Origin of the sequence: Actinoallomurus sp. NPDC052308, assembly GCF_040679195.1 — a bacterium.
In the GTDB taxonomy this organism is placed as follows: Bacteria; Actinomycetota; Actinomycetes; order Streptosporangiales; family Streptosporangiaceae; genus Actinoallomurus; species Actinoallomurus liliacearum.
Window position 1 is genome coordinate 206521 of sequence record NZ_JBFAUM010000002.1, and the last position, 55380, is coordinate 261900.

Annotated in this window: 57 protein-coding genes and 1 pseudogene (1 of these 58 only partly in view); 34 read left to right on the forward strand and 24 right to left on the reverse strand. The window is 71.6% G+C overall.

The window, feature by feature from the left end; translation table 11 throughout:
* The 3 genes in view from AB0L00_RS07000 to cysD are tightly spaced (at most 11 nt apart) and all read right to left on the reverse strand, a layout consistent with a single transcriptional unit that may run on beyond the window.
* Positions 1–74, reverse strand: the beginning of a protein-coding gene (locus AB0L00_RS07000) for a response regulator (protein WP_364429504.1). It extends 952 nt beyond the left edge of the window; 74 of the gene's 1026 nt are visible here — the first part of the coding sequence; its start codon is at positions 72–74; its stop codon lies off the left edge, out of view.
* Positions 75–85: 11 nt separating this feature from the next.
* Positions 86–1339 (reverse strand): GTP-binding protein, encoded by a 1254-nt coding sequence (locus tag AB0L00_RS07005; protein ID WP_364429507.1) that lies wholly within the window; start codon positions 1337–1339, stop codon positions 86–88.
* Entirely contained in the window at positions 1339–2250 is a 912-nt protein-coding gene (gene cysD / locus AB0L00_RS07010; RefSeq protein WP_364429510.1) for a sulfate adenylyltransferase subunit CysD, read from the reverse strand. Before cysD ends, AB0L00_RS07005 begins: the two co-directional genes overlap by 1 nt.
* 365 nt (positions 2251–2615) lie before the next feature.
* Here cysD and AB0L00_RS07015 point away from each other — a divergent pair, with 365 nt between their 5' ends.
* The 6 genes from AB0L00_RS07015 (at position 2616) to AB0L00_RS07040 (ending at position 8873) form a co-directional block, all read left to right on the forward strand.
* Positions 2616–3950: a M20/M25/M40 family metallo-hydrolase gene (locus AB0L00_RS07015; RefSeq protein WP_364429513.1), complete on the forward strand. Its 1335-nt coding sequence runs from the start codon at positions 2616–2618 to the stop codon at positions 3948–3950.
* Positions 3951–3955: 5 nt separating this feature from the next.
* A complete protein-coding gene (locus AB0L00_RS07020) occupies positions 3956–4900 on the forward strand; it encodes a GNAT family N-acetyltransferase (RefSeq protein WP_364429516.1) in 945 nt (314 codons plus the stop codon).
* Between the two features lie 3 nt (positions 4901–4903).
* A complete protein-coding gene (locus tag AB0L00_RS07025) occupies positions 4904–5503 on the forward strand; it encodes a hypothetical protein (RefSeq protein ID WP_364429518.1) in 600 nt (199 codons plus the stop codon).
* Positions 5500–6519, forward strand: a complete 1020-nt coding sequence (locus AB0L00_RS07030) for a BtrH N-terminal domain-containing protein (protein WP_364429521.1) — start codon at positions 5500–5502, stop codon at positions 6517–6519. The genes AB0L00_RS07025 and AB0L00_RS07030 overlap by 4 nt, the downstream gene beginning before the upstream one ends.
* A gap of 12 nt (positions 6520–6531) precedes the next feature.
* Entirely contained in the window at positions 6532–7851 is a 1320-nt protein-coding gene (locus tag AB0L00_RS07035) for a DegT/DnrJ/EryC1/StrS family aminotransferase (RefSeq protein ID WP_364429524.1), read from the forward strand.
* Between the two features lie 200 nt (positions 7852–8051).
* On the forward strand, positions 8052–8873 hold the full coding sequence (locus AB0L00_RS07040; RefSeq protein WP_364429527.1) for a hypothetical protein: 822 nt from the start codon (positions 8052–8054) through the stop codon (positions 8871–8873).
* Between the two features lie 266 nt (positions 8874–9139).
* Here the strand turns inward: AB0L00_RS07040 and AB0L00_RS07045 are convergent, their stop codons facing one another.
* From AB0L00_RS07045 to AB0L00_RS07060, 4 genes are all read right to left on the reverse strand, one after another.
* Positions 9140–9517, reverse strand: coding sequence for a hypothetical protein (locus tag AB0L00_RS07045; protein ID WP_364429530.1), 378 nt, complete (start codon positions 9515–9517; stop codon positions 9140–9142).
* 157 nt (positions 9518–9674) lie between these two features.
* Positions 9675–9980 carry an AzlD domain-containing protein gene (locus tag AB0L00_RS07050; RefSeq protein WP_345354191.1) on the reverse strand — a complete coding sequence of 102 codons (306 nt, stop codon included), beginning with the start codon at positions 9978–9980 and terminating at the stop codon, positions 9675–9677.
* A 2-nt stretch (positions 9981–9982) separates the two neighbouring features.
* A complete protein-coding gene (locus tag AB0L00_RS07055; protein ID WP_364429534.1) occupies positions 9983–10765 on the reverse strand; it encodes an AzlC family ABC transporter permease in 783 nt (260 codons plus the stop codon).
* Positions 10743–11477, reverse strand: coding sequence for a sulfotransferase family protein (locus tag AB0L00_RS07060; RefSeq protein WP_364429537.1), 735 nt, complete (start codon positions 11475–11477; stop codon positions 10743–10745). Before AB0L00_RS07060 ends, AB0L00_RS07055 begins: the two co-directional genes overlap by 23 nt.
* A 174-nt stretch (positions 11478–11651) precedes the next feature.
* On the opposite strand from AB0L00_RS07060, the gene lysW reads away from it, so the two are divergent.
* The 11 genes from lysW (at position 11652) to cutA (ending at position 25325) form a co-directional block, all read left to right on the forward strand.
* The gene (gene lysW / locus AB0L00_RS07065) at positions 11652–11816 is read left to right on the forward strand and encodes a lysine biosynthesis protein LysW (protein WP_345354197.1); all 165 of its coding nucleotides are present in this window, start codon (positions 11652–11654) and stop codon (positions 11814–11816) included.
* Positions 11813–12679 (forward strand): RimK family alpha-L-glutamate ligase, encoded by an 867-nt coding sequence (locus AB0L00_RS07070; RefSeq protein WP_364429540.1) that lies wholly within the window; start codon positions 11813–11815, stop codon positions 12677–12679. Before lysW ends, AB0L00_RS07070 begins: the two co-directional genes overlap by 4 nt.
* Positions 12680–12681: 2 nt before the next feature.
* On the forward strand, positions 12682–13707 hold the full coding sequence (gene argC / locus AB0L00_RS07075) for an N-acetyl-gamma-glutamyl-phosphate reductase (RefSeq protein WP_364429543.1): 1026 nt from the start codon (positions 12682–12684) through the stop codon (positions 13705–13707).
* A 29-nt stretch (positions 13708–13736) separates the two neighbouring features.
* On the forward strand, positions 13737–14579 hold the full coding sequence (locus tag AB0L00_RS07080; protein WP_364429546.1) for a [LysW]-aminoadipate kinase: 843 nt from the start codon (positions 13737–13739) through the stop codon (positions 14577–14579).
* 5 nt (positions 14580–14584) lie between these two features.
* Positions 14585–16612: a M20/M25/M40 family metallo-hydrolase gene (locus AB0L00_RS07085; protein ID WP_364431570.1), complete on the forward strand. Its 2028-nt coding sequence runs from the start codon at positions 14585–14587 to the stop codon at positions 16610–16612.
* 67 nt (positions 16613–16679) lie between these two features.
* A complete protein-coding gene (locus tag AB0L00_RS07090) occupies positions 16680–17624 on the forward strand; it encodes a transketolase C-terminal domain-containing protein (RefSeq protein ID WP_364429549.1) in 945 nt (314 codons plus the stop codon).
* A 20-nt stretch (positions 17625–17644) separates the two neighbouring features.
* Positions 17645–21715 (forward strand): amino acid adenylation domain-containing protein, encoded by a 4071-nt coding sequence (locus tag AB0L00_RS07095; protein ID WP_364429552.1) that lies wholly within the window; start codon positions 17645–17647, stop codon positions 21713–21715.
* Positions 21716–21725: 10 nt separating this feature from the next.
* A complete protein-coding gene (locus AB0L00_RS07100) occupies positions 21726–22883 on the forward strand; it encodes an acyl-CoA dehydrogenase family protein (RefSeq protein ID WP_345354209.1) in 1158 nt (385 codons plus the stop codon).
* A 27-nt stretch (positions 22884–22910) separates the two neighbouring features.
* Positions 22911–24065 (forward strand): acyl-CoA dehydrogenase family protein, encoded by a 1155-nt coding sequence (locus AB0L00_RS07105; protein ID WP_364429556.1) that lies wholly within the window; start codon positions 22911–22913, stop codon positions 24063–24065.
* Positions 24066–24191: 126 nt separating this feature from the next.
* Positions 24192–24833 carry a hypothetical protein gene (locus tag AB0L00_RS07110; RefSeq protein WP_364429559.1) on the forward strand — a complete coding sequence of 214 codons (642 nt, stop codon included), beginning with the start codon at positions 24192–24194 and terminating at the stop codon, positions 24831–24833.
* A gap of 165 nt (positions 24834–24998) precedes the next feature.
* On the forward strand, positions 24999–25325 hold the full coding sequence (cutA, locus tag AB0L00_RS07115) for a divalent cation tolerance protein CutA (RefSeq protein ID WP_364429562.1): 327 nt from the start codon (positions 24999–25001) through the stop codon (positions 25323–25325).
* A 30-nt stretch (positions 25326–25355) separates the two neighbouring features.
* Here the strand turns inward: cutA and AB0L00_RS07120 are convergent, their stop codons facing one another.
* Complete coding sequence (locus tag AB0L00_RS07120; RefSeq protein WP_364429565.1) at positions 25356–26618, reverse strand: hypothetical protein; 1263 nt, start codon at positions 26616–26618, stop codon at positions 25356–25358.
* 26 nt (positions 26619–26644) lie between these two features.
* On the reverse strand, positions 26645–27871 hold the full coding sequence (locus AB0L00_RS07125) for a hypothetical protein (protein WP_364429568.1): 1227 nt from the start codon (positions 27869–27871) through the stop codon (positions 26645–26647).
* Positions 27872–28217: 346 nt separating this feature from the next.
* Here AB0L00_RS07125 and AB0L00_RS07130 point away from each other — a divergent pair, with 346 nt between their 5' ends.
* The 3 genes from AB0L00_RS07130 (at position 28218) to AB0L00_RS07140 (ending at position 29455) form a co-directional block, all read left to right on the forward strand.
* The gene (locus tag AB0L00_RS07130; RefSeq protein WP_364429571.1) at positions 28218–28403 is read left to right on the forward strand and encodes a hypothetical protein; all 186 of its coding nucleotides are present in this window, start codon (positions 28218–28220) and stop codon (positions 28401–28403) included.
* Positions 28400–28750: a hypothetical protein gene (locus AB0L00_RS07135; protein WP_364429574.1), complete on the forward strand. Its 351-nt coding sequence runs from the start codon at positions 28400–28402 to the stop codon at positions 28748–28750. Before AB0L00_RS07130 ends, AB0L00_RS07135 begins: the two co-directional genes overlap by 4 nt.
* A gap of 264 nt (positions 28751–29014) precedes the next feature.
* Positions 29015–29455: a hypothetical protein gene (locus AB0L00_RS07140; RefSeq protein WP_364429577.1), complete on the forward strand. Its 441-nt coding sequence runs from the start codon at positions 29015–29017 to the stop codon at positions 29453–29455.
* 58 nt (positions 29456–29513) lie between these two features.
* On the opposite strand, the gene AB0L00_RS07145 is transcribed toward AB0L00_RS07140, so the two are convergent.
* Positions 29514–30563: a DMT family transporter gene (locus AB0L00_RS07145; RefSeq protein ID WP_364429580.1), complete on the reverse strand. Its 1050-nt coding sequence runs from the start codon at positions 30561–30563 to the stop codon at positions 29514–29516.
* Positions 30564–30606: 43 nt separating this feature from the next.
* Positions 30607–32196: an acetolactate synthase large subunit gene (locus AB0L00_RS07150; RefSeq protein WP_364429583.1), complete on the reverse strand. Its 1590-nt coding sequence runs from the start codon at positions 32194–32196 to the stop codon at positions 30607–30609.
* 189 nt (positions 32197–32385) lie between these two features.
* On the opposite strand from AB0L00_RS07150, the gene AB0L00_RS07155 reads away from it, so the two are divergent.
* The gene (locus AB0L00_RS07155) at positions 32386–32562 is read left to right on the forward strand and encodes a DUF3311 domain-containing protein (protein WP_345354229.1); all 177 of its coding nucleotides are present in this window, start codon (positions 32386–32388) and stop codon (positions 32560–32562) included.
* A complete protein-coding gene (mctP, locus tag AB0L00_RS07160; protein WP_364429587.1) occupies positions 32559–34319 on the forward strand; it encodes a monocarboxylate uptake permease MctP in 1761 nt (586 codons plus the stop codon). Before AB0L00_RS07155 ends, mctP begins: the two co-directional genes overlap by 4 nt.
* Before the next feature lie 119 nt (positions 34320–34438).
* Here mctP and AB0L00_RS07165 read toward each other — a convergent pair whose 3' ends face one another.
* On the reverse strand, positions 34439–35062 hold the full coding sequence (locus AB0L00_RS07165) for a TetR/AcrR family transcriptional regulator (RefSeq protein WP_364429591.1): 624 nt from the start codon (positions 35060–35062) through the stop codon (positions 34439–34441).
* A gap of 92 nt (positions 35063–35154) precedes the next feature.
* Here AB0L00_RS07165 and AB0L00_RS07170 point away from each other — a divergent pair, with 92 nt between their 5' ends.
* The 3 genes and pseudogenes from AB0L00_RS07170 to AB0L00_RS07180 all read left to right on the forward strand — a co-directional run.
* The gene (locus tag AB0L00_RS07170; RefSeq protein WP_364429594.1) at positions 35155–36579 is read left to right on the forward strand and encodes an MFS transporter; all 1425 of its coding nucleotides are present in this window, start codon (positions 35155–35157) and stop codon (positions 36577–36579) included.
* 68 nt (positions 36580–36647) lie between these two features.
* Positions 36648–36980, forward strand: a complete 333-nt coding sequence (locus AB0L00_RS07175) for an alpha/beta hydrolase fold domain-containing protein (protein WP_364429597.1) — start codon at positions 36648–36650, stop codon at positions 36978–36980.
* Positions 36981–37059: 79 nt separating this feature from the next.
* Positions 37060–37332: pseudogene (locus AB0L00_RS07180) on the forward strand (SDR family NAD(P)-dependent oxidoreductase); the annotation flags it as partial.
* Positions 37333–37449: 117 nt separating this feature from the next.
* Here AB0L00_RS07180 and AB0L00_RS07185 read toward each other — a convergent pair.
* A complete protein-coding gene (locus AB0L00_RS07185; RefSeq protein WP_364429599.1) occupies positions 37450–38592 on the reverse strand; it encodes an acyl-CoA dehydrogenase family protein in 1143 nt (380 codons plus the stop codon).
* A gap of 87 nt (positions 38593–38679) precedes the next feature.
* Positions 38680–39423 (reverse strand): TetR/AcrR family transcriptional regulator C-terminal domain-containing protein, encoded by a 744-nt coding sequence (locus AB0L00_RS07190; protein ID WP_364429602.1) that lies wholly within the window; start codon positions 39421–39423, stop codon positions 38680–38682.
* A 134-nt stretch (positions 39424–39557) separates the two neighbouring features.
* On the opposite strand from AB0L00_RS07190, the gene AB0L00_RS07195 reads away from it, so the two are divergent.
* From AB0L00_RS07195 to AB0L00_RS07205, 3 genes are all read left to right on the forward strand, one after another.
* On the forward strand, positions 39558–41063 hold the full coding sequence (locus AB0L00_RS07195) for an MFS transporter (protein ID WP_364429605.1): 1506 nt from the start codon (positions 39558–39560) through the stop codon (positions 41061–41063).
* Between the two features lie 97 nt (positions 41064–41160).
* Positions 41161–42135 (forward strand): helix-turn-helix domain-containing protein, encoded by a 975-nt coding sequence (locus AB0L00_RS07200; RefSeq protein WP_364429608.1) that lies wholly within the window; start codon positions 41161–41163, stop codon positions 42133–42135.
* Positions 42136–42208: 73 nt separating this feature from the next.
* The gene (locus AB0L00_RS07205; protein WP_364429611.1) at positions 42209–42811 is read left to right on the forward strand and encodes an isochorismatase family protein; all 603 of its coding nucleotides are present in this window, start codon (positions 42209–42211) and stop codon (positions 42809–42811) included.
* A 135-nt stretch (positions 42812–42946) separates the two neighbouring features.
* Here AB0L00_RS07205 and AB0L00_RS07210 read toward each other — a convergent pair whose 3' ends face one another.
* The 5 genes from AB0L00_RS07210 to fdxA form a co-directional block, all read right to left on the reverse strand.
* Positions 42947–44227, reverse strand: coding sequence for a CU044_5270 family protein (locus AB0L00_RS07210; RefSeq protein ID WP_364429613.1), 1281 nt, complete (start codon positions 44225–44227; stop codon positions 42947–42949).
* Positions 44224–44772, reverse strand: coding sequence for a sigma-70 family RNA polymerase sigma factor (locus tag AB0L00_RS07215; protein WP_364429616.1), 549 nt, complete (start codon positions 44770–44772; stop codon positions 44224–44226). The genes AB0L00_RS07210 and AB0L00_RS07215 overlap by 4 nt, the downstream gene beginning before the upstream one ends.
* 98 nt (positions 44773–44870) lie before the next feature.
* The gene (locus AB0L00_RS07220) at positions 44871–45041 is read right to left on the reverse strand and encodes a hypothetical protein (RefSeq protein WP_364429619.1); all 171 of its coding nucleotides are present in this window, start codon (positions 45039–45041) and stop codon (positions 44871–44873) included.
* 301 nt (positions 45042–45342) lie between these two features.
* Complete coding sequence (gene dapC / locus AB0L00_RS07225; RefSeq protein WP_364431573.1) at positions 45343–46425, reverse strand: succinyldiaminopimelate transaminase; 1083 nt, start codon at positions 46423–46425, stop codon at positions 45343–45345.
* A 107-nt stretch (positions 46426–46532) separates the two neighbouring features.
* Positions 46533–46859, reverse strand: coding sequence for a ferredoxin (fdxA, locus tag AB0L00_RS07230; RefSeq protein WP_345354238.1), 327 nt, complete (start codon positions 46857–46859; stop codon positions 46533–46535).
* Between the two features lie 163 nt (positions 46860–47022).
* Here fdxA and AB0L00_RS07235 point away from each other — a divergent pair, with 163 nt between their 5' ends.
* Positions 47023–47208: a hypothetical protein gene (locus tag AB0L00_RS07235; protein ID WP_345354240.1), complete on the forward strand. Its 186-nt coding sequence runs from the start codon at positions 47023–47025 to the stop codon at positions 47206–47208.
* 135 nt (positions 47209–47343) lie between these two features.
* On the opposite strand, the gene AB0L00_RS07240 is transcribed toward AB0L00_RS07235, so the two are convergent.
* The 3 genes from AB0L00_RS07240 to AB0L00_RS07250 all read right to left on the reverse strand — a co-directional run bounded on the left by AB0L00_RS07240 (position 47344) and on the right by AB0L00_RS07250 (position 50153).
* Positions 47344–48213: an enoyl-CoA hydratase-related protein gene (locus AB0L00_RS07240; protein WP_364429621.1), complete on the reverse strand. Its 870-nt coding sequence runs from the start codon at positions 48211–48213 to the stop codon at positions 47344–47346.
* Positions 48214–48274: 61 nt separating this feature from the next.
* Positions 48275–49219: a hypothetical protein gene (locus tag AB0L00_RS07245; protein WP_364429624.1), complete on the reverse strand. Its 945-nt coding sequence runs from the start codon at positions 49217–49219 to the stop codon at positions 48275–48277.
* Positions 49220–49259: 40 nt separating this feature from the next.
* Positions 49260–50153 carry a hypothetical protein gene (locus AB0L00_RS07250; RefSeq protein WP_364429627.1) on the reverse strand — a complete coding sequence of 298 codons (894 nt, stop codon included), beginning with the start codon at positions 50151–50153 and terminating at the stop codon, positions 49260–49262.
* A 212-nt stretch (positions 50154–50365) separates the two neighbouring features.
* Between AB0L00_RS07250 and AB0L00_RS07255 the strand changes: the two genes are divergently transcribed.
* The 5 genes from AB0L00_RS07255 (at position 50366) to AB0L00_RS07275 (ending at position 54173) form a co-directional block, all read left to right on the forward strand.
* Positions 50366–51307, forward strand: a complete 942-nt coding sequence (locus AB0L00_RS07255) for a methyltransferase domain-containing protein (protein ID WP_364429630.1) — start codon at positions 50366–50368, stop codon at positions 51305–51307.
* Positions 51308–51345: 38 nt separating this feature from the next.
* On the forward strand, positions 51346–51966 hold the full coding sequence (locus tag AB0L00_RS07260) for a hypothetical protein (RefSeq protein WP_364429633.1): 621 nt from the start codon (positions 51346–51348) through the stop codon (positions 51964–51966).
* 226 nt (positions 51967–52192) lie between these two features.
* The gene (locus AB0L00_RS07265; protein ID WP_364429635.1) at positions 52193–52669 is read left to right on the forward strand and encodes a hypothetical protein; all 477 of its coding nucleotides are present in this window, start codon (positions 52193–52195) and stop codon (positions 52667–52669) included.
* The gene (locus tag AB0L00_RS07270; protein WP_364429637.1) at positions 52663–53415 is read left to right on the forward strand and encodes a hypothetical protein; all 753 of its coding nucleotides are present in this window, start codon (positions 52663–52665) and stop codon (positions 53413–53415) included. Before AB0L00_RS07265 ends, AB0L00_RS07270 begins: the two co-directional genes overlap by 7 nt.
* 26 nt (positions 53416–53441) lie before the next feature.
* The gene (locus AB0L00_RS07275) at positions 53442–54173 is read left to right on the forward strand and encodes a hypothetical protein (protein ID WP_345354255.1); all 732 of its coding nucleotides are present in this window, start codon (positions 53442–53444) and stop codon (positions 54171–54173) included.
* A gap of 134 nt (positions 54174–54307) precedes the next feature.
* Here the strand turns inward: AB0L00_RS07275 and rraA are convergent, their stop codons facing one another.
* Together rraA and AB0L00_RS07285 are read right to left on the reverse strand one after the other, a co-directional pair.
* Complete coding sequence (rraA, locus tag AB0L00_RS07280; RefSeq protein WP_364429639.1) at positions 54308–54799, reverse strand: ribonuclease E activity regulator RraA; 492 nt, start codon at positions 54797–54799, stop codon at positions 54308–54310.
* Positions 54800–54884: 85 nt separating this feature from the next.
* On the reverse strand, positions 54885–55340 hold the full coding sequence (locus tag AB0L00_RS07285; RefSeq protein WP_364429641.1) for an Lrp/AsnC family transcriptional regulator: 456 nt from the start codon (positions 55338–55340) through the stop codon (positions 54885–54887).
* Positions 55341–55380 lie beyond the last annotated feature (40 nt).

Sequence of the window (55380 nt, forward strand, 5' to 3'; positions counted from 1 at the left end):
TCCTCTTCGGCCGCGAGCAGGGCGGACAGCCCATGTCTGACGATCGACAGCCGGTCGCAGACGAGTACACGCATGAATTCTTCCCTCAGTCCTGGGTTCGGGTGTCGACCATCCCGCCGGCGACCGTACGGTTCGTGTTCGGGTCGAGGAGGATGAAGCTGCCGGTGGTGCGGTTCCTCGCGTAGTCGTCGCACATGATGGGCTGCGCCGTGCGCAACTTGATCCGGCCGATGTCGTTCGCGCCGAGCGAGTCGGTGTTCTGGCGGTGCAGGGAGTTCACGTCGACCCGGTAGACGATCTCGCGGAGCTGGGCGCGGACGCTGCGGCTCGTGTGCTTCAGGACCAGGCGCGCGCCCGGCTGCACCGGCGTGCTGTCCATCCAGGAGACCATCGCGTCGACGTCCTGCGTGATCACGGGGTGGTTCCCCGGCCGGCAGATGAGATCGCCGCGGGCGACGTCCAGGTCGTCGGTCAGCCGCAGCGTCACCGACATGGGCGGGAACGCCTCGTCGATCGGGCCTTCGGCGGTGTCGATCGACTCGACGCGGCTGCTCATGCCGCTGGGCAGCACCAGGACCTCGTCGCCCGGCCGGAAGACGCCACCGGCGACCTGACCGGCGTAGCCCCGGTAGTCGTGGAAGTCGTCCGAGCGCGGGCGCACGACGTACTGCACCGGGAACCGCGCGTCCACCATGTTGCGGTCCGAGCGGATGTGCACCGTCTCCAGGTGGTCGAGGATCGTGCCGCCGTGGTGCCAGTCCATCGTGTCCGAGGGGGTCACAACGTTGTCCCCGCGCAGCGCCGAGATGGGGATGAACGCCAGGTCGGGCACCCGCAGGCGGGTCATGAACCGCGAGCACTCCTCCCGCAGGCGGTCGAAGTCGGACTGCCGGTAGTCGACGAGGTCCATCTTGTTCACCGCGATCAGCCAGTGCGGCACGCCGAGGAGCGACAGCAGGAAGGCGTGCCGCCGGGTCTGTTCGGTGAGACCGGCCCGGACGTCGACGAGCAGCAGCGCGAGGTCGGCGACCGAGGCGCCGCAGACCATGTTCCGGGTGTACTGCACGTGCCCGGGGGCGTCGGCGATGATGAACTTGCGGCGGGACGTGCTGAAGTAGCGGTAGGCGACGTCGATGGTGATGCCCTGTTCCCGCTCGGCGCGCAGGCCGTCGGTCAGGAGCGCGAGGTTGGTCTCCTCCAGCCCCATGCGGGTGCTGGAGCGGGCGACCGCCTCGATCTGGTCCTCGGTGATGGACTCGGTGTCGTAGAGCAGACGCCCGATCAGCGTGCTCTTGCCGTCATCGACCGAGCCGGCGGTCACGAAGGTGAGCAGTTCCATCAGAAGTAGCCCTCCCGCTTGCGGTCCTCCATGGCGGACTCGGCGAACCGGTCGTCGGCGCGCGTCGCGCCGCGTTCGCTGAGCCGGGAACGTGCCATCTCCTCGATCACCTCGGCCGGGGTGCTCGCGTCGCTCTCGATCGCGCCGGTGCAGGTCATGTCGCCGACCGTCCGGAAGCGCACCCGCATCTCGCGCGCCTCCTCGCCCTCCTCCTGCGGGAGGAAGGGGTTCTGCGCGAACAGCATGCCGTCGCGGCTGAGGACGGGCCGGCGGTGCGCGTAGTAGAGCGCCGGCAGCGCGACCTCGTACCGCTCGATGTACTGCCAGACGTCGGCCTCGGTCCAGTTGGACAGCGGGAAGACGCGCAGGTTCTCCCCCGGAGCGATCATGGCGTTGTGCAGGGTCCACAGCTCGGGCCGCTGGTCGCGCGGGTCCCACTGCCCGAACTCGTCGCGCAGCGAGAAGATCCGTTCCTTGGCGCGGGCCTTCTCCTCGTCGCGCCGTCCGCCGCCGAACAGGGCGTCGAAGCGGTGCTCGGTGACCGCCTCGACCAGGGCGGTGCCCTGCAGGCGGTTGCGGCTGACGGTTCCGGGTGGCTCGGTGAGCCGGCCGTCGCTGATCATCTCCGGCATCGAGACGACGACCAGCCGTATGCCGAGGTCGGCGAGGAACTTGTCGCGGTACTCGATGACCTCGGGGAAGTTGTGCCCGGTGTCCACGTGCAGCGCGGGGAACGGCACGGGCGCCGGCCAGAACGCGCGGCGCGCCAGGTGCGCCATGACGGCGGAGTCCTTGCCCCCGGAGAACAGCATCGCGGGGTTCTGCAGTTCGGCGGCGACCTCGCGCATCACGAAGATCGCCTGCGCTTCCAGTACTTCGAGATGGGACAGGTGCAGATCTTTCTCGACCATCGGCCCTCCACGGATTTGACCCTGGAGCGAGGTACCCAGCAATGCCGGAATAAACACGAATCGCGACCAATACCCAAAACGTTCACTTTGCCAGCGACCCGATGTTTATACGGCCTGTAACCCCACTTCACCGGGCGCAATGTCGATCTTGAGTGGCCGGGAAAGACGTACGTCAAGACCCGTGATCCGTCGTCATCACCGTGTCCAAATATCTCCCCGAAAAGGCGCGAAGCGGCTGACCTTGCCAACGATGTATCGGCGTTAGGCTCCTCTTAGTCCCAATCCGACACGGCGCAGGTAGCGGCGTTGATGCCGCTTTTCCGGCGCCCATACACCGCCATTTTCGGTCAACCGAAGGGTCACCTATGCCTGACCGACTCGACACGGCGGCCGACCCGGTGACGCTCACGCAACGACTGATCCGGTACGACACGACGAACCCTCCGGGGAACGAGGCGGCGTGCGTGGAGTTCGTCGCCGGCCTCGCCGCCGACGCCGGACTGCCGCATCGCCTCGTCGCCGCACAGCCCGACCGGCCGAACCTGCTGATCCGGCTCCCGGGCCGCGGCGCGGCGCCGGGCCTGCTCATGCACGCCCACGTCGACGTCGTCCCCACCAAGGACCAGCAGTGGTCGTACCCGCCGTTCGACGGCGCCGTCCGCGACGGTCACGTCTGGGGGCGCGGCTCGCTCGACATGAAGGGCGGCCTCGCCATGATGCTCACGGCGATGCTGCGCCTGCACGCCGAGGGGGTCCGGCCGGCGGGCGACGTACTGCTCGCGGTCGTGCCCGACGAGGAGGCGGGCAGCGCGGTCGGCGCGCGGTACCTCGTCGACCGGCACCCCGAGCTGTTCGACGGCATGCGGTACGCCGTCGGCGAGGACGGCGGAGCGGACCTCGAACTGGACGGCGCCGTACGCCTCCACCCCATCGTCGTCGCGGAGAAACGGGCCTGCTGGCTGCGGATCACGCTGCGCGGACCCGGCGGCCACGCGTCCCGCGTCGCGCTCCCCGACAGCCCGGTACGCCGGTTGACCCGCCTCCTGGACGCGATCGAGCCCGGCGGCCTGCCGCCCGTGCTCACGCCGGCCGCCGACCGGATGCTGCGCGAGCTGAGCGCCGCGCTGCCCGAGCCGCAGGCCGCCGTCTTCGAGCGGCTGCGCGCCGATCCGGCCGACGAGAGCGCCCTCGGCGAGCTGTCGGCGGCGGACGCGCAGTACCTCCGCTCGATCCTGCGGCACTCGGTCAACGCGACGGTCGTCCGGGCCGGTACGGCGACGAACGTCCTGCCGGAGGAGATGACCGTCGAGCTTGACTGCCGCGCCCTCCCGGGCGGCTTCGGCGCGGCGGACTTCGTCGCGGCGCTGTCCGAACGGGTCGGCGCCGACCTCGACGCCGAGGTGATCGTGGAGGGCGAGGCGATGCCGGAACCGGAGTTCGGCCCCTTCTACGACCAGCTCGCCGAGGTGCTGCGCGCCGCCGATCCGGACGGGGTCCCGGTGCCGATGGTCACGACCGCGTCCACCGACGCCCGCCTCTTCCCCCGGCTCGGCATCGCCTGTTACGGGTGGCTGCCCCTCATGCTGCCCGCCGGCGCGGGCTACCGGGGGCTGCTGCACCGGCCGGACGAGCGCGTCCCGGTCGAGGCGCTGCGGTTCGGGGCCTCCTGCTTCGCCGATCTGCTCCGCGGCTACCGGTGACGACGATGAGCGACCTGAAGCGGCCGCCCATGACGGCGGCAGGAGACCTCGAGCCGGACCCGGGCGGCCTGGAGTTCGTCCGGCTCGACGGCGACGAGGTGACGATCAGCAAGTGGGCCGGCGTGGTCGCGGTGATCACGCGGCAGGCGTACGACGGATCGGACCCGATCCACGGACTGCCGCCGCCGGACGGGTCCCGGGACACCGCCGCCGAGGTCGCCGACGAACTGCGGGCCGGGATCGGCGTCTGGCTCGCGCTGACGCCGGACGGCACTCCCGCGGGCGCGGCCCGCGTCCGCGCGCACGAGGCCGGGTACTGGGAGGTCAGCCGCGTCGCCACCGCGCCGGCCGGCAAGAAGCGCGGCGTGGCGCGCCGGCTGCTCCGCGCCATCGAGGACGCGGCGCGGGACGCCGTGGTCCCCCGGGTCCGGCTGAACGCCGTCGTCGAGCGCTGCCTGCCGTCGTTCTACGCGGCGCTCGGCTACCGGGTGGTCACGCACTGGCCGAGCCCCGACAAGCCGCTCACCGAGGTGACCATGGAGCGGGACCCGGCGACGCCCTGGGAGCCGGACCCCTTCCCCTGGACCGCCATGCCGCCGCCCGCCGCACCGGTCGTCTGCTGGCTCACCGACCCCGCCGGGCTGTGGGCCGTGGTCGTCGACGACGCGGACGACGTGTTCGCGGCGGTGCGCTCCGCGAGCGCCCGGCTGGTGAGCAGCGGCGTCCCCGCCGTACGGCTCGCGGGCGTCGACCTGCCCACCGAGCACGCGCCCGACCCGCAGGAGCTCCTCGCCGGGATCGGCGAGGAGGGGGCCGACGTGCGGTACGCGGGCCCGGTCCGCGCCTCGGTTCCCGCGCACGTGGCCCCGCGCACCGTCCATCCCGAGTACCACGCGTTCTGGCGGCTGCCGCCGGGGCGCGAAGCAGAGATCTCCCCCTGGAGGTGGTGACCCTTGACGTCCCTTCGGCAGGAGACGACCGGGTCGATGACCCAGGTCGACCTGTCCTCCTTCTTCGACAACACCGGGCTCACCGGGCGGGACGACCTGTCCGGCGGCGCCTTCAACATCTGGCGTAACACCTTCCCGGCCGAGGAGCTGCCCGGCGAGCCGCCGACCGTGCTCGGCGGCGTGCCGTTCCGGTTCCCCGACCGCGGTCCCTCGGGGGCGGACAACGTGCGCTGCGCGGGCCAGCTCGTGCCCGTGCCACCCGGCCGGTACGACTGGGTCTACCTCGTCGCCGCCGCCGAGCGCCGTACGGAGGACTTCGTCCTGCTGCACTACGCGGACGGCGCGATCGACCCGGAGTGGCTGCGCGTGTCCGACTTCTGGCCGGAGACCGACCCCCGCTTCGGCGAACGCCACGGGCTGCGCTGCCGGACCCTGCACTACCCCCGGCACGTGCAGGAACGGATGGGCCCGGCGATCTGGCGGGAACGGGTGCCCGTGCCCCGCGAGACACCGCTCACCGCGATCCGGCTGCCCGACAACCCGGCCGTCCACGTGTTCGCCATGACGCTGCTGCCCGTGACCGAGGAGGTGGGCGCGCCGTGAAGGTCGTCCTCGACGGCGTACGGCCCTGGCGTCACGATCTGGCGGGCTGCCTGCACGCCTGTGCCGCCACGCTGCTCGCCCACCAGGGCCTGCCCCCGCTCGACGCGCTCGGCGCGGCGTGGGGCTTCTACTACCCGCCGGGCGACTTCCGGCAGGAGGAGTACTACTACCCGTGCCGGCCGGGATCCTCCCTGCTGTCGGCGATCGCGCCGTACCATCCGATCACGTCGCGGTGGCACCTGCCCGGAGACGCCGACCGCGGCTGGGCCGAGGTGCGCGACCAGGTCGCCGCCGGCACACCCGTCGCGGTCGCGGTGGACAACTTCGAGCTGCCCTTCCGGCCCGCCTACCAGGACGTGCACGCCAACCACATGGTCATCGTGTACGGCTTCGACGACGAGGAGCGGACCGCCCGCGTCCTCGACACGGTCCCCCCGCGCTTCGACGGCGACCTGCCGATCGAGGTCCTCACCGCCGCCCGGCACTCGGGCAACGAGGCGCAACACGACCGGGACATGTTCTTCGCCGAGAGCCCGATCGCGGACCGCTGGCTCGAGGTCACGGTAGACCACGCGCGGCTCCGGCCCGTCGACCGGCAGGTCGTCACGGCGCGGCTGCTGCGCAACCTCGCCGGGTTCACCGCGCCCGACGACGGCGACGACCACGTGGGGCTGCCCGGCCTGGAGAGCTTCCTGCGCGGCATGGAGCAGCGGCTCGTCCACGGCGACGAGGTCGCCGACGAGCTGTTCGTCGTGGCCGGCGGGGTGCTGGCCACGACGGCGCTGCACGCCGACTGGCTGACCGACGCCGGGCGGGAACTCGACGCGCCACTCCTCCGCGAACTGGGCCGGACCGTGGACCGCGTCGCGCACCACTGGACCGCCCTGCGCATCACCGCCGCCCTCACGCGCAAGGGGGACGTCTCCCCCCGCCGGCTCCGCCGGCGGCACGACGCGATCCTCGGCGCGACCGAGCAGGCCCTATACCAGACCGAGGCCGTGCTGGCCGACCTATGACCGGGAGTGACCATGGACAAGCTCGCGATGCTCGGCGGCACGCGGACCGTTCCGCGTGACCGCCGTATCCCCAAGTGGCCGGTGGTCACCCCGGACGACGAGGAGGCCGTACGCCGCGTGCTGGCGAGCGGCCGCTTCACCACCGCCTCGTCCGGCGAGAAGGAGATCGCGGGACTCGAACGGGAGTGGGCGCGGGAGACCGGCACCCGGCACTGCGTCGCCGTCAGCAACGGCACCACGGCGCTGTCCCTCGCCCTCGCGGCGGCCGGGATCGGGCCGGGCGACGAGGTGATCGTCCCCGCGCTGAGCTTCATCGCCTCCGCGATCGCGCCCCTGCACGTGTTCGCCGTTCCGGTGTTCGCCGACATCGACCCGGTGACGTTCAACGTCGACCCGGCGGCCGTCGAGGCGGCCGTGACACCGCGGACCAAGGCCATCATCGTGGTCCACCTGCACGGGCTGCCCGCCGACCTCACCGAGCTCATGGCGGTGGCCGAGCGGCACGGCCTCACGGTGATCGAGGACGCCGCCCAGGCCCACGGCGCGCGCTACCACGACCGGCCGGCCGGCTCGTTCGGCGCGATCAACACCTTCAGCCTGAACGTCAGCAAGAACCTCGCCACCTGCGGGGAGGGCGGCCTGGTCACGACCGACGACGCCGACCTGTACCGGCGGGCGACGATGATGCGGCAGTTCGGCGAGGTGATCCCGCGCCGCGGGTCGCGCAGCTACGTCTCCCACCTGCTCGGCTGGAACCACAAGCCGGCCGCGATCCAGTGCGCCTTCACGCGCAGCCAGCTGGCGCGGTTCGGGCGGGAATCGGAGCTGCGCGACCAGAACGTCCGGCACTTCCTCGGCCGGCTCGCGGAGCTGCCCTGGCTGCACGTCCCCACCGCGCCGGACGACCGCACTCACGTGTGGCACATCCTGCGGTTCCGGGTCGACCCGGAGCCCTTCGGCCTCGGCCCGGAGTTCGCCGGGCCGCTCCGCTCGGTCGTCATGCGCGCCCTGCGGGCCGAGGGCGTGCCCGCGACGCACTACCAGCTGATGCCCCTTCCGGCGCAGCGGCTGTTCCAGTCGCCGCTGCCGGGCGTCGACCGCAAGTACCGCGGCGAGGATCACCCGAACACGCTCCGGGTGATCGACGGCTCGTTCACCATCCAGAAGGCGCACCTGCATCCGGACGCCCGCCCGCTCCTCGACCTGTACGCCGACGCCGCCGCCAAGCTGTGGGCCCACCGCGACGTCATCGCCGCCGAGGCGAAGTCCCTGGACTACACCCCACCGTGGCGCGAGGCGGAGGAGATCGCCGACGCGGAGTGGGATGGCTGACCACCTTCTGCGAGATGCCGAGATCCCTGGCGTTCACTGCCCTTAGAGGACAGTGAACACCAGGGATCTTCACTGGTCGTCCCCTCCCGACCCCAGCGTGAGCGTGTGCGGAAGTGGCCGTGGCCCGGACGGTCATCCCTGGCGCCCCCGTACATCAGTCAGGGCGCAACACAACCAGGGACAAGAAAGGGAGCTCCACGATGAGCGGCCATTTCACTATGAACGGCGGCACGCGCAGGCCCATCCGCGGTGACCACCACGCCATCGGGAACATCGCCAACGGCCGTCGCGTCGACGTCCACAACGGCAAAACCGCCATCAAGAAGGTCTCCAACGGCGGCAGCGCCTTCCTGCACGGCGGCGACTCCACCATCAGGGAGGTGGGCGAAGGCGGTCACGTCGACGTCTTCTCCCGTTACCAGGAGGTCGGCCACCCCACCATCGGGTATGTCGGCAAGGGCGGCATCGTCGTGGTCCGCTACCACGCCGAGCCGACCATCAAAAAGGTCGGCGCAGGCGCTCGTGTCTTCATCTACGGCGGCAACCCGACCATCGAGGAGGTCACCGACGGCGGCATCGTCGTCGTCCGCGACGGCAAGCCCACCATCAAGAAGGTCACCGACGGCGGCATCGTCATCGTCCACAGCGGCAAGCCCACCATCAAGAAGGTCGCCGACGGCGGTCACGTCGAGGTCCGCGGCGGCAACCCCACCATCGAGGAGGTCGCCGACGGCGGGATCGTCGTCGTCCGCTACGGCGACCCCACCATCAAGGAGGTCGGCTTCCGCGGTCGCGTCTGGGTCTACGGAGGAAGCCCCACCATCGAGGAAGTCGGCTTCGGCGGCAGGGTCGACGTCCGCAACGGCGATCCCACCATCAAGGAGATCTCCGACGGCGGCAGCGTCGACGTGCGCGGCGGCAGCCCCACCATCAGGAAGGTCGCCGTCCGCGGCATCGTCTTCAGGAAACTCCGGCGGAGCCGCCGAGGCTCCGGCCGGCGGGTCGTGAGTCGACGCGCCTGAGCCCGACCACCCACGGAACGGGAAGAGGTGATCCGCCTCTCCCCGCGAACGACTCGGCCCCCGCACCCCACACGGTGACGGGGGCCGACCTGTGTCCAAGGCGCTCGAAGCGGGGCGGGTGCGAGGCGAGGCTTGATCCCTGGCGATCGCAGGCGATAGAGCGCAGCGATCGCCAGGGAGTCGCACCGGCCCGATACCAGTGCCGGATCAGCCCGTCAGAGGCAGAGCCCGCCGTGGCGCGAGGCCGAGGAGATCGGGTCGTCGGCTCAGGAATGTGATCCCGTTGTGCGCCGTCTGATCGTCGCCCCGAGGTTGTCGAGCTCGTCGCCGCGATGGGCGCGGTGTTGCCGCGTCCAGGTTTCGTCGTGGAGGGGATCGAGCGTCATGACCAGGTTCGTACGGTCACCGGCGGGCTCGATGTCGATGGTCGTCAGGTGCTCGTACGACCGCTGCCCGGGCACGAAGTCGATCAGTGACAGGTAGGCGAGGAGGGTCGGCGGCGCCACCTCGGTGAACGTCTTACGCACCTCGGTCGACAGCGGGTTGCCGGTGAGCGGCACCGCCTCGACCTCGACCACTACCGGTACTTCCACTCCACCCGCGCCGAGCTCCTGCGTCGCGCAGGCCGCGACGGCGAGGCCCACCGCGCCTACCGCCGGGCGCTCGATCTCGCGCAGAGCGAGCCAGAACAGCGCTTTCTCGCCGACCGGCTGGCCAAGACCGCACCCTCCGTCCGGAGAGAGCCAGGCTGCGCCGGCACATGATGGGCACCATCACCGACACGTGAGCGACCACCGTCGGTCAGACGGCCAGGCGGAGCAGGATGGTGACGAGGACGCCGCAGAGGATGGCGGGCAGGTCGGGCCAGCGGAGCAGGCGGGCGGCGCCCGCGCCGCCCAGGCCGGCCACGACGGTCCAGTCGAACTTGCTCCAGTGCGCGCCCGCGACCTCGGCGACGATGAGGGCGGCGAGCAGGGCCGGCGCCAGCATCGCGATGACGTCCCGTACCCGCTGCGGCAGGGCCCGCCCGCCGAGCACGGTGGGGCCGAGGGCCTTGAACAGCACGTTGATGACGGCGACGGAGAAGATGGCCGGCCAGAGGGACATGATCACTCCTTCTCGGCGTAGCGGTCGGCGGGCTCGTCGGCCGCCCCTTCGGTGCGCTCGTCTGAGGCACGGTCGTCGGCGGCGCCGCTGGAGGGGAGGAGACCGAGCAGCGCCGCCGACGAGGCACAGAGCAGCGCCACCCCGGTCGGGACCACGAGGACGAGCAGCGCGGCGATCACGGTGGCGAGGGCGGCCGCGCGCCGCGCCGCCGCCGACTCGCGGAGTTCGTCGATCAGGAGGACGAGGAAGAACGCCGGGAAGATCACGTCGAGGGCGAAGGTCTGGACGACGTGCGGTGACGGGTGCAGGACCGCGCCGATCGCGGTGCCGCACACCCAGGCCGGCCACTGCGGGATCGTCGCGCCGATCATACGTTCGGGGTCGAAGCGGCCCTCCCCCCGGTGCGCCGCCACCCACGAGCCGTCGACCACCGTCTGGCCGATGAGCGCCCGGCGGAGGACGCCGCCGCGCAGGCTCGGCGCGACCGCCACCGCCATCGGGATGAACCGGGCGTTGATCAGCGCGGCCGCGGCCACCGCCGGGACGGCTCCGCCTCCTCCGGCGAGCGCGGTGGCGAGCGCGAACTGCGCGGAGCCGGAGAAGACGACGAGCGAGCACACGATCGCCGGGGCCATCCCCCAGCCGAGCGTCCGGGCGCTCGCCCCGAACGTGATCGCGAGCGCGAAGGACGCGGCGGCGAGGCCGAGGCCGGTCCAGATCCCCTCGCGCAGCCGCTGCCGGGGCGTGCCTTCGAGACGCGGCTCAGCCGGCGAGACGTCGGGCATGGAGCATCTCGTAGAAGGGGAGGTGGTGGCGAAGGTAGTCGCCGTAGACGGGATGCGCTTCCACGTCGACGTCATTCTCCTCTGTGATCCGGGTGAAACCGGTGCTCTTGGCGGCGTCGGCGTGCCAGCGCCCGGACGGCGCCCATTCCTTGCGCTCCCCGGCCTCCCAGGACATCGCCTCGGGCAGGAACGGAATCCCGACGCGCTCGCAGTAGGACTTGACCACGGCCTCCGGCCGGTCGAGCAGGTCGTCGGAGTCGATGACCACCGGCTCGCGGCCGGTCACGTGCTCGACCTGCGTGAACAGCTCGTACTGCGCCTCGAACCCGATCTGGTGCCGGACGACGTCGGGGTTGAGCTTCTGGTAGGAGGCGATCGTGTCGCGCGGGTGCCGGATCAGGAAGGTGTGCACGGCGTCGGTGGTGAGGAACTCCCGGTCGGCGAGCACGCCCGGGTACCGCTCGTCGGTCGTGTCCTTGATGAAGACCGGCTTCCGCGCGGCGAGCGACCGCAGCCGCTCGATGAGCGCGGGTTCGGACGTGACGCGGTCGCCGTCGATATCGACGTATCCGAATTCGGCCAGATAAGAGAATGGCTCGTGCACCGGCGTGAAATCGCCGCGCTCGGCCATCATTCGGAAAAAGGCGGTGGACCGGCTGCGCGGCGCGCTCCACAGCACCAGAATTCCGGGCAGCGAGGATCGGTCTGACATGGCTGCTCCCGCAGACGGGCGACGTGAACGGATCGCCTCCAGTCCATCCCGCGGCGCCGCCCGAGGGGGTAATCACCATGACGAACCTCCTCGTCAAAGCATCAACGCGGGGCCGATTCGGTTACCGGCGGCTCTCCCTAACGTGGATCGTGAAGTCGAAGGAAAGGGAGAACCGTGCCTACCTGTCCCGAATGTTCCGCTCAGATCGGTGTCGACAACGAGCCCCAGCTGAACGAGATCGTGCAGTGCCCGGAATGCGGTTCCGAACTCGAGGTCGTGAAGACGTCGCCGGTCGGGCTCGCCACCGCTCCTGACGTCGAGGAGGACTGGGGGGAGTGAGCGGGGCCGCGGAGTCGGGGCCGATCGGCATCGTCGCGTCACGCGTGCGCCTCGACGAGAAGCGCATCATGGCGGCGTTCGATCGCCGGGCGGTGAAGTACGACTACGTCGACAGCCGTACCTGCTGGTACGAGCTGGACGGGACAGCCCCGCGATGGCCCGTCGCGCTCAACCGGGAGATCGGCCAGGTCCGCGCCGCCGCGGCGGCGCGGGGCCTGGAGGCGAACGGCGTCGAGGTCCTCAACGGCTCGGCCGCGATCGAGCTGTGCGGCGACAAGTGGCGCACCTCGGTCGCGCTGCGCGACGCCGGCCTGCCCGTGCCCCGCACCGCGCTCGCCCTGACCCCCGAGTCCGCGCTGGAGGCCATCGAGCGGATGGGGTACCCCGCGGTGATCAAACCGCTCACCGGGTCCTGGGGCCGGCTGGTCACCGCGCTGTACGACCGGCACGCCGCGACGGCCGTCCTGGAGCACGTCGCGGCGCTCCCGTCCCCGCAGTCCCACATCGTCTACGTGCAAGAGATGGTGCCGACGCCCGAACGCGACATCCGGGTGATCGTCGTCGGCGGCGAGGTCCTCGGCGCCACCTACCGGCGCGGCGACCAGTGGCGTACGAACGTCGCACTCGGCGCCACCACCGAGGTCTGCCCCGTCACGCCCGAGCTGGAGCACCTGGCCCGGTCCGCCGCGCTGGCGGTCGGGGCCGACATCGCCGGCGTGGATCTGCTCGAGGAGCCCGACGGCCGGCTGCTGGTCCTGGAGGTCAACTCCGGCGTGGAGTTCTCCGGGTTCCAGGCGGCGATGGGCGACCAGGTCGACGTCGCCGGCCGAATTGCCGACCACGTGATGACAAGGATGGTCTGATCATGCTCAGGGTCGCCGTAGTCGGCGGTTCCGGATACATCGGCGGTGAGCTGATCCGGATTCTGCTCGGTCACCCCGAGGTCGAACTCTGCGCGGCCACGTCGAACCGGTTCGCGAACCGGCGTGTCGACTCGGTCCACCCCAACCTGCGCAACGTCTGCGACCTCACCTTCACCCACCCCGAGGACCTGGGGACGTACGACGTGGTCTTCCTGGCCGTCCCGCACCTGGAGAGCATGAAGCAGGCGTCGGGGCTGCTGAAGCTGGGCGACGTCGTCATCGACCTCACGGCCGACTTCCGGTTGCCGGACGAGGAGGTCTTCCGGCGCTACTACAAGGTGCCGCACGAGGCACCGGAGCTGCTCGGCGAGTTCGTGGGCGGACTGCCCGAGCTGCACCGCAAGGAGCTGCGCGACGCCGACCGGATCAGCGTGCCCGGGTGCATGGCCACCGCCGCGATCCTCGCGCTCTGGCCGGTCGCCGACGTGGGCCTGCTGGAGCCGGACGTGTCCGTGGACGCGCGCACCGGATCCAGCGGCTCGGGCGCGTCGAGCGGCCCCGCCGACACCCACTCCGAACGCGCCAACGTCCTTCGGGTGTTCGCCCCCATCGGGCACCGCCACGAGGCCGAGATCGAGCAGGCGACCGGACTGCGGGTGACCATGGCGGCCACCGGCGTGGACGCGGTACGCGGCGTCCAGGTGCTGTGCCGGGGCCGGTTCGTCGGCGAGGTCGACGAGAAGCTGCTGCGGACGATCTACCGGGAGTACTACGGGGACGAGCCGTTCGTCCGCGTGGTGGCCCAGCGCCGCGGCGTCTACCGGCTGCCCGAACCCAAGATCCTGTCCGGTTCGAACTTCTGTGACGTCGGCTTCGCGCTGGACACCGCGGAGCGCCGCCTCGTGCTGATCGCCGCCCTGGACAACCTCGTCAAGGGCGGCGCGGGCAACGCGGTGCAGTGCATGAACGTACGGTTCGGCTGGCCCGAACGGCTGGGACTGGAGTTCCCCGGCCTGCATCCGAACTGAGCCGGCGCCCGAGTCGAAGGGGAATTCCAATGGCCGGGATCACGGTGATCAAGTGCGGCGGCCACGAGGCCGTCGATCCGGGAGCGGTCTGCGCCGATGCGGCGGAGCTGTACCGCCAGGGACGGGACGTCGTCCTGGGCCACGGCGGGTCCGCCGACATCGAGTCGCTGGCGGAGCGGCTGGGCGTCCAGCGGCGCCGGCTCGTCTCGCCCGACGGCGTCTCGGCCCGGTACACCGACGACGCGATGCTCGAGGTGGTCACGCTGGCGCTGGCCGGCCGGGTGAAGCCCCGGCTGGTCACCGCCCTCGCCGCCCACGGCGTTCCCGGCGTCGGGCTGACCGGGCTGGACGGCGGCCTCCTGCGGGCCCGCCGCAAGGCCGTGCACCGGGCCGTCGTCGACGGCCGGCGCGTCCTCGTCCGCGACGACCACAGCGGCCGTGTGAACGCCGTCCGCGCCGACCTGCTGACGGGACTGCTCGACGCCGGTCTCGTCCCGGTCGTGTCGCCACCGGCGCTCGCCGAGGACGGCACCCCGGTCAACACCGACGCCGACCGGGCGCTGGCCGCCGTCGCCGCCGCGCTCGGCGCGGAGACGCTGATCATGCTCACCGGCGCACCGGGCGTCCTCGCCGACGTCTCCGACGAGCGTTCCGTGGTGCCGGTCTACCGGGTCCCGGCCACCGGCGCGCCGTCGGACGTGTCCGGCGGGATGCGACTCAAGCTGGTCGCCGCCCGTGAGGCGCTGCTGGGCGGGGTAACGCGCGTGCTGATCGCCGACGGCCGCTGCGCGAACCCGGCGGCGCGAGCGCTGTCCGGAGAGGCGACCCGGATCGAACTGGACGAGGACAACACCGAGGAGATGACGGCGTGACCGACATGAGGACGGAGGAGTCCCCCCGTCAAGACGATCCGATCACGGAGGAGTACGCGGTCGACCTGCTGCGCCGGATGCTGGAGATCCCGTCACCGTCGTACGAGGAGGGAGCGCTGGCGGCGTTCCTCGTCGAGCGGATGCGCGGGCTCGGATTCTCCGCGTACGTCGACGAGGCCGGCAACGCCATCGGCGAGATCGTCCACGGCGACGGGCCGACGGTCATGCTGCTCGGGCACATGGACACCGTGCCCGGTGAGGTCCCCGTACGGATGGAGGGCGGCAGGCTGTACGGCCGCGGCTCGTCGGACGCCAAGGGCCCGCTGGCCGCGATGATCTGCGCGGCGGCCCGCGTCACGGACCTGCCCGGCCGGGTGGTCGTCGTCGGCGCCGTCGAGGAGGAGACCGCGCTGTCCCGTGGGGCGATGAAGATCCGCGAGTCGCTCCCGGCCCCTGACACTCTGATCATCGGCGAGCCGAGCGGCTGGTCGACCGTCGTGCTCGGTTACAAGGGCAAGCTCGACCTGCGGTACGAGGTGGAGTGCGAGCCGATGCACCCGACACGGCCGGTGCCCAAGGCCGCCGAGCTGGCCGGCCGCTGCTGGGTGGCCCTCCTGGACCTGCTCGGTCCCGACGTCGGCCACGACTCGTTCGACCGGCCCGCCGCCGACCTGATCTCCTTCTCCGGCGACCTGCTCCGCGCGGACGCCGAGTTCAGCATCCGCACGCCGCCGGGCTTCGACGCCGAGGAGTTCGTCGAGCGGCTCCGGGCACGGACGCCGCACGGGCGGCTGACCGTCATCAACTCGGTGGCCGCGCACCGCGTCGGCCGTACGGACCCGGTGGTGCGGGCGCTGAGCGCCGGCATCCGCGCCCACGGCGTACGCCCCGGGGCCAAGCTCAAGACCGCGACCGCGGACCTCAACATCCTCGCCGAGAAGTGGCACGTGCCGATGGCCACGTACGGACCGGGCGACAGCGAGCTCGACCACTCCGCCCACGAGTCGACCGAGGTCGCCGACTACCTCCGCGCCATCTCCGTCCTGACCACCGCGCTGTACCGGCTCACCGACGTCCCGGCCGGTGACCGGGAGCCCGCGCGCCCCCTCCCACGGCGCCGCCCCGCCGATGACGCAGCCGACGATGCGACCGGAACGGACGGCGCGACCGGCCGGACCGACGACGAGACCGGCGCGGACGGCCCGCAGGGGCTGGCGGAGCTCGAAGACCGCGCCGCCCGGATCCGCGAACGGATCATCGAGATGTGCACCGGGCGCAGCGGCGGCCACCTGGGCGGGTCGATGTCCCTCGTCGAGATCCTGGTGACCCTGTACTCGCGGGTGCTCCGGATCGACCCGGACGACCCGGAGGCGCCCGACCGCGACGTCATGATCCTCAGCAAGGGGCACGGGGCGATCGGCCTGTACGCGACGCTCGGCGAGTACGGCTTCTTCCCCGCCGAGCGGCTCGCGGACTACGGAAAGGCCGGGTCGCCGTTCATGGCCCACCCGAACACCCGCCTGCCCGGTGTCGAGGTGCCGTCCGGCGCGCTCGGGCACGGGCTGCCCCTCGCCATCGGGTTCACCCTCGCCGCCAAGCTCGACGGCGCCGACCGCCGGACCGTCGTGCTGATGGGCGACGGCGAACTCCAGGAGGGCTCGGTCTGGGAGGGCGCGATGGCCGCGAGCAGCCTCGGCCTGGACCGGCTCACCGCCGTGATCGACCGCAACCGGCTGCAGATCACCGGCGGTACCGAGGACGTCGTCGGACTCGAACCGCTCGCCGACCGCTGGCGGAGCTTCGGCTGGACGGCGCGGGAGGTGGACGGCCACGACCTGGGCGCGCTGCTCGACGCGCTGACGGCGCCGCCCGAGCCCGGCCGTCCGACCGTGGTCATCGCCCGGACCGTCAAGGGCCGCGGCCTGCCCTACATCGAGGGCGACGTGCGCAGCCACTTCGTGAAGTTCAGCGACCGCCAGCAACGGCGCGCCCTGACGACCCTGCAGAAGGCCACCCGGAAGGAGGAGGCGTGAGCGAGCGCAGCGAGCGAATCATGAGCACAGTGCCTCTGGTCACTCCCCCGACGAAGGAGGGCGCCCGATGAGTGACGAGACGCCTCCGGACCGGAACGTCTTCCGCGACACGCTCGTGCCGCTGATGGCCGAGGACCAGCGGCTGGTCTGCCTGGACAGCGATACGGGACTGTACAACGGCACGGACTTCGGCCCGGCCGCCGACCGGTACATCAACCTGGGCATCGCCGAGCAGGACCTCATGGGCGTCGCCGCGGGCCTGGCCAAGAGCGGCCGGATCCCGGTGGTCAACACGATGGCGACGTTCGCGAGCACCCGGGCGCTGGAGTTCGTGAAGATCGACATCGCGTACAACGCGGTGCCGGTGCGGATCGCGGCGACGCACAGCGGACTGTCCGCGGCGAGCCTCGGCCCCACCCATCACAGCCTGGAGGACCTGGCGGTGATGCGGGTGCTGCCGAACATGACGGTGCTCGTCTCGACCGGTGGGGAGAGCACCGCGCAGCTCTTCCGGCAGAGCGTCGACCTGCCCGGCCCCGTCTACCTGCGGCTGGGCCGCGGGGCCACGCCGCAGCTGCCCGAGGACGCGCCGCCGGTCCGGATCGGTGAGGCGCAGGTCCTGCGGCACGGCGAGGACGTGACGCTCGTCGCGTGCGGCCCGTACCCGGTGCACGCGGCGCTCCTGGCCGCCGAGCGGCTCGCCGAGCGCGACCTGTCGGCGAGCGTCCTGAACATGCACACGATCAAACCGCTCGACGTGGCCACGCTCGTGGAGCACGCGCGCGAAAGCCGGCTGGTGATCTCCGTCGAGGAGCACTGGGAGCACGGCGGCCTGGGCGCCGCCGTCAGCGAGGCGCTGGCCGGCCGGCTGCCCGTGCTGGTCCGCCGCGTCGGGGTGTCCGACGAGTTCGTCTCCATGGCCGGCGACCACCCCTACCTCCTGGAACGGAGCGGCATCACGCCGGACGCGGTGGTGGACGCGGTTCTCGAGGCGCTGGGCGACATCGACTGAGGGGCGATACCGGGATGACGGTGACGGAGAGGGAAGACCGACACGAGGACGTGCGGCGGGCGCTCCTGGACCTCCGGTGGCGCCGCAGCCGCGCGGCGCAGCACGCCGCCGCGCCCATCACCCCGGTGGACCGGGGCGGCCGGCACCCGCTCACATTCGAGCAGGAACGCCTGTGGTTCGACGCGATGGCCGGGCTGCCGCCGGAGGCCGCGGTCGAGGTGGTGGCCGTGCGCCTGCACGGCCTGCCGGACGCGGTGACGATCCGGCGTTCGCTGGCGGCCGCGATCGCCCGGCACGAGCCGCTGCGGACACGCTTCGGCAGCGCGCACGGCGTTCCCCACCAGATCGTCGATCCCCCACCGGACGACCTGCCCTCGGACGCGGTCCCGGTCGTGGACCTGCGCGGGGCCGACGGGCCGGACCGCGACCGGCGGTGCGCCGAGGTGCTGCGCGCGGCCGTCGAGCACCCCTTCGACCTCGCCGCGGGCCCGCTCCTGCGGTTCCGTCTCCTCCTGACCGGAGCGGACGAGAGCGTGCTCGTCGTGGCCGCCCACCGGATCGTCGCGGACGCCTTCTCGCTCCGCGACGTCGTACGGGAGGTGTGCGGCCGGGTCCCCTGGAAGGGCGGTGGTCCGGCGGCGCAGTCCGTGGACTTCGCCGCGTGGCAGCGGGCGTACCGCGGCGGGGAGCACCTCGAACGCGAGCTGGACCACTGGACCGAGCGCCTCGCCGACCTGCCCGTCCTCGACCTGCCGACCGACGCCCCGCGACCGGCCCGGCGGTCGTGGGCCGGGGCCGTGCACGAGTCCGCGCTGCCGCCCGAGCTGTACGCGAAGGTCCGCGGCCTCGCCGACCCGCGCGGCGTGCTGCTCGCCGGGCTCCTCCTGGTCCTGGCCCGATACACCGGCCAGGACGACTTCGCCGCCGCCGTCGTCGTGGACGGCCGGACCCACGAGGCGCTGCGCGGAGCGGCCGGCCCGTACGCGCGGACGCTCGTCGTGCGCGCCGACCTGTCCGGCGACCCGGCCTTCGGCGAGCTCGTACGGCGCGCCGAGGAGTCGCTCACCGACGCCCTGGACCACCGCGACATGCCGTACGGGATGCTGGCCGACGCGCTCGGCGCCGACCCGGCGCAGGTCGCGTTCTCCCTGGTCGAAGGGGTGCACGAGCGGTTCGGCGAGCTGGCCGTCGAGGAGATGCCCATCGCCTGCGGCGGCGGCCGGTTCGACCTGACGCTCCAGGTGGTCGAGACCCCGGACGGCGGGGCGCGGCTCCGGCTCGCGTACGCGACGGAGCTGTTCGAGGCCGACCGGATCGAGCGGCTCGCCGGCCACCTGCGCACGGCCCTGGACGCGGCCACGGACGACCCCGACCGGCCCGTCGGCCGCGTGCCGATCCTCGGCGATGACGAACGCCGGCGGATGCTGTGGGAGTGGAACCCGCAGCCCCGGCCGCACCCGACCGACGGACGGCTGCTGCACGAGGTGGTCGCGGAGCGGGCGGCCGAACGGCCCGACGCGCCCGCGGTCCGCTTCGAGGGGCGGACGGTGTCCTACGCGGAGCTGACGGAAGGCTCCGACCGGCTGGCCCGCCTGCTGGCCGAGGAGCACGGCGTCGGCACCGGGCGGCTCGTCGCGCTGCTGCTGGACCGCGGCCCCGACGCGCCGGTCGCGCAGCTCGCGGTCGTCAAGGCCGGCGGCGCCTGGCTGCCGCTCGACCCGGGATACCCGCCGAAGCGGATCGCGTTCCAGCTCGAGGACTCCCGCGCCGACCTGGTGATCACGACGAGCGCCCTGGCCGACCGGCTGCCGGACGGCGTCGACCTCCTACTCCTGGACGACGACGACCTGCGGGACGCGCTCGCGAGCCGGGAAGCGGGCCCGCCGCCCTGCCCGGCCGGCGCCGACGACCTGGCGTACGTCATCTACACCTCCGGCTCGACCGGCACGCCGAAGGGCGTCATGATCAGCCACCGCGCGGTGGTGAACTTCGTGGCCAACTGCCGGGACCTGTTCGGCATCACCCCTGACGACCGGATCCTGCAGTTCGCGAACCTGGCGTTCGACGTCAGCGTCTTCGACATCTACGCCGCCCTCGGACACGGCGCCGTGGTGGTCGCGGCGCCGCGCGAGGAGCTCCTCGACCCCGACCGGCTCACCGCGCTGATGCGCGAGGAGCGCGTCACGCTGTCCGACCTGCCGCCCGCAGTCCTCAAGCTGCTCGACCCCGAGGCGCTGCCCGACCTGCGGGCGCTGTTCGTGGGGCTGGAGCCGTTCCCCGGCGAGCTCGTCAACCGGTGGAACACCGAAGGGCGGCAGTTCCACAACGGGTACGGGCCGACCGAGGCGACCGTCGCGTGCATCGACTACCGGTGCCCGCACGAGCCGCTGCGCGCGATGCCCCCGATCGGCCGCGCGATGGGCAACCACCGCGCGTACGTCCTGGACCGGAACTTCGAGCCGGTGCCGGTGGGGGTCCCGGGCGAGCTGTTCATCGGCGGAACCGGGCTGGCCCGCGGCTACCTGAACCGCGCCGAGCTCACCGCCGAACGGTTCATCAAGGACCCGTTCGTGCCCGGCGAGCGGATGTACCGCACCGGTGACCTGGTGCGCTGGCGGTCCGACGGCAACCTGCAGTTCGTCGGCCGGGCCGACGACCAGATCAAGATCCGCGGCCTGCGGATCGAACCGGGCGAGGTCGAGCACGCGCTGACCTCCCGGCCGGAGGTGCGCGAGGCCGCGGTGGCGGCGCAGGACGGCCCCGGCGGGCAGCGCCTCGTCGCGTACGTCGTCGGGGACGGGTTCGACGTCGACGCGCTGCGCGACGGCCTGGCCGACGAGCTGCCCGCGCACATGGTGCCCGCCGAGCTGATCCCGCTCGACGAGATCCCGCGCAACGCCAGCGGCAAGCTCGACAAGTCCCGGCTCCCCGCCGCGGGCGAGGGGGGATCGGCCGGCCCGGCTCGGGACAACGCCGCCGACCGGCCGCCGACCGCGACGGAACGCACGCTCATCGAGCTGATCCGCGACGTCCTCGAGCTCGGCGACGACCCGGTCGGCCCCGGCGACAACTACTTCTCCGTGGGCGGCAACTCGCTCAACCTCATCCGCCTCCTCAACCGGATCGAGGAGCAGACCGGCGTACGGCTGGAGAACCGCGACGTGCTGCTCGCCCAGGACATCCGGAAGATGGCGTCGCTGGTCGACGAGCGCGGCGGAGGCGGCGAGGGCGGCGCCACGGAGGGCGACTCCGGCTCCGGCTCCGGGCCGGCGACGCCCGACTGGCTCGTGCCGATCCGCACCGAGGGCGACCGCACCCCGTTCTTCTGCATGCACCCCTCCGGCGGGTCGGCCGTCCCGTACCTCCGGCTCGCCGGGCTGCTCGACGAGCGGCAGCCGTTCTACGGCATCGAGGCCGTCGGCCTGCACGGCGAGGCCGACCCGCCCGACGTGCCGGCGATGGCCGCCCGCTACCTGGAGGCCGTGCGCCAGGTTCAGCCGCACGGCCCGTACCTGCTGGGCGGCTGGTCCATCGGCGGGACGCTGGCCTTCGAGATGGCCCGGCAACTTCAGGCCGACGGCGAGACCGTACGCCTGGTGGTGCTGATGGACTCGGCGGTGCCTCCGCAGCTGAAGGAGCCGCCCACGCACACGGAGATGCTGGAGTCCTTCGCGCACGACCTGTCCGGCCTGCAGGGCAAGGAGCCGCCGCGGGTCGACTGGGAGCGGATCGTCGAGCTGCCCCCCGAGGAGCAGACCGCCGAGGTGGTCGACGCGCTGGAGCACAGCGGCCGCATCCCCGCCGACATCCGCGACGAGCTCGGCCGGCGGATCCAGGTGTTCATGGCCAACGCGGCCACGGCCCTCACCTACCGGCCCGGCCACTACGACGGCTCTCTCGTCTCGCTCGGCGCGAAGGAGGGCCAGTACGACGGAGGGTGGGAGCCCCTGGTCTCGGGCGACATCGTGGAGCGCACCGTGCCGGGCACCCACTACACGATGCTCCAACAGCCGAACGTGGACACGCTCGCGGCCGAACTGGGCCGAATCCTGGACGAGGCTGCCGCCGGTCGCGAGACCGGCGACGAATGAGGTGATGTCGGTGGAGTACGGGCTCAGTCCCGACGAGGAGTCCTTCCGGCGGGAGGTCTGCGACTTCCTGTCCCAGGACGCGGTACGCAAGGTCGTCGACGAGGTCCGGCACCGGCCGGCCCGCGACGAGCCGGGGCTGCTCGAGGTGTACCGGTGGCTCGGCGAGCGACGCTGGCTCGCCGTGAACTGGCCCGAGGAGTACGGCGGGCTCGGCCGCGGGATCGTCGAGAAGTCGATCCTCACCGAGGAGCTGATCCGGCACGGCGTGCCCGACCTGGTGCACATCGTCAGTGTCGACATCGTCGGCCTGATCATCCAGATGGTCGGCACCGAGGAGCAGAAGAACCGCCTCCTGCCCCCGCTCGCCCGCGGCGAGCAGGCGGCGAGCGTGCTCTACAGCGAGCCCGGCGTCGGCTCCGACCTGAGCGCGCTGCGAGCCCGTGCCGTCCCCGACGGCGACGGCTGGCGGCTGTACGGACGCAAGATCTACAGCCTGAAGTCGCAGTTCGCCGACTTCGCGCTCTGCGCCGCCCGTACGACCGAGTCCGAGGTGGCCGCGCACGGCATCACGCTCTTCGTCGTCCCGCTGCGCACGCCGGGCGTCACCGTCCGCACGATCCCGAGCATCTCCGACGACGCCTTCAGCGACGTCAGCCTGGAGGGCATCCGGCTCACCCGGGACGACGTCCTCGGCGAGGTCGACGAGGGCTACCAGGTGATCAACCAGGTGATCCCGGTCGAGCGGACCGGCCTGGAGTTCCAGGCCAAGGCCCGCCGGCTGCTCGACCTGATCGTGCGCCGCCTCGACGAGATCGGCGAGCTGGGCGACCCGTGCGCCGCCGAACGCCTCGTCGACCTGCACGCGCAGGCCCGCGCCGCGGAGCTGTTCTCCTGGCGCGTCATCACCGAGCTGCGCGAGGGCCGTCTCGACAACGTCGGGACCGCGATGGCCAAGTGGTACGCCACCGAGCTGTTCAAACGGATCACCCACACCGGGATCGACCTGCTGGGACTCGACGCGGTCCTGTCCGCCCGGGACGACCGGGCGCTGTACGACGGCGTCCTGGAGCACGGCCACCGCGAGGCGACCGGCTTCACGCTCTCCGCCGGCACCTCGGAGATCATGCAGTACCTGATCGCCTCCGTCGGCCTGCAGCTGCTGACCTGACGCCCCACCGAGACGAGGAGGACCACCGTGCGGTTCGCACCGAGCGACCGGCAGCGCGAGATCCGGCAGCGCTTCGAGCGCCTGTTCACCGACGAACTGGCCCCCGCCATCCGCCGGACGGGCGGCCGGCAGGTCGGCGGCCCGCTGACCGAGCAGGACGCACGGGCCCGCCGGCTGATGTGGGAGGCGATGGTCGACCTCGGCGCGGTACGCCTGGGCCTGCCCGCCGCCCACGGCGGCGAGGAGGCCGGGCTCTCGGGCGCCGTCGTCCTGGCCGAACTGGCGGGCGCCGCGCTGTACCAGAGCCCGCTCCTCGACACGCTGTTCGCCGCCGACCTGCTGCGCGGCGCCGGCCCCGCCGGCGCCCGCGGCCTGGACCGCATCGCCGAGGGCGCGACGGTCGCGGTCGCGGCCCGGGACCGGGGCGACCGCACCCTCACCGAGCCCGCCCCGATGCCCGCCGACGGCACCGTCGCGGTGACCCGGCGGTACGTGCCCTTCGCCGCCGACGTCGACCTCCTGCTCCTCGCCGGCACGACGCCGAGCGGGCTGCGGTGCGGCCTCATCCCCCGCGACGACGCCGCCGTCACGGCCACCCGACACGAGGACATCGCCGAGGGCGACCTGTACACCGTGGACTTCGACCCCGTCGTCGGGGCGACCGGAGACTGGATCGGCACGCCGGGCGCGCTCGAGGACGCCTGGGCCGCGGCGGTGTCCGCCGCCCGGATCCGGCACGCCGCCTACCTGGTCGGACTGGCCCAGGGCGCGCTCGACCTCACGGTCTCCTACGCGCGCGAACGCCGTCAGTTCGGGCAGCCGATCGGCCGCTTCCAGTCCCTGGCCTTCCGGCTCGCCACGGCGGCCACCGACGTCGAGGCCGCCCGGCTGCTCACCCACCACGCGGCCTGGCTCGCCGACAGCGGCGGCGACGCCACGATGAGCGGTCTGGAGGCCGTCGCCACCGCCGGTGACACGGCGCGCCGCGCGGCCGCCGAGGCGGTGCAGATCCACGGCGCGGTCGGCATGACCGACGACTGCGACGCCCAGCTCTTCTACCGCCGTGCCGCCATCGACGCCGCCTTCCTCGGCAGCCCCGCCCGCCACCGCCGCGAAGCCGCCCGCTTCCTCCGAGAGCAGCCATCAGCCCCCGCCATATGCCTCCACCGCGCCACGGCCTGACGTCCGCCGCGGAGGGCCCTTCGCACCGTTCCCATGAGCTTCGGTGGTCCGGGGCTCGAGCGGCGGTCATACGACCGGCGGCGGTAGCGTGACGCGTCCGAGCACCGGCGCGTTCGTGGAGCCTCCTTGGCATTCCTGATCATCATCATCCTGATGTTGCTGCTCGCCGTCGGTATTCAGGTGGTCCGCGGAGCGGCTCAGCGCGGCAAGACCAAGGAACTGGCGGCCTGGGCCGCCTCCAACGGATGGTCGTTCGAAGAGGGAGACGTCCGGGCCGAGTGGCGGGATCGCGTCCCCGGCCTGCCGGGGTTCGCGGTCCGGCGGATGGTGTCCGGGACCGTCGACGGCTTCCCGGTGACGATCGCGGATGCCATGTACGTGACATCGCGCGCAGGCGAGGGCCGGCGCGTCATCCACGATCTGGTCATCCTCTGCGTGCGCCTACCCGGCCCGGGGCCCGAGACCCGAGTCGAGGCGCGCGGGGCGGTCTCGAACGCGCTGCGCACGGTCGGCCTGAAGCATCAGGCGTCCATCGAGACCGGCGATGCCGACTTCGACCGGCGCTTCGCGGTCGTCACCGACGACCCGGAATGGGCCGCCCGGCTCTTCTCGCCCGAGCTCATCGAAGCGATCAGCGCGGACGACGTCCGCTCGTGGACGCTGCACGGTGACGAGTTGCTGATGGTCAAGAAGGAGCCGTTCGTCGTCTACGAGGTCGACAGGCACGCCACCGACATCGTCCGGATGGCGAAACTGATCCTGGAGTAGAAGCACACAGAACACTGCCGCCGTTGGTGACGCGGCACATCCAGCAATCCGGACGTTCGACGGGTCACACCGACGGCAAAGTGGGAACAGCGACGGTCAGGCCGCTCCCGAACCGGAAAGCGCGGCGGCCTGACGCTTGTCGCAGTCGCGCCTACGCTCCGTTGCATGACGGAATACGTACAGGTGTCGACGGCGGCAGACCGTCGTGATATGGCGATCAGCCTGCTGAACTCGGCGGTCAAGGCGAAACTGGCCGCGTCCGGGCAGGTGTCCGGTCCGGTGGCCACCGCATTCTGGCATCTCGGCGAATTCGGGACCGGCGAGGAGTGGCAGGTCACCCTCAAGACGACCAAAGACCGCTATCCGGACCTGGAAGCGCATCTCATCGCCGCGCATCCGTGGGACAACCCGGAAGTCTCCTTCACTCCCCTGGGCGGCTCGGAGACCTACCTGGAGTGGGTGACTCGGGCGACGTCCTCAGAACGCCTCTGACCACGCGAGGCGTCGGTGCATACAGGGATCTCAGCGTAGGGCGTCGAGCAATACCGTGACGGCCGGATCAGTCGGCCATTTCTCGGACATTCGACTGTGAATACCGCGGAGCCTCCTCAACAGCGACTCAGAGGAAGTCGCGTGAGCGATCCTTGCCGCTTCGAGCACAGCCGCACCTGCGGCCTCGGCCTCCGACGCCTGGAAGTGCGCCACTGCCTGGTGAGCGATGTACTCACCGGCCCACTCCGCGCCGCGCATTGCGGTGGGCAACTCGGCCAGGCCTTCCATCAAATACTCAACGGCCTCAGCGTTCCGCTTCGGATCGTTCCGGCCCAGGTAGACGTTCGTAACTCCCGCCTCGAGGGCGAAGAAGCCGGGCTCCAGGTAGTAGTACTCCCACGGCTTAGCACTCGCGGGTTCGGCGTTGGCCACGGCCGTCTGTGCCTCGCCCAGCAGCCGTTCCGCCTCGCGTGATTCACCAGCGAGGGCGTGGCCGCGTGCTTCGAGAAAGAGGTCATAGGCGTGACCTGGACCGATGCGGTTGCGCTGTGCCGCTCGCGCCATTCCGACCATCGGGCCGATCTGTCCGATGCGTTCGGCGAGGTACGCCTTCCATGACAGCGCCGTCCCGACCATGGCGGCGTCGCCGATCTCCTCGGCGTGCTCAGCCGCGCGGTCGAGCGACATGCGGGCCGCCGACGCGTCCCCTACGGCGATGTTCAACCAGCCGGAGAACTGCGCCCACTGGGCCGCGACGTCGACCAGCTTCGGGCGCACCTGGCCGCGAGCCTCGGCGACGAGCTGCTGCACCACCGGAAGCTGCATCCGGACGACCCGCAGGACCGGTGCTGAACCGACGGCGTCCTCTAAACGGCGCTGCTCGGCCAGGATGGCGGCCAACGACTCCACGACATGCGAGTCGGGCCGTGTGATGCGTCTCGTGGCCTGCACAAGCCGGTCCTCGTCGTCGAAGGTGAACCGACCATTCAGCTCCAGCTCGACGCCGGAGACGCGCCACGGTGATGCCTGAGCGTTCCCATGCTCACCGAAGAGGTCGTCTTCCGCCATGTCATATACGGCCGCGTACAGCATCCGGTAGCGCGGCCCGGGTGGATGCTCGCCCGCCTCGTGACCGCGAATGGTCCGGCAAAGGTCCTTGAGCTTAGGGAGGCGTTGCCGGTCGCGTTCGGTCGCGTGATCGCGGAACGCTTCGGCGACAGCCTGAACGGTCATCCGCCGCTTCTTGCGCTCAGCACGCAGGCGAGCGGCGACGCGGGCGTTATCGACTGACATTGCGTGCACCTCGGCCAAAGTGGGGGTCACGGATGCTGTCTGTCATCCGCCGGACGGCACAACTCTCTGTAGGCCTCCTGGAGCTCGACGGCCTCCGGGACGCCGGCGGTCTGCACCGCGCTGATGACCTCTGCGGCGCGCCAGTAGTTCGAGGGCACGAGTACGCCGCTCGTGACGGCCGTCAACGTCTCCTGGGCGGCTTCGTCCGGCCGAGCGGCTGCGACCAGGGCGAGCGACAGGTCCAGGCGGGCAGATGCCACACGACGTGCCCGCACCCGGCCGTCCGCAGGGGCCTCCATCCTGGCGAGTACCTGCCGGGCATACGGTTCAGCGGCCGGATCACCGAGCCACGCCAGCGTCGTCGCGGTGTAGGCGTCGGCCTTCGCCGGGTCGTACTGATAGTGATGCTCCGGCCGGTCGGGCGCCGGCAGGTTGGCGGTCAGTGCGGCAACCCTGTCGATCTGTGCATGTGTCTCACGGGCCGCCCCCAGCCGGGCCCAGGCACGCCCCTCCTGTGCGGACGCTTGGATGTAGGCCGAACTTCCGACAGGCGCGACGGTCTGGGCGCCCTGGGCCAAGATCACCGCCTCCCGGTAATCGCCATCCGTAAGCGCCTGCCATGCCTGGGTCTCCAGGCACCAGGCCGCCATCTCTGCGTGACCGGTGTCCTCGGCGAGACCAGCGGCCGTGCGCAGCCGGGCCTGGGCGGCCGAACGCTGGTGCAGGTCGATATGGCATGTCGCGCCGAGCAGGGACAGCCAGCCGCCGACGACCAGAAGTCCTCGATGCTCGGTCAGGGTCGTGCGGGCGCCGAGCAATCGCGCGACATAGACCAGGTGCCGGCGTATCCGCTCAAGCAGCTCGGCCGGTGGCGTCCGCGGGTAGGCGACGGCCAGGTCATCAACGGCTTTCCGAAGCCGCCGGAGCGTCTCGGCGCCGACGTCGGTCGCCGCGGCTCTGCGCGCGAGCTCCAGCGCCTCGATCTCGTCGTCAGGTGCCCCGTCTCCGAGCGACTTCAGCCGCCCGGGGCCGGCCGGTTCTGCCCTCTTCGCCGGCTGCCTCGTACCGAACAATTCCTCTACGGGGAGGTCGAACACCGCGGCATACAGCATCTGGTATCGCGGGCCGGGTGGGTGCTCGCCGGACTCGTGGCCACGGATCGTCCGCCGTAGATCCTCCAGCTTGGGCATGCTCCGGCGGTCGCGCTCGCTGGCGACATCGCGGAGTGCTTCGGCGAGCGCGGCGACGCTCATACAACGCCTGAGGCGTTCGGAGCGCAGGCGCGCGCCAATGCGTCTCGACTCGGCTGACATGTTGCGTGCACCTCGGCCGGGGAGTTTCGCGGATACGAGCTCTCGTGTCCGTGTACGTCCCCCAGTATCACGGTGACGACGCCTGGCCCGCAGGTCTTCACTTTAAGTGACTGACCAACCACGGATTCCAGGAGGTCGGGTGCAAGCCCACACCACGCCCACCCCATCGATCGACGTCATCGAGGCAGCGGCTCTACGGCTCGCACCTCTTCTCATACGGCAGGGCCTGAACGTCACCGTCGACCGAGACGGAATCGTCGAGGTACGCAATTCTCGGAACGCTCGGATGAGCCAGCCGCTCGTGCTCCGCGTGCACCAAGGCGGCCTGTGGTGGCACTGGCAGTGGTCCGGGGCGACCCGCGACGCGCCACCCGAGTACGAGCCGATGGTGCCCGCGGAACACGCCGATGAGGCGGCCCGCCGCATCGTCAACGTGCTCCGCACCGACGGGACGGCCGGAGCCGAGCGGTGATCCGGCGAATGCTCACGGTCGTCGGAATTCTGGTCCGCGAGCCCGACCGACCTGCGGCACCACGGACTCATCGAGCTGGGCGGCGGGACCTATCTCCCGCCGAGCTCGCCGCGATCCAGTCCGCCGTACCGAACTGGCTGGTCATGTGGTGCTGGTACCGGCGCGAGTACGCCGCTCTCGCCAAGTTCGGCGCGGAGCCCACCATCATCTACGACCGCGACCCACGACAGCTTCTGCGGCACTGCCAGGAGGCCGAGCTCGCCGCCGCGCACGGCGTACCCGTGATTCCACGGACTCCCGGAGGCCCCAAGTCCGTCCAGACTCCGTACGGCCGTTCACCCCCCTGAGAACGGCCGTGCGGGCAGGAGGCCCCGGGGGCGGCTTGAGGGGGTCACTCCCGGGGCCTCCATCTCCTTCACGACGAGAACAGGGAGGAGGTGGGGTTCGTGAATGAACCGGTGTGGCGCAAGGCCACGCGTCGATGCGGCGGTTATACCGGCGAGGACGGTGAGGCCTGCGTCGAGATCGCCGTCATCGGCATGCGGTGAGTGATGGTGCGTCCCCCCGAGGCGAAGTCGGGGGGACGCACCCACGATCCTAAGGACTGCACAGTGCACTTCCACGCGTATCTCTATCGAGGGCCCGGCGAGGCGATCAAACCCTTCGACGACGCCCGGCGCGCCGGCACCGCAGAGTTCCAGACCGCGACCGTCCCGCCCGAGGCCACCAGCGCCTGGCTCGCCAAGCCCGATCGGATGGTCAAGGGCACCTGGGACGACCCCGACGATGCGGTGGCCTGGCTGGCGCAGCAGTACGCCGGCATCGCCGACCAGCGGATGCACCTCGACCAGCAGCTCCGGGCTCCTTCCCTGGAGACCATGGCCGAAAACGCCCTGGACGCCCTGCGCCGGGGCAACGACGTCGTCTGGGCCTGGTGGCTCAGGGGCGGCGGCTTCATCGACCTGGCCGTGGCCTGCTGCCCCAATCGCGACGGCGACGGACGCTGTCCGTTCGGGCGCACCGACCAGCGCCCGAACGACCTGCGCCGTTGAGGTGCCTCGGCCGTACAGCCCGTACGCCGGGGTCGGCCCCGGCGTACGCGGCGGTGGGTCAGGAGCTCTGGTGCGACTCGGTCTCGGATCGGTCGGTCTGGTCGTCGCCGGAGTCGCCGCGGCGGGCGGCGAGGGTGGCGAGGTAGAGGGCGACCAGGACGACCGCGCAGCCGCCGAGTTGCAGCAGCGTGGGGCGCTCGCCCAGGATGACGGCGCCGAGGAGCACCGAGCCGACCGGCTGGAGCAGCAGAAGCGCCGCGCCGACCGAGGCGGACATGCGGGGCAGTGCGCTGGCGATCAGCAGATAGCTCGCCACCTGTCCGGCCAGGGCGATGGCGGCCAGCCAGCCGAACGCCGGCCAGCCCGGCAGCAGGTTCAGGCCGTGCCAGAACGGGCCGACTAGGAGCGCCACGACACCGGAGGCGGCCGCCGACTCGGTGACGGGCACGACGATGTGGTCGGCGTCGCTCGCCTGGCGCAGGAGGAAGAGGAAACCCGCGTAGCAGAGCGCCGCGGCCGCGGCGAAGATCGCGCCCTGCGTCGGGTTCTTCCCGGAGCCGCCGCCGACGACGCCCCCGGCGAGCGCCACCCCGGCGAGCATGACCGGCACCACCGCGGCGAACGCGGCGGTCGGCCGCTCCCGGAGGAAGATCCAGCCGAGGAGGGGAACCAGGATGACCTGGGCGTTCACGATGACGGTCGCGATGCCGGCGCCGCTGTCGGCGATCGCCTGGTTCCAGAGCAGGATGTCGCCCGCCAGGAGCACGCCGGCGGTGTAGGCCATCCACCGGGAGTTCGGCCGCCGCGCCGCGGCGGTCCGCGCCTCGGAGAGCGCCATCGGGATCAGGAACGGCATCGAGAGCAGGCTGCGGAATAAGGTGACCGTTCCGGTCGAGACGTGCGCGAGAGGCACGAAGACCGAGGACAGGGCGACGCAGACGGCGCCCGCCAGCATGATCGGTACGGGCATCCGTGTGGCGGCCCGGTTGAGGAGGTCGACGACCGATCCGGACCGGGACCGCGCCGTGTCGGCGCGCTCCCGCGTCGCGACGTCATCGCGCCGGTCGAGCATCTCGCGGCCCTTCCGTGGTTGGGTTCGTCTGAGCACGCGCTTGCCTTACCCACGTCCTGACAGGACTACCCGGGCGAAGTCACTGCCGGATGACCGCCTCGATGAAGTGCGGCCCCGACTCGGACAGGGCGGCTTTCAACGCCCCCGCGAGCTCCTCGGCGGTGGTGACGCGGATGGACGGGACGCCCAGCCCCTCCGCGAGCGCGCTCCAGCCGACCTCCGGCCGGTCCAGGCTCAGCAGCGACCGGGAGGCGTTGCCGAACGGCCGGTCCGCGTTCTTCATCTCCATCTTGACGATCTCGTAGCTCTGGTTGTTGCACAGCACGGTCGTGACGTCGAGGTCCTCGCGGGCCTGGGTCCACAGCGCCTGGATGGTGTACAGGGCGCTGCCGTCGGCCTGGAGCGTGATCACGGGACGGTCCGGGCAGGCGATGGCCGCGCCGGTGGCGAGCGGCAGCCCGTGTCCGATCGCGCCGCCGACCTGGGCCACCATGCAGGTGTGCTCGGGGGCGGGGATCGCGGCCTGGTGGTAGTCGAATCCGGCCGTGAGCGACTCGTCCACCACGATCGCACCCTCGGGCTGCCCGGCGGCCACCGTGACCGACAGCGTCTCGGGCGTGAGGACCCCGGAGGGGACGGTGAGCTGCCGGTCCCGCACGGTGCCGCGTGCGGGCGGCGGCCCTTCCCGGCCGGCGACCCGCTCGGCGAGGCGCTCCAGGGCGTTCACGGCGTCGTCGGACGAGTCCTGCGGGGCTCCGGCCAGCGACTGGACGGCGGCGTCGGCGGGGACGAGGCTGCTGGACAGGCCGGGGTAGCCGAAGGAGCTGACGGGCTCGCGCGCGCCGACGAGGATGACCGTCTCCACCCCGTCGAGGGTCGCCGCGGCGTCGGCGTACACGTGCGGAAGGCGCATCGGCGCGGGCAGGCCGCCACCGCGTTCGACGCGCGCGGGGAAGGTCTCGTGCACCAGCCGGCAGCCGGTGGCGCGCGCGATCGCGTCCGCCGCCAGCAGGCCCGGCCGGGACAGCGCCCGACCGCCGAGGAACAGGACGACCGGACCGGCGCCGCGCAGCGCGTCGGCCGCGGCCGCGACGCGTTCCTCGTCGACCGGAGTCGACCCGGAGGCGCCGGCCGCGGAGTCCGGGGCCAGGACCGGCCGGGTGGAGTCGCCGGCCTCGACCTGCTCGTCGGCGAGGTCGGCGGGCAGGATCAGGCAGACCGGGCCGCGCCGGGACCGTTCGACGGCTTCGGCGAGGTCGGCGGCCATTCCCGCCGCGGACGTCGAACGCCCGGTCCACGTCGAGAAGGCTGCGGCGACCGCCTCGAGGTCGGTGGTCAGCGGAGCGTCCGCGGCGAGATGCCAGGTGGCCTGGTCACCGACCAGGGCCACGATCGGGGTGCCCGCGCGCCGCGCGTTGTGCAGGCAGGCCAGCCCGTCGGCGAGGCCCGGGCCGAGGTGCACGAGCGTCAGGGCGGGCCGGCCCGTCATCCGCCCGTACCCGTCGGCGGCACCGACGCAGACGGCCTCGTGGAGGCCGAGCACCGGCCGGACGCCGCCGACCCGGTCGAGCGCGCTCACGAGTGGTAGTTCGGTGGTTCCCGGATTCGCGAAGCAGACGTCGACTTCGTGGGCCTCCGCCGTACGCAACAGGCTCTCAGCGCCGTTCATGACCGTTAATTCCTCGTGTGGGTCGGGAAAAGTGATGACTCCGATCAGACGTGCCCTGCCCGTTATTCTCACGACCCCGCCCGCCGCACCCAATCATTGTTTCAATGACGACGAGAGCGGCATGTAAGCGTGATGATTACCGAAAATTCAACACCTTAAAAACACCGGAACGGGGCATTATCGAGACCTATGAAGGCACTACTGCTGCTCCCCCTCGCGGGAACGCTGGTTCCGGTCGTGTACGACCGCCGGGGCCCGGAGTTCTTCGGGGTCCCGTTCTTCTACTGGTACCAGCTGGCCTGGGTTCCGGTCACCATCGCGCTCATCGTGATCGTCTATCGCGCGACGAGGGATGATCCGCAATGAAATGGACCGAGCTGACGATCCTCATCGTGGTGTTCGCCCTCGTCACGGGCATGGGATTCGCGGCGTCCCGGTGGCGGCGCGCGGAACACCTCGACCACCTGGACGAATGGGGACTCGGCGGCCGGAATTTCGGTTCCTGGCTCACGTGGTTCCTGATCGGCGGCGACTTCTACACCGCATACACTTTCGTCTCCGTTCCGGCCCTGGTGTTCGCGGCCGGTGCGACCGGTTTCTTCGCCGTGCCGTACTCCATCGTGGTCTATCCGATGGTGTTCCTGCTGCTGCCGCGGCTGTGGACCGTATCGCGGCGGCACGGGTACGTCACGGCGGCCGACTTCGTCCGCGCCCGATATGGCTCGGGCCTGCTCGCGCTCGCCATCGCGGTCACCGGCATCGTGGCCACGATGCCCTACATCGCGCTGCAACTGGTCGGCGTCGAGGCGGTGCTGAAGGCCACGGGCGTGCGCGGCGACTGGCCGATCGTCCTGGCGTTCGCCGTCCTGGCCGCGTACACGTACCAGTCCGGACTGCGGGCGCCCGCGCTCATCGCCTTCGTGAAGGACGCGCTGATCATCATCGTGGTGCTCGTCGCGGTGCTGTACATCCCGGCCAAGCTCGGCGGCTGGGGTCACATCTTCCACGCCGCCGACGCCAAGTTCGCGCACTCGAAGGGCACCGGCGACGGGACGCTGCTGCCGTCCGGCACCGCGCTCGGGTACTCGACGCTCGCGTTCGGCTCGGCGGCGGCCCTGTTCCTCTACCCCCACTCGGTCACGGGGGTGCTGGCGGCGAAGAACCGCGACGCCGTACGCCGGAACATGGCGGCGCTGCCCGCCTACTCCCTGATCCTCGGGCTGCTCGCGCTCCTGGGGTACATGGCGGTCGCGGCCGGCATCAAGCCCGCCACCTCGGGCGGCAAGCCGGACGCCAACACCGTCGTCCCGCTGCTGTTCGACTCGCTGCTGCCGCACTGGTTCGCGGGCATCGCCTTCGCGGCCATCGGGATCAGCGCCCTGGTCCCGGCGGCGATCATGTCGATCGCGGCGGCGAACCTGTTCACCCGGAACGTCTTCACCGAGTACGTCCGGCCGGACGCCTCCCCCGCCACCCAGGCCCGGGCGAGCAAGCTGGCGTCACTGGTGGTGAAGGTCGGCGCGGTGGCCGTCATCCTGCTCCTCAACCCGCAGTTCTCCATCGACCTGCAGCTCATCGGCGGTGTCATCGTCCTGCAGACACTGCCGGCGCTGGTGCTCGGCCTGTACGCCCGCCGGCTCCACCGATGGGCGCTGCTGGCCGGCTGGGCCGCCGGCATCGGCAGCGGCCTGTGGATGCTGTACGTCACGCCGGCCGTGAACGTGTCCACCGGACAGCAGATCCGCCCGCACTGGGGCAGCGCGCAGTACGCGCTGAGCCATCTGGGCCTGCACACCAAGCTGACGGTGTACGCGGGGGTCCTCGCCGTGGCGGTCAACCTGCTCGTCGCGCTGGCGCTGAGCCCGGTCCTGCGACGCCTCGGCGTCCCGCAGGGAGCCGACGGCACCGCCGAGCCGGCGCACTCCACGGACCGGGCCGACGGAACCGGGGCGGTCGACGGCGCGGACGGGCGGCCGTCTGTCGACGCCCCGGGCGCCCGCGACGAGATCGATCCGAAGGAGCCGGTGATCCGGCGGGCGGCGGAGGACGATGAGGCCGCCCCGGACGGCTCCGCCGCACCGACGGAACCGCGGCGGTCTCCCCGCCGAGGCCCCGGTCGATGATCTCCTCGCCGTCCCTGCTCGCCCGCCACACTCCTACAAGGGACGAACGTCCCAGGCCATGGGGCCTTGGTCCGTCCGCGCAGCGCGCCGGCGCCACCCCGGAAGCTTCTTGATCGTTCTTACCGAACCGACCGGCGCACGTAGGCGCCCGCTCTGGTCGCGCAGATGGCAGCGTGGGCGCTCTCATCGGCGACGGTCTCGTTCAGCGGGTCGCCGCTGACCAGGAAACGGTAGTACAGCGGGGCGGAGACCGCGCGGATGACTTCAGAGGCTTCGGTGCCCTCCGGTGCCTCGCCCCGCTCCACCGCCTGATCGACGCAGGGGGACCACTCGTCGATGCGGGTGGCATAGAAGCGGTGGAGTGCCTCGGCGGTGCGCTGGTCGGTGGTCGCGGCGGCGATCACGGCCTTGAACAACACGCCTTGGCGCTGGTCGGTGAGGGTGCGCACGACCAGCCGGGCGTTGGCGCGCAGGTCACCGTCCAGCGAGCCGGTCTCGGTGCGCGAGACGGACTGCTCGGCCATGTCCACGAGCAGGTCGGCGATCAGCCCCTGCGGGGTTCGCCAACGGCGGTAGACGGTCGTCTTGCCGACCTCGGCGCGGCGCGCGACCTCGGCCAGGTCGACGCCGTCGAAGCCGCACTCGATCAGCGCGTCCTCGGCGGCGCGCAGCACCGCGGTGCGCACCCGGGCGGTCCGCCCGCCGGGTCGGAGCATGCCGGGAGCGGCTTCCTCATCAGTCATAACGGGACTCCAGTTTCGTTTACGCGATTCCTCTGCTACCGTCATCATCATCTTAACGGAACTACAGAACCGTTAACTACTGGAGGACCCCCATGGCCGCACCCACCACGGCCCTTCCCACCGCACCCCCACTGCGGATGGCCGGCCGCGAACGACTCCTGCTGACCCTGCTGCTCGGCGCCCAGTTCATGGTCGCCGTGGACTTCTCGATCCTGAACGTCGCGCTGCCCGAAGTCGGCGCGGGGCTCGGCTTCTCGCTGGCGAACCTGCAGTGGATCGCCACCGCGTTCGCCCTGGCCGCCGCCGGATTCACCCTGCTGTTCGGCCGGGTGGCCGACCTGGTCGGGCGCAAGCGGCTCTTCATCGGCGGAATGGCCGTCCTCGGCGCGGCCTCCCTGCTCGGCGGCCTGTCCACCGGACCGGTGATGTTGCTGACCGCCCGCGTCCTGCAAGGCCTGGCCACCGCCGCCGTCACCCCGGCCGGACTCGCCCTGCTGACCGCCGCGTTCCGGGAGGGGCCACTGCGCGAACGCGCGCTCGGCCTCAACGGCGCACTGATGTCGGCCGGGTTCACCGCCGGAGCGATCCTGGGCGGCCTGCTGACCAGCCTGCTGTCCTGGCGCTGGGCCTTCCTGATCAACGTGCCGGTGGCCGCTCTGATCGTCGTGCTCGCCCCTCGCATGATCAACGATGACCGGTCCGGCGACCGCCCCCGCCTCGACATCCCCGGCGCCGCGACCGTCACCGCCGGACTGCTCCTGCTGGTGTTCGGCCTCACTCAGGCCGGCGAGCACGGCTGGACCACCCCCGCAACGCTCGTCGCGCTCGTCGCCGGCGCCGCGCTCATGGTCGCCTTCTGGTTCGTCGAAAGGCGTGCCGCCGAACCGCTCGTCCCCACCGCCCTGCTCGGCCGCCGCACGGTGATCTGGGGCAACCTCGCCGGGCTGATCGCGTTCGTCACCGAGACCTCGCTGGTCTTCCTGCTCACCCTCTACCTGCAGAAGGTCCTCGGCTACTCGCCGCTGGCCACCGGCCTGGCGTTCGGCGTCCTCGGCCTCGGCACCGTCCTGGGCGGCACCTTCGGCGGACGCGCCGTCGGCCGGTTCGGCGCCCGCGCCACCATCCTCGGCGGAGGTCTGGTGCAGGCCGTCGCCACCGTCGCCCTGGTCGCCCTCGGCACCGGCCCGAACTGGATCGCCCTGCTGCTCGCCGCCACCTTCGTCGGCGGTATCGGCAACATGCTGGTGATCGTCGCCTTCATGGTCACCGCGACCTCCGGCCTCGCGGACGCCGACCAGGGCCGCGCCACCGGCGTCGCCACCATGACCCAGCAGATCGGCATCACCCTCGGGACGCCGGTCATGAGCGCCGTCGCCACCGCCGCCATGGCCGGGAACACCGGGGCCGGTGCGGTGCTGGGCGGGGTTCGGGTCGCGATCGGCGTCAACGCCGCCCTGGTCGTCGCCGGTTCTCTGCTCGCCGCCGCCTTCCTCGGCCGCGCCCGGAAAAGCTCCTGACCCCCGTCCGCGGCCGGAACGGGAGCCGAACCACCTCCCGTTCCGGCCCGACCCGAAGGTCGTCCGCCATGAGCTTCACTCACGTTCCGCCCGTCGCGTGGCGACGGCTCGTCCTCCCTGGAGGCGTTCCCGCCCGGCTCTACCGGCCGGCCACCTCGGACCGCTGGCTGGTGTGGGCGCACGGCGGCAGCTGGCACGCCGGCTCGGTCGCCGACTGGCACGGCGCCGTCAGCGACCTGGCCCGCGCCGCCAACGCGACCGTCGTCAGCGTCGACTACCGGCTCGCCCCCGCCCACCGCCATCCGGTGCCGCCATCACCGACCTGCTCCGTACCGAGGAAGCCCATGCCGTCGGCGTCGCGCGTCGAGTCGACGGTGCGGACGACATCGCCGCCGACCTGACCGACCCGGCCGCCGCCCGACGCGTCATCGACACGGTTCTGAGCAGGCACGGCCGGCTGGACGGACTGGTCCAGACGGACTGGTCAACAACGCCGCGGCGCTCACCTCTCGCACCGGTTTCCTCGATGTCGGTGATGCCGACTGGCACGACACGTTCGAGCTGAACCTGCACGCCGCCGTCCGTATGACGCGCGCCGCGTTGCCCGCCCTGCTCGCCCAGGGGGACGGCAGCATCGTGCACATCTCCAGCGAGGCGGGCCGTTTCCCGGACGCGCCTCTGGTCGACTACGCGGCGGCCAAGACCGCCTTGTTGTCGGTGTCCAAAACGCTCGCCGGGGAGTTCGGCCCGCGCGGCATCCGGTCGAACGTGGTTCTTTCTCCGAGCCCGGCGGCTTCATCCCTGTCGGAGGACGTGGCGAGTGGCTGCGCCGAGCCCACCGGAAGGATCGAATCGGCTTCTGGGACGGCCTCAGACGCCCAGGCCGCGGCCGATGATCTCCTTCATGATCTCGGTCGTGCCGCCGAAGATCGTCTGGATGCGCGCGTCGAGGTACGCCTTGGCGATCGGGTACTCGCTCATGTACCCGTAGCCGCCGTGCAACTGCAGGCAGCGGTCGATGACCCGGTTGCACAGCTCGGTGTTCCACCACTTGAGCATCGAGGCCTCCTCCGCGCCCAGGCGGTCGGCGGCGTGCTCGACGATGCACCGGTCGGTGAAGGCACGGGCCACCGTCAGCTCGGTCTTCATCTCGGCCAGGGTGAAGCGGTTGTGCTGGAACCGCCCGATCGGCCGGCCGAACGCCTCCCGGGTCTTGCAGTACTCCAGGGTCTGCTCGAAGGCCCGCTCCGCGCCCGCCAGCGCGCCGACGCCGATCGACACGCGCTCCCTCGAGAGGTTCTGCATGAGGTAGATGAAGCCCTGGCCCTCCTCGCCGAGGAGGTTCGCCCGGGGCACCCGGACGTCCTCGAAGTACAGCTCGGCGGTGTCCTGGGCGTGCATGCCGATCTTGTCGAGGTTGCGGCCGCGCTCGAAGCCCTTCATGCCGCGCTCGACCACGATGAGGCTGATGCCCTGGTGCCCGGCGTCCGGATCGGTACGCGCGACGACGATGACCAGGTCGGACAGGACGCCGTTGGAGATGAAGGTCTTCTGCCCGTTCAGGACGTAGTCGTCGCCGTCCCGTACGGCGGTGGTGCGGATGCCCTGCAGGTCGGAACCGGCGGCCGGCTCGGTCATGGCGATCGCGGTGATGATCTCGCCGGAGCAGTAGCCGGGGAGCCACCGCTGTTTCTGCTCGTCGGTGGCCAGACGGCTGAGGTACGCGCCGTTGATGTCGTTGTGCACCGAGAAGCCGGGGCCGTGGATCCCGGCGCGGGCCAGCTCCTCGTTGAGGACGACGTAGTAGCGGTAGTCCGGATCGCCTCCGCCGCCGTACCGCTCGTCCATGTCGATGCCGAGCAGCCCCTGCCGCCCGGCGGCCAGCCACACGTCGCGGGAGACGACGCCGTCCTTCTCCCACTGCTCGTGGAACGGCTCGATCTCCTTGGCGATGAACGACCGCACCATCTCGCGGAAGGCCTCGTGCTCGTCGGTGAAGATCTCGCGCCGCACTTTCGGCCTCCTCGGCTCGAACCAATCGACGTCAGTAATTTATCACTTACGTCCGAGCCGACAGAATGTGATTCGGTCCACTGCCGCTCAGGACTGTCCGGCCTCGCCGCCCCGGTCGAGCCAGCTCTGGAGGCCGTCGAGGAGCCGCTCGACGGCGAAGGCGAAACCCTCGTCCTGCAGGCGGTCGGCGTCCAGATCCTGGTTCTCCCGCCACCAGCCGCCGTAGTCCGGGTAGCGGGAGGCGACGTCGTCGATGTACGGCCGCATGTCCTCGACCGCCTCGTTCGCGGTCTTACCCGGAGCGAGCGACCTCCGCCACGCCGCCTCCATCGTGGCGGAGCCGATGACGTGGGACATCAGCAGTGAACTGGCGTAGGCGACCGACATGCCCGAGAAGCCCGCGGCGATCAGCACTCCGACCATGCGATCGCTCATGCGCATCGCGTTGGGCCCCATGGCGGGGCGGACGCCGAACAGGCCGGCGACCCAGGGGTGCCGGAGGATCATCCCGCGCAGCCCGTGCGCCAGGGCGGCGGCCGCGGTCCGCCAGTCCGCGGCCCCGACCTCGGGGACCTCGATCTCCCCCATGACCTCATCGAGGACCAGTTCGAGCAACTCGTCCTTGGTCGCGACGTACCAGTAGGCCGAGGTCGCCCCGGCGGCCAGCCGACTGCCGAGACGGCGCATGCTGAGGCCGTCGAGGCCCTTCTCGTCGAGCAGTTCGATGGCCGTACGCACGATCTGCTCGCGGCTCAACGTCGGCTGCGCACCGCGCGAGCGCGGCGGCCGCGTCCAGACGGAGTTCGCCAGGGGGTCAGCGTTCGACGACATTCGTGGTCCTTCAACAGGGTCACTTGCAGCACCAGCCTATCGGCGCTCGCACAGTGTTCGAGTTTACTAGTACGCCGTTCGAGAGCAGTGGTACGGTGTGCGAGAAAAATCGAACACCGTACGAACGGACGCCCATGTCGACCTCTCATCCGCGCCGCTGGTGGATCCTCGGCGTGCTGTGCCTGAGCCTGCTGGTGCTGGTCATCGACAACTCGGTGCTCAATGTCGCCATCCCGTCGCTCATCCGCGACCTGCACGCGAGCAACTCCGACATCCAGTGGATCCTCGACGCCTACATCCTGGTCTTCGCCGGGCTGCTGCTGACCGCCGGCAGCCTGTCCGACCGCCACGGCCGGCGCCGCGGGCTGATCATCGGGCTGGTCCTGTTCGGCGGTGCTTCGCTGGCCGCGTCGTTCGCCAACAGCCCCGGCCAGTTGATCGCGACCCGCGCGGCGATGGGCGTGGGCGGCGCGTTCCTGATGCCCGGCACCCTGTCCATCCTGACGACGGTCTTCGACGACGCGGAGCGCAAGAAGGCCATCGCCATCTGGAGCTCGGTCCTCATGCTCGGCGCGGTGGGCGGCCCCACCTTCGGGGGCCTGCTGCTGCAGCACTTCTGGTGGGGCTCGGTGTTCCTGCTCAACGTGCCGATCGCCGTGCTCGGCATCGTGGCGGCGCTGCTCATCATCCCCGAGTCGCGTGGACCGGCCGGCCGCCCGGACCTGGTCGGCGCGATCCTGTCGATGGCCGGGGTGACCGCCCTGGTCTGGGGCGTGATCTTCTCCGCCAAGGACGGCTGGTCCACACCGCAGACGCTGGGCGGATTCGGCGTGGCCGCGGTGGCGCTCACCGCCTTCGGCGTGTGGGAGCGGCGGTGCGCGGAGCCGATGCTGCCGATGGCCCTGTTCCGCGACCGCAACTTCAGCGGCGCCAGCCTGTCGATCGTCCTGCTGTCCTTCTCCGCGGGCGGCTGCCTGCTGGCGCTCACCCAGTACCTGCAGTTCGTCCTGGGCTATGGACCGATGAAGGCCGGTCTCGCGCTCATCCCCCTCGTCGTCGCCGCGATGGCCTTCAACGGCGTCGGCGTCGTCGTGGACAAGCGGTTCGGCGCCCGTGTCGCGCTCGCCGCCGGGCTCGTCCTGGTCGCCGGGGGCTTCGCGGCGCTCGCCACGATCGCCTCCGGCGACGGCTACCTGAAACTGGCCGTCGCCCTGGTGATCCTGGGCGCGGGCAGCGGAACGGCCGGACCCGCCGCGTACGGGACGCTGCTGGCCGCCTTGCCGCCCGAGCGCGCCGGTGTCGGCTCCGCCGTCAACGACACCGTCCAGCAGGTCGGCCAGGCGCTCAGCATCGCCGTCCTGGGCAGTGTGCTCACGGCCGCCTACACGGCCGCGATGCCGGACGGCGCCGGGCCCGCGCGGCACTCGATCGGCGAGGCGCTGGCCATCGCGACCGCCCACGGCGACACCACGCTCGCCCGTACCGCCAAGGACGCCTTCACCCACGCCATGCAGACGACCTCGATCGTCGGCGTGGTCGGCGGCATCGCCGCCGCGATCCTGGCCTTCTCGGTGCTCCGCCCGAAGGCCCGCCCCGCACCGGAACCGGCCCCGGAACCCGTCACCGAGGCCGGCCACTGACCGCACCGTCGCAGCCGGATGGCCGGATGGCCGGATGGCCGGATGTGACAGAACCGCGTCCTGGCGGACGCGGCGGTGAGCCGATGACAATGGGCGCATGCCCGTTCCGCACCGTGTCGTCATCGCCGTCTTCCCCGATGTCGATCTCCTCGATGTCACCGGACCCTCGGAGGTGTTCGCGGTCGCGAATCGGGAGATGTCCGGCCGGACGCCCTACCGGGTGCTGCTGGCCGGACCGGACGGCGGCCAGGTGCGTACCAGTGCCGGTGTCCGGCTCGCCACCGACCTGACCTTCGACCAGGTCCGCGACCGCGTGGACACCCTCGTGATACCCGGCGCGGTGGACCGCGACGGCCTGCCGGTGATCGATCCGGACCTGGTCGGCTGGATCGCCGACACCGCCCGGCACGCCCGCCGGGTCGCCTCGGTGTGCGTCGGCGCGCACCTGCTGGCCGCCGCGGGGCTGCTGGCGGGCCGGACCGCGACCACCCACTGGGCGACCGCCGAGCGGCTGGCCGCCGACCACCCCGACGTCACGGTGGACCCCGACCCGATCTACGTCCGGTCGGGGAACGTGTGGACGGGCGCGGGCATCAGCGCGTGCATGGATCTCACGCTCGCCCTGGTCGCCGAGGACCACGGCGAACGGCTCGCCCTGGCGGTCGCCCGGCAGTTGGTGATGTACCTCAAGCGACAGGGCGGGCAGAGCCAGTTCAGCGTCCCGCTCTGGCAGGCCCCGGCCGAACGCCGCGACATCGACGAGCTGCGGGCGTGGATCACCGCGAACCTGGCCGCCGACCTGTCGGCGGCGGCGCTCGCCGAGCGCCTGTGCCTGAGCGAACGGCACTTCACCCGGGTCTTCCGCAAGGAGACCGGCGCCACGCCGGCGGCCTACGTCGAGGTGGCGCGGGTGGAGGCGGCGCGGCGGTTGCTGGAGGGCACCGACGAGCCGCTGAAGCGGGTCGCCGACCTGTGCGGCCTGGGATCGGTGGAGACCTTGCACCGGGTGTTCCGGCGGCGGCTCGGTACCACCCCGGCGGCCTACCGGCGCCGGTTCCGCACCGCCGCCTGACTCTCTTTCTCTTCCCCGGCCTGGACCGGCCGGTGGTTCGCCCTGCCCGATTTCCGAGCTCAAGGAGGACAAGATGACCGTTTCGACCACGCTGCGCGAGGTGATCGGCCTGGACGGCGCGCTGCCGGCGCTGTCGGCCGGCACCCTGATCATGATCGACTTCCAGAACACCTACCGCACCGGCGTCATGGCGCTGCCCGGCGCCGACCGCGCCCTGGACGCCGCCGCCCGCCTACTGGACCGCGCCCGTGCCGCCGGGACCCCGGTCGTGCACGTCATCAACGACGGCGGCGAAGGCAGCCCGTACGACATTCGCGCCGAGATCGGGCGGATCGACACCCGTGTCGCACCCCAGGACGGCGAGCCGGTCGTGGTGAAGGGCTTCCCGAACTCCTTCCACGAGACCGACCTCCTGGAGGTGCTGCGTCGGCTGGGCGCCGGACCGGACCTGGTGCTGGCGGGTTTCATGACTCATATGTGCGTCCAGTTCACCGCGCAGGGCGCGTTCAACCTGGGCTACCGGCCCACCGTCGTGGCCGAGGCCTGCGCGACCCGGCCGCTGGCAGGCCCGGACGGCGCCCCGATCGCGGCGGACGCCCTGCACGCCGCCGCCCTGACCACGATCGGCGACCTGTTCGGCCCGGTCGCCGCCCGTGTGGCCGACCTGCCCGACTGACGGGCCCTGCCGGACCCGTACATGCTGTTGTCCCCGGTCTCTACGGACCAAGCGGATCAGGTTCGGCACCGGCGGCCCGGACAGCCAGGGGCCGCCGTGCCCGGCGAGGTGGGCACGGCGGCTCGTGGAGTGGGGTTACCTCGGTGGGGTTTTGTTGGTCCACTCCGTCACGGCGAACACCTGGTACTCGGCCACCTCGCCCTTCTTCAGGAAGCGTTCCGGCATGTCCGCAACCGTCAGGCGGCGGGGCTTGCCGTCGTCTCCCGGCGGTAGTGTCCGGCTGCCGTGCGGCGGCGTGGCCACCAGGTCGCGGATCGCCAGAAGGCGCCCACCGGCCGGATCGATGATCCACTGACGCTCGTAGGTGCCCAGTTGCTTGGGCGCGGTGTACAGGCCGAGCGGCAGGGTCGTCGCCAGCGGCATGGAGACCACGCCTCCGGTGCGGCCCATCGGGTCGGTCGCCGTGCCCCCGACCTTGACACCGGGCAGGGTGGCAAGCATCCGGAACGCCGCCGCCCGCACCCGCGGCGGGGCCGGCGCCTTCGACAACAGAGTTGAGGCCACCTCGCTCAGCGCCCGCGTGCGTTCCGCACCCCGCAGGTTCCGCATGGGTTGGTTCGTGGGCGCGGAGGGAGGGGTAATGGCACGCCAGTTGCCCTTGAGGTTCAACACAGCGTTCTTGAGCGCCTCGGCGTCGGTGGGCAGCTTGGCGATCTGCCCAGCCGTCAGGCCGAAGTAATCGTCCTCAGTCGGCTTCGCGGGGCCCGTGCGCGGGGAGACGGACGCTTGCGCGCTCATCTCCACCTCCGTCACCACCCCGGTGCCATCCTGATTGGGTACCTGCACCATTTCGGGGGATCCCGCCTGCCGCCACTTGGCCATGTCCTTGGCCGCCACCGGGTGGGCAAGCTCATCCGCGTTCCAGACGGTCCCCTTGCCGTCCTGGCCGATCCAGGTGATGCTGCGCTGCCTCGCATCGACCTCGTAGCTGTTCGCCGCGCTCTTGCCGACCCCGTAGGTCTTCCCAAAGACGGTCTCGGTGTGCCAGTACCGGCCAGCCGGCGCTTTCTCCGCGCTTGAGGCGGCCGCCAGCAGCACGTTGCCGACGGCAATGGTCCTGCCGCTCTGACCGGGTACGACGCGGTCGCCCGAACCACCGGGCACGAGTACGGCGATTGCGGTCACGGCAGCGGCGGCCGTCGCCGCGACACCCACCAGCGGGATCGTGATACCGCGACGACGGCGAGGCGGTGTCAAGTCAGCGCGCGACGATCGGTGGTCGCTGCTGGGTGGGCCTGCTTGAGCGGCCAGTGCTGCGGTGATGAACCGGGATCGCCGTTGCGGGTCCGTCCTGGGGGTGAGTCCCGTGGGCTTGGCGGCGGCGAGCCGGGTGATGATGTCGTTTTTCTTCCTCATGACGTGCTCTCCTCACTCGCATCGAGGATGCCGATCGTGTCCTGTTCGGCTTTGGCGACGGCCTGTTCGAGGTGTTTGCGGGCCCGATGCAGCCGCATGTAGAAGGTCGCTTTCGTACAGCCCAGGACGCTGGCGGCTTCTCCTGCCGGCAATCCCTGCCAGGCGGTAAGGGCCAGAACCTCCCGGTCGGTTTCGTTCAAGGAGGCGAGCCCTCGCAAGAGCACGTCGCGGTCGGCGACGGCGTCGCCGACGTCTTCGCAGATCAGCTCGGATCGGGTGGTCCAGCTCCGCAGCTCGGCGGCCAGGGATTCATGCCGGGCCTGCGCACGGAACTGGTTACGCGCGACGTTGCGCGCCACCCCGAGCAGCCACGGCAGTGCGTCCTCGGGCACCGCCTCACGACGCCGCCACGCCACGTTGAAGGTCTCACTCGCCACTTCCTCGGCCAGACCACCGCCGACCCGGGTGACCGCGTAGGCGTAGACGCGCTCGAAATACGCCTCGAACAACTCGGTGAACCAGACGAGCGCATCTGGGTCTTCCACGACGTGCCGCTCCTTGGGCCGGGACCTGAGGGCAGCGGGCGGCCTTCGGCCGCTCTTCATTGCTGTCACACTGGGAAATGTCGCGAACCGACGCAGTCTCACCTCCAAAGCGCGACCGCGATGAGGAATCCGCACGGGCTCCCCGCGTACCGGGCCACCAGCAACTCGTAATCGCCATGGAACGCCGACACCCCCTCGATGTCGGCGAACTGGGCGGCGAATCCGCCCGCCTTCTCGACCATGGCGACCGCACGCGCCGCCTCCCTCATCCGGTGCCGGCCCGGCCGCCGCCTGGCGTTCGGGGTCCAGGTGTTCCAGCACGGTGCGGTGGGTGCCGATCAGCGCCAGCAGGTGATCATCGGTGTCCGTGCGCTCCCGCGCCCACACCGCCCCATCCGCCGACGGCGAGTAGAAAACATGCAGCTCCCGAGCCATCATCAGCTTCGGGAACTGCGCATACGCCGTCCGCTCAACCGAGGCCATCCCAGCCCACCGCCCCGTGCAGCAGCACCTCTGGGCACGTCAGGACAACACCGTGGCGGGACTTCGCGATGGGCCCTCGGGCGCGGATCAGGCGGTGAGGCGGGCGACGGCGGCGTCGACGCGCTCGTCGGTGGCGGTGAGGGCGACACGCACGTGCCGCGCCCCCGCCGTGCCGTAGAAGTCCCCGGGCGCGACCAGGATGCCCAGCTCCGCCAGTGCCTTCACGGTGTCCCAGCAGGACTCGTCACGGGTCGCCCAGAGGTAGAGCCCGGCCTCGGAGTGGTCGATGCGGAAGCCGTGCGTCTCCAGGGCCGTGCGGAGGACGGCGCGCCTGCGGGCGTACCGCGCGCGCTGCTCCCCGACGTGCGCGTCGTCGCGGTAGGCGGCCGTCATGGCGGCCTGGACCGGCGCGGGAACGATCATGCCGGCGTGCTTGCGCACCTCGAGGAGCGCGGTGATCAGGACCGGGTCCCCGGTGATGAAGCCGGCGCGGTATCCGGCGAGGTTGGAGCGCTTGGACAGCGAGTGCAGCGCGATCAGGCCGCGGTGGTCTCCGCCGCAGACGTCCGGGCGCAGCACCGAGACCGGCTCGGCCTCCCAGCCGAGCTCGATGTAGCACTCGTCGCTGATGACGACGGCGCCGCGTTCCCGCGCCCACGTGACGACCTTGCGCAGATGCTCGGCGGGCAGCACTTTGCCGGTGGGGTTCGACGGCGAGTTGATCCAAACGATCTTCGGAATCTCCGGCCCGAGGGAGAACAGCCCGTCGACCGCCCGCGGCTTCGCGCCGGCGAGCCGCGCGCCGACGTCGTAGGTCGGGTACGCCAGCTCGGGGAAGACCACGGTGTCGCCCGGTCCGGCGCCCAGCAGCGTGGGCAGCCAGGCGACGGCCTCCTTGGTGCCGATCACGGGCAGGACGGCGGCCGGATCGGCCTCGACGCCGAGCTTGCGGGTCAGCCAGCCCGCCACGGCGTCGCGCAGTTCGGGGGTGCCGTACGTGGCGGGGTAACCGGGCGCGTCGGCGGCGTCCATCAGCGCCTGCCGGACGATCCGCGGCGTCGGGTCGACCGGCGTGCCGACCGACAGGTCGACGATGCCGTCGACGTGTTGCCGCGCCTGCTCCTTGTAGGGAACGAGCAGGTCCCAGGGAAAGTCGGGCAGCGTCCTGATCAAAGTGTGTCCCCCCAACGTCCGCGCGCCGTCTGCCGCTCACCGGCAGACGGCGCGCCTCGGCCTGTGCTGAGCTCTCGCGTCCGGAAGCACCGGGCGGCGTGGGCTCAGGCCTCCTCGCCCTGCGGCGGCAGCGCCGCCACGATCGGGTGATCCTTCTCGATCTTGCCGACCTTGGAGGCACCTCCCGGCGAGCCCAGATCGTCGAAGAATTCCACGTTCGCCTTGTAGAAGTCCTTCCACTGATCCGGCGTGTCGTCTTCATAGAAGATCGCCTCAACCGGGCACACCGGCTCGCAGGCGCCGCAGTCGACGCACTCGTCCGGGTGGATGTAGAGCATGCGCTTGCCCTCGTAGATGCAGTCGACGGGGCACTCCTCGATGCATGCCTTGTCGAGCACGTCCACGCAGGGCTGCGCGATGACGTAGGTCACGTGCTACTCCTCAACGTCTGTGGCCATCGCCACGCTCGCAGCGGTGTCATTGCCTAGTATTGCCGCTGTCAGCCAACGCTTTCACCATGGGGGGCGTCACATCGGCCCGCGTTTCTCCGCCCGGTATGTCGTTTCGATAACTCCGTCCGATATCGGACGCCGCGTGTCTCTACGACGCCGTGTTCCCAGCGGAGCGTACAGCGACGTCGTCGGCGAGCTGCAGGGGTGGGCCGACGGCCGGCTGACCGTGCGCCGCCGCGACGGCTCCGTCGTCGAGGTGGCCGAGGCCGACCTGGTGGCGGGCAAGACCGTCCCCCCGCCGCCGCCACGCCGAGCACCCCGCTCGTAGCGTCCGGCACCACATCCCCGGCCCAGCCGGGAAGGGCGCGGGCCCAGGCCCCGGCCGCCGGAGGCAATGAGCCGTGCCGGCGAACCGGCCCCGGCGCGGGTCATCTGGTGGAGCCCGCCGTCGGCCGGGACGCGGTCAGGGCGACGGCCAGTCGGGGACCTCCGTGGGCAGATCCCGGCTGACCTTCATGGGGAACTCGGCCGGGCGCTTCTCCAGGAACGACGTCACGCCCTCGGCCGCATCCGGGGCGGAGCCCAGCGCGTACATCAGGCGGGAGTCGGCCCGGTGCGCGTCCCACGGCGAGGACGCGCCCAGCCCCGACCACATGAGCCGCCGCACGGCCGCGACGGCCACCGCGGACGTGTTCGCCGCGATCTCCCCGGCCAGCGCGTACGCCGCGTCGAGGAGCTCGTCCGCGGGGTGGACGTAGGACACCAGGCGTCCGCGCAGCGCCTCCTCGGCGTCGAAGACCCGGCCCGTGGCGGCCCACTCCATGGCCTGGGCGATGCCGACGATGCGCGGCAGGAACCAGCTCGACGCGGCCTCCGTGACGATGCCGCGCCGGGCGAAGACGAAGCCGAACCGTGCGCCCTCCGCCGCGAGTCTGATGTCCATCGGAAGGGTCATCGTGACGCCCACGCCGACCGCCGGGCCGTTGATCGCTCCGATCACCGGCTTGAGCGAGCGGGCGATGCGGAGCGCGACGGTGCCCCCGCCGTCGCGCGGCGCGCCGTCCTCGAAGGTGTCCTCGCCGCCGAACATGTCCCTCGCGGCCTCGTAGTCGAACGTCGAGCCGCCGCGCTCCAGGTCGGCCCCGGCGCAGAAGGCCCGGCCCCGGCCGGTGACGACGACCACCCGGACGTCGTCGTCCGCGTCCGCGCGGTCGAAGGCGTCGATCAGCTCGCCGCGCATCACGAGCGTGAAGGCGTTGAGCCGCTCGGGGCGATCCAGCGTGATGGTCGCGATCCCGTCGGCGACGGTGTAGTCGATCTCGGTGTACGTCACTGCTGCTCCTCGCGCCCGCGGACGGATACAGACGAATACAGAATCGGATTCTAGAGGCGGGTCACGCTCCGCCCCCGGCGGACCGCGCGTGCGCTGTGTCCTCGTCGGCGGGGCAGCCGACGAGCGGCGGCAGGGCCGGGGCCAGCACCTCGCGGCTCCAGTCGGCCACCGTGCCCGCGTAGTCGTCGGGCGGTGCCACCTCCAGGGTCCCGCCCGAGGTCGCCGTCAGCCGGGTGACCACCGGAGCGCCGTCCAGGAAGGGAGTGGCGCCCCAGAAGGCCCAGAAGTCGTCGGGCTCGATCCGCGGATGGTCGTCGAGCCTGCGCGTCGGCCGCGCCGGATGCTCCCGGCACCACCGCCACTGGTCGGTGAGCAGCCGGGACGCGACCGCGCGCAGGAGGTTGAGGGCGGGCAGGTCCTGGGTGCAGGCGACCTCGTCGATCACGAGGTCCGGCAGACCGAACCGGCGCAGCCCGAGCAGCGTGATGCGCAGGCACGAACACCCGGCCGCGCCGCCCGGGCCGGGGCGGCGCGCCGCCTCGTCCGCCTCATAGCGGGTGCCGAACCACTGGTCGCCCATCCGGAACCAGCCGCGCTCGGCGCGCGCCAGGCCGTCGCGTAGAAGGACCTGCCGGGCCTGCGGGTCGATGAGGACGCCGTTCGTCGCGTCGGCGAGGGCCCGGGCCACGGCGCGCGCGACCTGCTCGCGGTGCGGCTGCTCGACGGTCAGCGCATGGTGCACGAGCAGGATCTGGTGGGAGGACTCGCGGATGCGCCGCCGGTCCTCGTCGGAGGCCAGGACGTCGTCGAGGCGCCAGGTCGCCTCGCCTGCGTCGATCGTGAAGATGCCCAGCCGCGGGGTCTTGAGCGCCTCGATGGCCGATTTCCGGAACGGCTCGGGCACGCGCCACGGGACGACCGCGTAGGGGTCGACCGGCGGCTCGCTGGTCGCGATCACATAGTGCGAGGTGACGACCTCGGGTACGGACAGCAGGAAGGGGGACATGACCGCCTCTCTGACGTTCGGGACGGATGGGGGCGCCGGCTCAGGCGGCCGTGCGGCGTGGCGCCTCGGGGACGTAGGGCATGGCCAGATCGACGACGTCGTTCCACCACAGGGCGGCGGGGGCGTCGAAGTCGGCGGGCGGCCCGGCGACGAGGTAGGGCAGGGCGTCGGCCCCCTCGGGCGGGGCGGGACTCAGGCGGACGCTCACGGGCGCACTCGCCGCGCCGGTCGGCGCGGCCGCCCAGTAGCGCCAGACGTCGGTGCCGGACACCGTCCTCTCGGCCGGGACGCGGCGGAGCCGGGCGCCGGGGTTGCAGGTCAGCCATGCCCAGTGCTCGTCGAGGAGGCCGACGGCCAGGGAGCGCAGCAGCGTGACCGCCGCGAACAGGTTGCCGCCCGGAACCGCGACGGCCTCCAGCTCGGGGAACCCGAAACGGTGCAGCCCGCACGTCACCAGGTGCAGCTCGCCGCCCTCCCCACCGGTGACGAACGTCGCGAGCCAGTCGTCGGCCAGGCAGAACTCCGGGTGCTCGGGGCCGAACCGGAAGGCGTGCGGCAGCACCTGGTGCGACCACGCGTCGTACACGACCCCGTCACAGGCCTCGGCGACGACCCGGGCGATCTCGCGGGCCGCCTGGGCGTGCTCGGGCTGGGAGACGGGCGGAGCCTGCCCGGTGATCACGATGTGGTGCCGCGCCTTGTCGAGCAGGTGCGCCTCGTCCGGCCGTGCCCACGCGGCGGAGCCGATGAGGTCGGCGTATCCGGACTCGGCCGCGGGCCGGCCGCGGAGCCGGAGGAGCGGCGAGCCGAGCAGCTCGGCCGCTAACGGCAGGCGCACCCGGCCGCGCGCCACCGCGGCCGGATCGTCGAGGGCATGCGCGGTGGCCACCACGAAGGGGGCGGCGACGGACGCGGGAACGGTCAGGTCGATCATGGAGCTGCCTCCGGGAGCCGGTCTTCCTCCGAATCGGTCTCCCGCAAGCCTCGCCCGGCGCGCGCTCCCGCCGTAAGGCCCGTCCCCCGGTCTGTGGATAACCGCGCCGGGAGTCGACGCCGCTCCTGACGGATCGTGACGCTGATCACGGCGAGCGATCCAGGATGCGAGACGTTACGGCAGTTGGCGGCTATGTCCTATATGTTGCGCTCATGCAATGGGCCGTGGCGACGTACGACACCGCGTTCGGGTACGTCTCCGCGCACGGGGCGCCGCTGCTCGACCTGCTCGATCCTCAGCCCGACGAACGCATCATCGATCTGGGCTGCGGAACGGGTGTTTCGACCGCCGAGATCGCCGCGCGCGGCGCGGAGGTCGTCGGGATCGACGAATCACTCGAGATGGTCAACGCGGCGCGCTCCCAGAACCCGCACCTGTCGTTCGCCGTCGGCGACGCGCACGACTTCACGCTCAGCGAGCCGTACGACGCCGTCTTCTCCAACTCGGCACTGCACTGGATGACCCGCGACCCCTCCGCGGTCATCTCGCGGGTGCACGCCGCACTGCGGCCGGGCGGCCGCTTCGTGGCGGAGATGGGCGGAGCGGGCAACTGCGCGGAGCTGATCACCGCCGTGCAGACGGCCTGGCGCGTCTTCGGCCTGCCGGAACCGGAGCTCCCCTGGTACTTCCCCACCCCCGCCGAGTACGCGACCCGGCTGGAGGAGTGCGGTTTCGTCGTACGGCTCATGGAGTACTTCGACCGGCCGACGCGCCTGACCGAATGCCCGGAGGGCGCCGCCGACTGGGTCCGGCTCTTCGCCCCCGAGCTGATCGCCGAGGTCCCCCCGGAGCTCGCCGGACCGCTCCTCGACCGGGTGAACGAACTGGCCGCGCCCGCCCTCCGCCGTGAGTCCGGGTGGATGGCCGACTACGTACGGCTCAGGTTCGCGGCCGTGCGCCAGCCGGGCGGCGGCGACGAGCTCGTCCAGCCGCCGCCCCCGAAGGCACCGCCGACCCCGCACACGCCGCCCGGCCCGACGGGGCCGTCGGGGCCGCACCTGTCGGACCTTCCGCACGCGCCGTCGGCCCCCCAGACGCCCTCGGCGCCGTACTCCCCGTCCACCCCGCAGACGCATTCGGCGCCCCAGGCCTAGAAGGTGCGCTCGGCGGGCTTGTGGGTAGGGTCGTCCGCATGCTGCGCCTGTACGATCCCGGAACCGGGCGCCTCACGGAGATCGTCCCGGCTCGCCCCGGAGTCATCCGGGTCGCCTGCTCCGATGAGCTGCGCGCCCAGGTGGTCGCCGACCTGATCCGCCGGCTCGCCGTCCGCCACCGGCTGCGCGCGCTGGGGATCTGGAACACCGTGCCGGGAGCGTCGGACCTGGGCGTACGCCCGGCCGAGCTGACCTCCGGCCCCGCCGACGTGCACGTCGGCGCGACGGTCGGCCGCTGGGTCCCGGTGCCGTGGGACGGCCTCGACCCCCTCGCCGTGCGGCTGGCGCTGCTGGAGACCCACTACCGGGCGGACCTGCCGCACGGTCGTACGGACCTCGCCGCGGCGGACGCCTCGCTCACCGCGTGGCGGCGTCGCGTCGCCGGCTGGGCCGAGTCACCCGGGCGGCCGCCGGAGCGCTCGTACGTCACGGAGGCGGTCGCGCACCTGGACGCCGACCTCGACACACCGGCGGCGTTGGCCTGCCTGTCCCGGCTCGCCGAGGACGACTCCGTACCGCCTGGCGCGAAATTCGAGACGGCGGTCGAACTCGACATGATTCTGGGCCTCGACCTGGTCCGACTGGTCGGTCGCCTCTAACCGGAGATAGGGCCGCGACCGATTCACCCGTTCTTGGGAACCTCTTTTCTTGCCCCTACCGCCTCAGTAAGCTCATGAGGTAATTTCCCCCGATGCCCGGGAATTGACGATGCGATTCCGCATGTGCGTCGGTTCGCTCCTCTTGGCGAGCCTGCTCACAGCCTGTGGCGGCCGCGCGACCGGTGGCTTCCACCCCAGCGGGCAGGCCCAAGGGGACGATTCCCCCGTGACGTCCTCATCCCCCGATGCGACGCCGCAGCCGGACGCGCCGGTGAACACCGCGGGCGGCCCGGCGAGCAACGGCCCGCTTCCCCGGACTCCGCAGTCCGCCGTCGCCGCCTACCGCGAGTACCAGCGGATGTACGAGCAGGCGTACGGGACGAATGACACCAGCCGGCTCGACGCGGTCGCCATGGATCCGCTTTTGTCGATCATCGAGAAGGACGTCGCGAAGATCCAGCGGCAGGGCGTCTTCTGGCGATTCCACAATGTCCTCAACCCCCAGGTTCAGGGCGGTTCCAAAGACGACTCGGTCGTCGTGATCCTCGACTGTGTGCGGACCCTCGGGTCGTACCGCTTCTCCGCCAGGACCGGGAAGCGGCTCGCCGCCTGGCGTGACGGCAGTCACCTCTACCAGGCGGTCATGCGCTACAGCGACGGCACCTACAAGATCTCCGACGCGACGGAGGGCAGGAAATGCTGACCAGACGAACCTCCATCGCCGTCCTGCTGACCCTCCTCCCGGGCGCCGCCGTGGGCCTGGCGTCCGGCACGGCGGGCGCGGCCCCACTCTGCCTGCCCAACGCCTGCGCGCACAGCAACCGCACCATCCCCGGCGAAGGCGGCACCAGCGGTGAGAGCGGCGGCGGTGGTGGCGGCGGTAGTGGCGGGGGGACCGGCCCCGGCATCGGCTGCCCGACCGTGGGCGGCGATCTCGCCTGCACACCCGGCACCAACGCGCCCGCGGCCGCCCCTCACATCCCCACGATCGACGTCGCCTACGACGCGCGGGACAACCTCGAACTGCCCGTCCCCGGGATCGGCACGGCGCCGAGTCCACGGTCCTACATCCGGATCACGACCGGCCTGTGGGTCGACGACGTGGGGAACAAGACCGCGGTGGCCGACGTGCCGGGCCAGCATGTGACGGTGACCGCCGACCAGCCGGTCGTCACGTGGAACATGGGGGACGGCAACGGCCTCACGTGCGCCGCGGCGACGGCGGGCACGCCCGGCGGCACGGACTGCGGCTACACCTATCAGAGGTCGTCGGCGAGCCGGCCGGACCACAAGTACACGATCACCGCGACCATCACCTACCGGATCACCTGGGCCTGTCAGGGCAACGACTGCGACACGGCGGGCGGCGCGTTCGGGCCCATGACGGGTCCGCCGGGCAACCTCGGCCTCGCGGTCGGCGAGGTGCAGACCCAGTCCCAGCCCGGCTGATCCACGGCACCGAGGAGGAGCGCCACGTGTACCGCCCCCGCGCGTACGTCCCCGTCCTGCTCGCAGCGGGCGTCCTCCTCGCCGGGTGCGGAGGTGGCGGCGGTCACAAGGCGACGCCGTCCTCCTCGCCGCCCGGCCGTACGACGGCGAGCCCGTCGCCCACACCGAGCTACGCGGCCGATCGGGTGGCCGCGGCCTTCCTGTCGGCCCGGGACATCGACCCGCGCATCAAGGAACAGCCGCCGAGCACCCCGGCGCTCAAGGAGCATGCCGTCCCGTCCTGCTCGCTCTCGGCGATCAAGCCGGCGGGCGGCCCGGACGTGAAGGTCCGCGAGTTCAACACCAGCCAGTACTACGGCGCGAACTACGGGGAGATCGCGCTGACCTACCCGGACGCCGCCACCGCGGCGGCGATGTTCGCGACCATCCGCACGAAGGTCATGGCGTGCCCGGCGAAGAAGCACATTCCGCAGAAGCGCCTCCCCGGGAACCGGATCGCCCTGGCCCACGACGACACCTGGCACACCACCGACGAGACGACGCCCGGCTGGTCGCACGTACGCGGCTTCGAGAAGGCGCTGTACGCCCCGTCCGCCAGCATCATCAACGTCATCTACCGCTCGTTCGACTACGTGAACCGCGGCAACGTCGTGCTGGTCTCGATGTACTGGGAGCGCGTCGCGCCGAAAGCGTCCGGTGACGCGATCACCAAGAAGGGGACGTCGCTGCTGACGAAGCAGCTCGGCCGGCTCCCCTGAGCCGGACCGCCGGCCGAGGCCCGGCGGAGCCCTCAGCGGAATGCGCCGGGTCCGGACGGCGCCCGCCGCCGGGGCGTGTCCGACCGATCCGGTCCGCACAGCCGGACGGCGGATTCGTCCGGGACTCCCAGCCCTCAGCGGGGTTCCGCGTCCAGGCGGCGGCCCGCCACGACCATGCCGTCCTCGTCGGCGTACAGCCAGGTGCCGGGCCGGAACTCGGCGCCGCCGAACACCACCGGAACGTCGACCTCGCCGGTGCCGTCCTTGGCGCTCTTGCGGGGGTTGGAACCCAGGGCCCGGATCCCCAGGTCGAGTTCGCGCAGTGCCACCACGTCGCGGACCGCACCATTGATCACGACTCCGGCCCAGCCGTTCGCGACCGCCGATCCGGCGATCATGTCGCCCATGAGCGCGGTGCGCAGCGAGCCGCCGCCGTCGACGACGAGCACGCGGCCCTCCCCCGCCGTGGCTAGCACCTTCCTGAGCAGCGCGTTGTCCTCGTGACAGCGGACGGTCGCCACCGGCCCCGCGAAGCGTGCGCGCGCCCCGTACGAACGGAACTGCGTCTCGCAGCTCGCCAGCTCGGCACCGTACTCGTCGAAGAGATCAGCCGTCGTGAAGTCCATCTACCGGATGGTAACAACGGCTGGATCAGACGTCCGGCCCGCCGGTCGGGCGTCCGGCCCACCGGTCGGGCGTCCGGCCCACCGGTCAGGCGTCCGGGCCGCCGGTCGGGCGGCCGAGCAGCCGGGACAGGACGATGGAGGTCTTGGTCTGCACGATGTTCGGTTCGTTGCGCAGCCGCTCGAGGGCCTCCTCGAGGGCCTGGATATCGTGGGCACGCAGGTGGACCAGCGCGTTCGCCTCCCCGGTGACCGTGTAGGCCGCCACCACCTCGGGATGCCGGCGGATGCTGGCGAAGATCTCCGCAGGGGACGTACGGCCCGCGCAGAACAACTCCACGAACGCCTCCGTCGTCCAGCCCAGCGCCGAGGGGTCGACGACCGCGGCGTACCCCGTGATCACCCCGTCGTGCCGGAGCCGGTCGACCCGGCGCTTGACCGCCGGGGCCGACAGTCCGACCTCGTCGCCGACCTGCGCGAAGGACGCGCGGGCGTTCTCCAGCAGACACGCAACGATTCGCCGGTCGATGTCGTCAAGACGCAATGATCAGACCCTTCAGAGCGCACATCCGTTATTGGTGTTG

What these genes read in the sequence shown, in the direction of transcription:
- AB0L00_RS07005 (WP_364429507.1), bottom strand. Translation starts at nt 1,339, where the DNA reads ATGGAACTGCTCACCTTCGTGACCGCCGGCTCGGTCGATGACGGCAAG.
- cysD (WP_364429510.1), bottom strand. Translation starts at nt 2,250, where the DNA reads ATGGTCGAGAAAGATCTGCACCTGTCCCATCTCGAAGTACTGGAAGCG.
- AB0L00_RS07015 (WP_364429513.1), top strand. Translation starts at nt 2,616, where the DNA reads ATGCCTGACCGACTCGACACGGCGGCCGACCCGGTGACGCTCACGCAA.
- AB0L00_RS07020 (WP_364429516.1), top strand. Translation starts at nt 3,956, where the DNA reads ATGAGCGACCTGAAGCGGCCGCCCATGACGGCGGCAGGAGACCTCGAG.
- AB0L00_RS07035 (WP_364429524.1), top strand. Translation starts at nt 6,532, where the DNA reads ATGGACAAGCTCGCGATGCTCGGCGGCACGCGGACCGTTCCGCGTGAC.
- AB0L00_RS07040 (WP_364429527.1), top strand. Translation starts at nt 8,052, where the DNA reads ATGAGCGGCCATTTCACTATGAACGGCGGCACGCGCAGGCCCATCCGC.
- AB0L00_RS07050 (WP_345354191.1), bottom strand. Translation starts at nt 9,980, where the DNA reads ATGTCCCTCTGGCCGGCCATCTTCTCCGTCGCCGTCATCAACGTGCTG.
- AB0L00_RS07055 (WP_364429534.1), bottom strand. Translation starts at nt 10,765, where the DNA reads ATGCCCGACGTCTCGCCGGCTGAGCCGCGTCTCGAAGGCACGCCCCGG.
- AB0L00_RS07060 (WP_364429537.1), bottom strand. Translation starts at nt 11,477, where the DNA reads ATGTCAGACCGATCCTCGCTGCCCGGAATTCTGGTGCTGTGGAGCGCG.
- argC (WP_364429543.1), top strand. Translation starts at nt 12,682, where the DNA reads ATGCTCAGGGTCGCCGTAGTCGGCGGTTCCGGATACATCGGCGGTGAG.
- AB0L00_RS07080 (WP_364429546.1), top strand. Translation starts at nt 13,737, where the DNA reads ATGGCCGGGATCACGGTGATCAAGTGCGGCGGCCACGAGGCCGTCGAT.
- AB0L00_RS07085 (WP_364431570.1), top strand. Translation starts at nt 14,585, where the DNA reads ATGAGGACGGAGGAGTCCCCCCGTCAAGACGATCCGATCACGGAGGAG.
- AB0L00_RS07090 (WP_364429549.1), top strand. Translation starts at nt 16,680, where the DNA reads ATGAGTGACGAGACGCCTCCGGACCGGAACGTCTTCCGCGACACGCTC.
- cutA (WP_364429562.1), top strand. Translation starts at nt 24,999, where the DNA reads ATGACGGAATACGTACAGGTGTCGACGGCGGCAGACCGTCGTGATATG.
- AB0L00_RS07120 (WP_364429565.1), bottom strand. Translation starts at nt 26,618, where the DNA reads ATGTCAGTCGATAACGCCCGCGTCGCCGCTCGCCTGCGTGCTGAGCGC.
- AB0L00_RS07125 (WP_364429568.1), bottom strand. Translation starts at nt 27,871, where the DNA reads ATGAGCGTCGCCGCGCTCGCCGAAGCACTCCGCGATGTCGCCAGCGAG.
- AB0L00_RS07130 (WP_364429571.1), top strand. Translation starts at nt 28,218, where the DNA reads ATGAGCCAGCCGCTCGTGCTCCGCGTGCACCAAGGCGGCCTGTGGTGG.
- AB0L00_RS07150 (WP_364429583.1), bottom strand. Translation starts at nt 32,196, where the DNA reads ATGAACGGCGCTGAGAGCCTGTTGCGTACGGCGGAGGCCCACGAAGTC.
- AB0L00_RS07155 (WP_345354229.1), top strand. Translation starts at nt 32,386, where the DNA reads ATGAAGGCACTACTGCTGCTCCCCCTCGCGGGAACGCTGGTTCCGGTC.
- mctP (WP_364429587.1), top strand. Translation starts at nt 32,559, where the DNA reads ATGAAATGGACCGAGCTGACGATCCTCATCGTGGTGTTCGCCCTCGTC.
- AB0L00_RS07165 (WP_364429591.1), bottom strand. Translation starts at nt 35,062, where the DNA reads ATGACTGATGAGGAAGCCGCTCCCGGCATGCTCCGACCCGGCGGGCGG.
- AB0L00_RS07170 (WP_364429594.1), top strand. Translation starts at nt 35,155, where the DNA reads ATGGCCGCACCCACCACGGCCCTTCCCACCGCACCCCCACTGCGGATG.
- AB0L00_RS07175 (WP_364429597.1), top strand. Translation starts at nt 36,648, where the DNA reads ATGAGCTTCACTCACGTTCCGCCCGTCGCGTGGCGACGGCTCGTCCTC.
- AB0L00_RS07190 (WP_364429602.1), bottom strand. Translation starts at nt 39,423, where the DNA reads ATGTCGTCGAACGCTGACCCCCTGGCGAACTCCGTCTGGACGCGGCCG.
- AB0L00_RS07195 (WP_364429605.1), top strand. Translation starts at nt 39,558, where the DNA reads ATGTCGACCTCTCATCCGCGCCGCTGGTGGATCCTCGGCGTGCTGTGC.
- AB0L00_RS07200 (WP_364429608.1), top strand. Translation starts at nt 41,161, where the DNA reads ATGCCCGTTCCGCACCGTGTCGTCATCGCCGTCTTCCCCGATGTCGAT.
- AB0L00_RS07205 (WP_364429611.1), top strand. Translation starts at nt 42,209, where the DNA reads ATGACCGTTTCGACCACGCTGCGCGAGGTGATCGGCCTGGACGGCGCG.
- AB0L00_RS07210 (WP_364429613.1), bottom strand. Translation starts at nt 44,227, where the DNA reads ATGAGGAAGAAAAACGACATCATCACCCGGCTCGCCGCCGCCAAGCCC.
- AB0L00_RS07220 (WP_364429619.1), bottom strand. Translation starts at nt 45,041, where the DNA reads ATGAGGGAGGCGGCGCGTGCGGTCGCCATGGTCGAGAAGGCGGGCGGA.
- AB0L00_RS07245 (WP_364429624.1), bottom strand. Translation starts at nt 49,219, where the DNA reads ATGTCCCCCTTCCTGCTGTCCGTACCCGAGGTCGTCACCTCGCACTAT.
- AB0L00_RS07250 (WP_364429627.1), bottom strand. Translation starts at nt 50,153, where the DNA reads ATGATCGACCTGACCGTTCCCGCGTCCGTCGCCGCCCCCTTCGTGGTG.
- AB0L00_RS07255 (WP_364429630.1), top strand. Translation starts at nt 50,366, where the DNA reads ATGCAATGGGCCGTGGCGACGTACGACACCGCGTTCGGGTACGTCTCC.
- AB0L00_RS07260 (WP_364429633.1), top strand. Translation starts at nt 51,346, where the DNA reads ATGCTGCGCCTGTACGATCCCGGAACCGGGCGCCTCACGGAGATCGTC.
- AB0L00_RS07270 (WP_364429637.1), top strand. Translation starts at nt 52,663, where the DNA reads ATGCTGACCAGACGAACCTCCATCGCCGTCCTGCTGACCCTCCTCCCG.
- rraA (WP_364429639.1), bottom strand. Translation starts at nt 54,799, where the DNA reads ATGGACTTCACGACGGCTGATCTCTTCGACGAGTACGGTGCCGAGCTG.